The sequence below is a fragment of the Chromobacterium sp. LK1 genome, from assembly GCF_001043555.1.
In the GTDB taxonomy this organism is placed as follows: Bacteria; Pseudomonadota; Gammaproteobacteria; order Burkholderiales; family Chromobacteriaceae; genus Chromobacterium; species Chromobacterium aquaticum.
Window position 1 is genome coordinate 1 of record NZ_LDUI01000044.1, and the last position, 56,609, is coordinate 56,609.

52 protein-coding genes are annotated in these 56,609 nt (G+C 65.7%); 29 read left to right on the forward strand and 23 right to left on the reverse strand.

The window, feature by feature from the left end; all coding sequences use genetic code 11:
• From VI26_RS24870 to VI26_RS18800, 7 genes are all read left to right on the forward strand, one after another.
• Positions 1-1,320: hypothetical protein (locus VI26_RS24870; RefSeq protein WP_048411288.1), on the forward strand; the 1,320-nt coding region annotated here is incomplete at its 5' end.
• A 205-nt stretch (positions 1,321-1,525) separates the two neighbouring features.
• Entirely contained in the window at positions 1,526-2,932 is a 1,407-nt protein-coding gene (locus tag VI26_RS18765) for a hypothetical protein (protein WP_048411289.1), read from the forward strand.
• Positions 2,933-3,535: 603 nt separating this feature from the next.
• Positions 3,536-3,859, forward strand: coding sequence for a hypothetical protein (locus VI26_RS18775; RefSeq protein WP_048411291.1), 324 nt, complete (start codon positions 3,536-3,538; stop codon positions 3,857-3,859).
• 161 nt (positions 3,860-4,020) lie between these two features.
• Positions 4,021-5,457 (forward strand): LamG-like jellyroll fold domain-containing protein, encoded by a 1,437-nt coding sequence (locus VI26_RS23395; protein ID WP_053074516.1) that lies wholly within the window; start codon positions 4,021-4,023, stop codon positions 5,455-5,457.
• Positions 5,458-5,467: 10 nt separating this feature from the next.
• Positions 5,468-6,052, forward strand: coding sequence for a tail assembly chaperone (locus VI26_RS18790; RefSeq protein WP_053074517.1), 585 nt, complete (start codon positions 5,468-5,470; stop codon positions 6,050-6,052).
• 253 nt (positions 6,053-6,305) lie between these two features.
• Positions 6,306-7,283 (forward strand): phage tail protein, encoded by a 978-nt coding sequence (locus VI26_RS23400; protein WP_231581055.1) that lies wholly within the window; start codon positions 6,306-6,308, stop codon positions 7,281-7,283.
• Positions 7,284-7,293: 10 nt separating this feature from the next.
• On the forward strand, positions 7,294-7,878 hold the full coding sequence (locus VI26_RS18800) for a tail assembly chaperone (RefSeq protein ID WP_048411292.1): 585 nt from the start codon (positions 7,294-7,296) through the stop codon (positions 7,876-7,878).
• 66 nt (positions 7,879-7,944) lie between these two features.
• Here the strand turns inward: VI26_RS18800 and VI26_RS18805 are convergent, their stop codons facing one another.
• From VI26_RS18805 to VI26_RS18815, 3 genes are all read right to left on the reverse strand, one after another.
• Positions 7,945-8,592 (reverse strand): alanyl-tRNA editing protein, encoded by a 648-nt coding sequence (locus VI26_RS18805; RefSeq protein ID WP_048411293.1) that lies wholly within the window; start codon positions 8,590-8,592, stop codon positions 7,945-7,947.
• A complete protein-coding gene (locus VI26_RS18810) occupies positions 8,589-9,041 on the reverse strand; it encodes a GNAT family N-acetyltransferase (RefSeq protein ID WP_048411294.1) in 453 nt (150 codons plus the stop codon). Before VI26_RS18810 ends, VI26_RS18805 begins: the two co-directional genes overlap by 4 nt.
• Before the next feature lie 98 nt (positions 9,042-9,139).
• Positions 9,140-10,624 carry a C69 family dipeptidase gene (locus tag VI26_RS18815; protein WP_048411295.1) on the reverse strand — a complete coding sequence of 495 codons (1,485 nt, stop codon included), beginning with the start codon at positions 10,622-10,624 and terminating at the stop codon, positions 9,140-9,142.
• Between the two features lie 302 nt (positions 10,625-10,926).
• Here VI26_RS18815 and VI26_RS18820 point away from each other — a divergent pair, with 302 nt between their 5' ends.
• The gene (locus VI26_RS18820) at positions 10,927-11,226 is read left to right on the forward strand and encodes a superinfection immunity protein (protein ID WP_048411296.1); all 300 of its coding nucleotides are present in this window, start codon (positions 10,927-10,929) and stop codon (positions 11,224-11,226) included.
• Positions 11,227-11,473: 247 nt separating this feature from the next.
• Complete coding sequence (locus tag VI26_RS18825) at positions 11,474-12,667, forward strand: amino acid aminotransferase (RefSeq protein WP_048411297.1); 1,194 nt, start codon at positions 11,474-11,476, stop codon at positions 12,665-12,667.
• A 131-nt stretch (positions 12,668-12,798) separates the two neighbouring features.
• Here the strand turns inward: VI26_RS18825 and VI26_RS18830 are convergent, their stop codons facing one another.
• Positions 12,799-13,626, reverse strand: a complete 828-nt coding sequence (locus VI26_RS18830; RefSeq protein ID WP_048411298.1) for a LysR family transcriptional regulator — start codon at positions 13,624-13,626, stop codon at positions 12,799-12,801.
• 115 nt (positions 13,627-13,741) lie between these two features.
• Here VI26_RS18830 and VI26_RS18835 point away from each other — a divergent pair, with 115 nt between their 5' ends.
• Positions 13,742-14,464: an SDR family oxidoreductase gene (locus VI26_RS18835; RefSeq protein WP_048411299.1), complete on the forward strand. Its 723-nt coding sequence runs from the start codon at positions 13,742-13,744 to the stop codon at positions 14,462-14,464.
• Positions 14,465-14,619: 155 nt separating this feature from the next.
• On the opposite strand, the gene VI26_RS18840 is transcribed toward VI26_RS18835, so the two are convergent.
• The 4 genes from VI26_RS18840 to VI26_RS18855 all read right to left on the reverse strand — a co-directional run bounded on the left by VI26_RS18840 (position 14,620) and on the right by VI26_RS18855 (position 19,344).
• Positions 14,620-15,384: a DeoR/GlpR family DNA-binding transcription regulator gene (locus VI26_RS18840; RefSeq protein WP_048411300.1), complete on the reverse strand. Its 765-nt coding sequence runs from the start codon at positions 15,382-15,384 to the stop codon at positions 14,620-14,622.
• Between the two features lie 58 nt (positions 15,385-15,442).
• A complete protein-coding gene (locus VI26_RS18845; protein WP_369799215.1) occupies positions 15,443-16,714 on the reverse strand; it encodes an NAD(P)/FAD-dependent oxidoreductase in 1,272 nt (423 codons plus the stop codon).
• Positions 16,644-18,032, reverse strand: coding sequence for an aminopeptidase P family protein (locus VI26_RS18850; RefSeq protein WP_048411301.1), 1,389 nt, complete (start codon positions 18,030-18,032; stop codon positions 16,644-16,646). Before VI26_RS18850 ends, VI26_RS18845 begins: the two co-directional genes overlap by 71 nt.
• Before the next feature lie 103 nt (positions 18,033-18,135).
• Positions 18,136-19,344 carry a benzoate/H(+) symporter BenE family transporter gene (locus VI26_RS18855; protein WP_048411302.1) on the reverse strand — a complete coding sequence of 403 codons (1,209 nt, stop codon included), beginning with the start codon at positions 19,342-19,344 and terminating at the stop codon, positions 18,136-18,138.
• A gap of 116 nt (positions 19,345-19,460) precedes the next feature.
• Here VI26_RS18855 and VI26_RS18860 point away from each other — a divergent pair, with 116 nt between their 5' ends.
• Entirely contained in the window at positions 19,461-20,894 is a 1,434-nt protein-coding gene (locus tag VI26_RS18860) for a PLP-dependent aminotransferase family protein (RefSeq protein WP_048411303.1), read from the forward strand.
• Positions 20,895-20,958: 64 nt separating this feature from the next.
• On the opposite strand, the gene aroG is transcribed toward VI26_RS18860, so the two are convergent.
• The 6 genes from aroG to VI26_RS18890 all read right to left on the reverse strand — a co-directional run bounded on the left by aroG (position 20,959) and on the right by VI26_RS18890 (position 25,484).
• Positions 20,959-22,020, reverse strand: a complete 1,062-nt coding sequence (aroG, locus tag VI26_RS18865; RefSeq protein ID WP_048411304.1) for a 3-deoxy-7-phosphoheptulonate synthase AroG — start codon at positions 22,018-22,020, stop codon at positions 20,959-20,961.
• A gap of 230 nt (positions 22,021-22,250) precedes the next feature.
• Positions 22,251-22,661, reverse strand: coding sequence for an RNA polymerase-binding protein DksA (gene dksA / locus VI26_RS18870; protein WP_019102526.1), 411 nt, complete (start codon positions 22,659-22,661; stop codon positions 22,251-22,253).
• 286 nt (positions 22,662-22,947) lie between these two features.
• Positions 22,948-23,253 carry a c-type cytochrome gene (locus tag VI26_RS18875; protein ID WP_048411305.1) on the reverse strand — a complete coding sequence of 102 codons (306 nt, stop codon included), beginning with the start codon at positions 23,251-23,253 and terminating at the stop codon, positions 22,948-22,950.
• A 92-nt stretch (positions 23,254-23,345) separates the two neighbouring features.
• Complete coding sequence (locus tag VI26_RS18880) at positions 23,346-23,927, reverse strand: YggT family protein (protein WP_048411306.1); 582 nt, start codon at positions 23,925-23,927, stop codon at positions 23,346-23,348.
• An 8-nt stretch (positions 23,928-23,935) separates the two neighbouring features.
• Complete coding sequence (gene proC / locus VI26_RS18885) at positions 23,936-24,739, reverse strand: pyrroline-5-carboxylate reductase (protein WP_048411307.1); 804 nt, start codon at positions 24,737-24,739, stop codon at positions 23,936-23,938.
• A 52-nt stretch (positions 24,740-24,791) separates the two neighbouring features.
• A complete protein-coding gene (locus tag VI26_RS18890; protein WP_048411308.1) occupies positions 24,792-25,484 on the reverse strand; it encodes a YggS family pyridoxal phosphate-dependent enzyme in 693 nt (230 codons plus the stop codon).
• A 247-nt stretch (positions 25,485-25,731) separates the two neighbouring features.
• Between VI26_RS18890 and VI26_RS18895 the strand changes: the two genes are divergently transcribed.
• The gene (locus VI26_RS18895; protein WP_048411309.1) at positions 25,732-26,769 is read left to right on the forward strand and encodes a type IV pilus twitching motility protein PilT; all 1,038 of its coding nucleotides are present in this window, start codon (positions 25,732-25,734) and stop codon (positions 26,767-26,769) included.
• Positions 26,770-26,814: 45 nt separating this feature from the next.
• The gene (locus tag VI26_RS18900) at positions 26,815-27,951 is read left to right on the forward strand and encodes a PilT/PilU family type 4a pilus ATPase (RefSeq protein WP_048411310.1); all 1,137 of its coding nucleotides are present in this window, start codon (positions 26,815-26,817) and stop codon (positions 27,949-27,951) included.
• A gap of 123 nt (positions 27,952-28,074) precedes the next feature.
• Here the strand turns inward: VI26_RS18900 and VI26_RS18905 are convergent, their stop codons facing one another.
• Entirely contained in the window at positions 28,075-28,650 is a 576-nt protein-coding gene (locus tag VI26_RS18905; protein ID WP_048411311.1) for a TetR/AcrR family transcriptional regulator, read from the reverse strand.
• A 57-nt stretch (positions 28,651-28,707) separates the two neighbouring features.
• Positions 28,708-28,929 (reverse strand): hypothetical protein, encoded by a 222-nt coding sequence (locus VI26_RS24705; protein ID WP_156183964.1) that lies wholly within the window; start codon positions 28,927-28,929, stop codon positions 28,708-28,710.
• Here VI26_RS24705 and VI26_RS18910 point away from each other — a divergent pair.
• On the forward strand, positions 28,924-30,840 hold the full coding sequence (locus VI26_RS18910) for a diguanylate cyclase (protein WP_053074519.1): 1,917 nt from the start codon (positions 28,924-28,926) through the stop codon (positions 30,838-30,840). The two genes, VI26_RS24705 and VI26_RS18910, sit on opposite strands and share 6 nt — an antisense overlap.
• 34 nt (positions 30,841-30,874) lie before the next feature.
• Positions 30,875-31,585 (forward strand): pseudouridine synthase, encoded by a 711-nt coding sequence (locus tag VI26_RS18915; protein ID WP_231581056.1) that lies wholly within the window; start codon positions 30,875-30,877, stop codon positions 31,583-31,585.
• Between the two features lie 1,086 nt (positions 31,586-32,671).
• On the opposite strand, the gene fepB is transcribed toward VI26_RS18915, so the two are convergent.
• Together fepB and VI26_RS24875 are read right to left on the reverse strand one after the other, a co-directional pair.
• Entirely contained in the window at positions 32,672-33,685 is a 1,014-nt protein-coding gene (fepB, locus tag VI26_RS18925) for a Fe2+-enterobactin ABC transporter substrate-binding protein (RefSeq protein WP_048411313.1), read from the reverse strand.
• A gap of 297 nt (positions 33,686-33,982) precedes the next feature.
• Entirely contained in the window at positions 33,983-34,813 is an 831-nt protein-coding gene (locus VI26_RS24875) for a M949_RS01915 family surface polysaccharide biosynthesis protein (RefSeq protein ID WP_053074520.1), read from the reverse strand.
• 218 nt (positions 34,814-35,031) lie between these two features.
• On the opposite strand from VI26_RS24875, the gene VI26_RS18935 reads away from it, so the two are divergent.
• Positions 35,032-36,027 carry a PHB depolymerase family esterase gene (locus tag VI26_RS18935; RefSeq protein ID WP_048411314.1) on the forward strand — a complete coding sequence of 332 codons (996 nt, stop codon included), beginning with the start codon at positions 35,032-35,034 and terminating at the stop codon, positions 36,025-36,027.
• 18 nt (positions 36,028-36,045) lie between these two features.
• Here the strand turns inward: VI26_RS18935 and VI26_RS18940 are convergent, their stop codons facing one another.
• Positions 36,046-36,933, reverse strand: coding sequence for a LysR family transcriptional regulator (locus VI26_RS18940; RefSeq protein ID WP_048411315.1), 888 nt, complete (start codon positions 36,931-36,933; stop codon positions 36,046-36,048).
• Positions 36,934-37,052: 119 nt separating this feature from the next.
• Here VI26_RS18940 and VI26_RS18945 point away from each other — a divergent pair, with 119 nt between their 5' ends.
• Positions 37,053-38,252: an MFS transporter gene (locus tag VI26_RS18945; protein WP_231581057.1), complete on the forward strand. Its 1,200-nt coding sequence runs from the start codon at positions 37,053-37,055 to the stop codon at positions 38,250-38,252.
• Here VI26_RS18945 and VI26_RS18950 read toward each other — a convergent pair.
• From VI26_RS18950 to VI26_RS18960, 3 genes are read right to left on the reverse strand one after another with little or no spacing between them, the layout of a single operon-like run.
• Positions 38,207-38,986 (reverse strand): EAL domain-containing protein, encoded by a 780-nt coding sequence (locus VI26_RS18950; RefSeq protein WP_048411316.1) that lies wholly within the window; start codon positions 38,984-38,986, stop codon positions 38,207-38,209. The genes VI26_RS18945 and VI26_RS18950 overlap by 46 nt on opposite strands.
• A 52-nt stretch (positions 38,987-39,038) precedes the next feature.
• Positions 39,039-39,494, reverse strand: coding sequence for a DMT family transporter (locus VI26_RS18955; protein WP_048411317.1), 456 nt, complete (start codon positions 39,492-39,494; stop codon positions 39,039-39,041).
• Positions 39,491-39,946 (reverse strand): DMT family transporter, encoded by a 456-nt coding sequence (locus VI26_RS18960; RefSeq protein WP_048411318.1) that lies wholly within the window; start codon positions 39,944-39,946, stop codon positions 39,491-39,493. The genes VI26_RS18955 and VI26_RS18960 overlap by 4 nt, the downstream gene beginning before the upstream one ends.
• Positions 39,947-40,039: 93 nt before the next feature.
• On the opposite strand from VI26_RS18960, the gene VI26_RS18965 reads away from it, so the two are divergent.
• The 12 genes from VI26_RS18965 to VI26_RS19020 all read left to right on the forward strand — a co-directional run bounded on the left by VI26_RS18965 (position 40,040) and on the right by VI26_RS19020 (position 55,541).
• Positions 40,040-40,972: a LysR family transcriptional regulator gene (locus VI26_RS18965; protein ID WP_231581058.1), complete on the forward strand. Its 933-nt coding sequence runs from the start codon at positions 40,040-40,042 to the stop codon at positions 40,970-40,972.
• A 411-nt stretch (positions 40,973-41,383) separates the two neighbouring features.
• Positions 41,384-42,022 carry an acyl-homoserine-lactone synthase gene (locus VI26_RS18970; protein WP_053074521.1) on the forward strand — a complete coding sequence of 213 codons (639 nt, stop codon included), beginning with the start codon at positions 41,384-41,386 and terminating at the stop codon, positions 42,020-42,022.
• 60 nt (positions 42,023-42,082) lie between these two features.
• The gene (locus VI26_RS18975) at positions 42,083-43,414 is read left to right on the forward strand and encodes a 3-dehydroquinate synthase II (protein ID WP_197081536.1); all 1,332 of its coding nucleotides are present in this window, start codon (positions 42,083-42,085) and stop codon (positions 43,412-43,414) included.
• Between the two features lie 63 nt (positions 43,415-43,477).
• Positions 43,478-44,569, forward strand: coding sequence for an SDR family oxidoreductase (locus VI26_RS18980; RefSeq protein ID WP_053074522.1), 1,092 nt, complete (start codon positions 43,478-43,480; stop codon positions 44,567-44,569).
• Positions 44,570-44,579: 10 nt separating this feature from the next.
• Positions 44,580-45,989 (forward strand): hypothetical protein, encoded by a 1,410-nt coding sequence (locus VI26_RS18985; RefSeq protein ID WP_048411319.1) that lies wholly within the window; start codon positions 44,580-44,582, stop codon positions 45,987-45,989.
• A gap of 18 nt (positions 45,990-46,007) precedes the next feature.
• The gene (locus VI26_RS18990; RefSeq protein WP_053074523.1) at positions 46,008-47,777 is read left to right on the forward strand and encodes a class I adenylate-forming enzyme family protein; all 1,770 of its coding nucleotides are present in this window, start codon (positions 46,008-46,010) and stop codon (positions 47,775-47,777) included.
• A complete protein-coding gene (locus tag VI26_RS18995; protein WP_048411320.1) occupies positions 47,738-48,982 on the forward strand; it encodes a hypothetical protein in 1,245 nt (414 codons plus the stop codon). Before VI26_RS18990 ends, VI26_RS18995 begins: the two co-directional genes overlap by 40 nt.
• A gap of 30 nt (positions 48,983-49,012) precedes the next feature.
• Entirely contained in the window at positions 49,013-49,753 is a 741-nt protein-coding gene (locus VI26_RS19000) for an ABC transporter ATP-binding protein (RefSeq protein ID WP_053074524.1), read from the forward strand.
• Positions 49,754-49,761: 8 nt separating this feature from the next.
• Positions 49,762-51,744, forward strand: a complete 1,983-nt coding sequence (locus VI26_RS19005) for an outer membrane lipoprotein-sorting protein (protein ID WP_053074525.1) — start codon at positions 49,762-49,764, stop codon at positions 51,742-51,744.
• 13 nt (positions 51,745-51,757) lie between these two features.
• Entirely contained in the window at positions 51,758-53,077 is a 1,320-nt protein-coding gene (locus VI26_RS19010; protein WP_048411323.1) for an ABC transporter permease, read from the forward strand.
• Between the two features lie 37 nt (positions 53,078-53,114).
• The gene (locus tag VI26_RS19015; protein ID WP_048411324.1) at positions 53,115-53,927 is read left to right on the forward strand and encodes a class I fructose-bisphosphate aldolase; all 813 of its coding nucleotides are present in this window, start codon (positions 53,115-53,117) and stop codon (positions 53,925-53,927) included.
• A 51-nt stretch (positions 53,928-53,978) separates the two neighbouring features.
• Positions 53,979-55,541, forward strand: a complete 1,563-nt coding sequence (locus tag VI26_RS19020; protein WP_197081537.1) for a class I adenylate-forming enzyme family protein — start codon at positions 53,979-53,981, stop codon at positions 55,539-55,541.
• A gap of 1 nt (position 55,542) precedes the next feature.
• Here VI26_RS19020 and VI26_RS24715 read toward each other — a convergent pair whose 3' ends face one another.
• On the reverse strand, positions 55,543-56,271 hold the full coding sequence (locus VI26_RS24715) for an autoinducer binding domain-containing protein (RefSeq protein WP_048411325.1): 729 nt from the start codon (positions 56,269-56,271) through the stop codon (positions 55,543-55,545).
• Positions 56,272-56,609: the final 338 nt, after the last annotated feature.

Below are 56,609 nucleotides of genomic sequence, written 5' to 3' on the forward strand. Positions count from 1 at the left end.
GGCGCCGACTGGCTGAACAATGTGCAGTCCGCCGTCATCGCCAACCAGGAAGAACTGCTGAACGTGGTCAAGAGCAGCGGCCAGAGCGCCAACCCGGCGCGCAAGGACCAATTGCTGCAGGCGGTGCAGCAGATCGCCTGGGGGAGCGCCAGCAGGCCGACCACGCTGGCCGGTTACGGCATCACCGATGCGATGAAGACCGACGACTGGGGAATAAACGGCTACAAGGAGCTGAAAGTGGGCCCCGGCCGCGAGTTCGCCGACATCGTCAGCGCCTGGAACAGCCTCAACGGCAAAACCCTGAAGACCGACGTGCTGATCAAGGTGGATGACGGTCAATACAGCACCTCCAGCATCTGGTTGGGCAACCAGCCCTTCGCCAACCGCATCCGCATCCGCGGCAATATCGCCAATCCCGCCGCCTGCCAAATCCGCTTCACTGCCGATGTCAACAAGACCAGTCACGGCGTCATTTTCTCCAATGCCCGCGGCGTGGAGTTCTCCGGTTTCCACCTGATCGGCGAGGCCGCCGAGGGCAACTGGACTCACCGCTGCCTGCATATCGGCGAAGGCTCCTGGGTCTGGGGCGCGGAAGCTTCCTTGATCCTGGAAGGCGCGGCCAATGGCCTGCAAGTGGAGCAGGGCTCGCGTTTCGTTTGCAGCAAGCTGAAGATCAATAAGGTCAAGGAATGGGGCGCCGCTGTCGGCGGCGGTTCTCACTGCGAGCTGCACAACTTGAACATTGTCGGCGAGGGTAAGAACTATCTAACCAAGGTGCCATTGCGCCTGGATATCAACGACCGCAGTATCAATCCGCACGGGATAGTATGCGCGGACACCAGCCGAGCTTGGGTAACCGAGGGGCGTGTTACCGGGGTGCGAACTGGTTTTGCCTGCGCCCGCAACGCCTATCTCTGGTGTGATGGCAGCGTGGCGGAGCAATCTGCGGTCGGCTTCGAGGCTCACTCCGGTGGCATCGTTTGGAATCATGGTTCCGGACCGGTGCCGTCTTTGCCGCAGGGACGGCGCGGCAAGGCCTACAATTGCGAGGTCGGTTTTCAGGCGGTTTGGTCCGGTATCGTGTATGCGCCGATGGCCATTGCCGAAGGTTGCAATAGCGGCTTTAGAGCGATTTGCAATGCCACGACGATAGCTAATAGCGGCTGGGCCAAGAACTGCCAGGTTGGTTTTGACGCCTACAACGCCAGCTATCTGGAGGCCTACGACACCAGGGCCGCTTCCACCGGCTGCCCAACGGTGTATTCGCCGGGCGGCAGCGGCGTGGCGGGCAATGCCAACGGCGTGATCAACTTCAGCTAAAGCCGGCAGGCTTCAACGCAGCCGCATCCTTTCCGGATGCGGCTTTTTTGTGCGTGTTAGTGATTCTAAAAATCCGAACGGCATACTGACATCCGTCCGCTGCCGGCCCCGCCGCGTTTCCAGCAAAATCGCCTCTAGTTGCTTCAGTCACGACACCTGTCACCGGCCTTGGCCGATTTTTTTCTTTGCCGCGGGAGGCGATTCCATGCAAGAACCACTCAAGCCCATCAACACACCGGACGCCTTGTTTCACGACGGCAATCCCACCTCCGGCGCGCTTGGCACCGTAGTTGGCGCCGACTGGCTGAACAATGTCCAGTCCGCCGTCATCGCCAACCAGGAAGAACTGCTGAGCGTGGTCAAGAGCAGCGGCCAGAACGCCGATCCGGCGCGCAAGGACCAATTGCTGCAGGCGGTGAAGCAGATCGCCTGGGGCGGCGCCAGCAAGCCGACCACGTTGGCTGGCTACGGCATCACCGATGCGATGAAGACTGACGACTGGGGAATAAACGGCTACAAGGAGCTGAAAGTGGGGCCGGGCCGCGAGTTCGCCGACATCGCCAGCGCCTGGAACAGCCTCAACGGCAAGATCTTGCCGACCGATGTGCTGATCAAGGTGGATGACGGCCAATACACCTCCACCGGCATCGCCCTGGGCAATCAGCCCTTCGCCAACCGCATCCGCATCCGCGGCAATGTCTCCAACCCGGCCGCCTGCCAGATCCGTTTCGTGGCCGGCGCCGATAAAAACAGCCACGGCGTGGTATTCACCCATGCTCGCGGCGTCGAGTTCTCCGGCTTCCACCTGATCGGCGAAGCCACCGAAAACAACTGGACCCACCGTTGCCTGTATCTTGGCGAAGGCTCCCAGGTATGGAGCGCGGAGAACTCCTTGGTACTGGAGGGCGCTTTTGCCGGGCTGTATCTGGACCATGGCTCGCGTTTCAGCTGCAGCAAGCTCAGAATCAACAAGGTCAAGGAATGGGCGGTGGTGGTCAGCAGCGGCTCCCATTGCGAGCTGAGCTATTTGAGCGTGGCGGGCGATGGCAAGAATACCCAGATCAAGGTGCCGCTGCGCTTGGACGCCAACGAGCGCATTGCCAAACCGGCGGGCGTGCTGAGCCAGGACACCAGCCGTGTCTGGGCGGCCGAAGGGCGCGTGAGCGGCGCTCAGTACGGCTTCCTCAGCACCCGCAACGCCTATATCTGGTGTGATGGCAGCGTGGTGGAACAATCCGTTATTGGCTACGAGGCCTCCGCCGGCGGCGTGATCTGGAACCATGGTTCCAACCCGGTGGCGACCATGCCGCAGGGGCGGCGCGGCAAGGCGCTCAATTGCGATGTCGGCTTCCAGGCCACTTGGGGAGGCTTGTTCTACGCGCCGATGGCCACCGCGGAAGGCTGCAATAACGGCTTCAGATCCTTGTATGGCTCCACCATGGTGGTCAACGGCGGCTGGGCCAAGAACTGCTCGGTTGGCTTTGACGCGCATAAATCCAGCTATCTGGAAGCCTATGATAGCCAGGCCAATTCCACGGGTTGTCCGCAGCCGTATTTGCCGGCAGGCAATGGCGTGCCGGGTAACTACAACGGCGTGGTCTGCTTTAGCTAAGCAGCTGTTTACGATCTCGCGAGCCAAGGTGTTGTGGCTGAGAAAGCGGAATGTGCAGGTGGTACATGAGCATTTCGAAGACATACTCACCGTGTGAGGTCTCACGACGCGTAGCAGATCGTAAGGTAAACAGGTGCTAAGCCCGACGCGCCCAGGCCAAGCCGCGCCCCCACCCGGGCGCGGCTTTTTGCGTGTCATCCCCGGTCCGGTGCGCTAAAACATCGGATTTTGCGCTAATCTCCACCGCCCGGCCCGCCGCCGCCTTGACGCTGGGCCTAGCCCCCCTTACATTCGCCCTTGCGCTGTGACAATCCACAGCCGCGGGACTGGGAGGTCCTATTTCAGCAGAGTAGCAATCGCTAGCCAGCGATTCGCTACGTCCATGCGTCTGCCGCAAACAGGGCAGGCCATGGCGCTGAGTCCCCGCAAGGGGGCTGCCGTGTCTGCTGCGGTCCTCCCACTTTGTCATGAGCCTGCCCACGCCTTCCGCGCGTGCCGCGCAGGCATCCTTAAGCAGATGTTTGTGGAGGCCATAATGAATATATTGAGTTTCTGCCGGCAGCACCCCTGCAATTCCCACGCCGTGAGCAAGGAGGACCTGCTATGAGCGCCAAAGCCAAGCTGGAACCCTCGCTGCTGCAGCAATTGCACCTGCAGATCAAGCAGCTGCGCGCTGTCAGCGCCGGCCATGAAGGCTGCGACGCCATTGCCGAAAACCTGGAGCAGCATTACCTCCAGGCCGACGCCGGCCTGACCCGCGGCATCGTCCATGTCCACGCCGCCAATCAGAGCCTGCACGCGATGATGACGTTGCTGCTGAACTGCCAGGAAGACCAGCAAGTCAACTGCGAGCAGATGGTGGCCTTGCTGGAACCGATCCGCCAGGAACTGCAGGCCGGTTTCAGGCAAATCTCCGAAGTGATGTAAACCGAACCATGCCGCGGCCACCCGGCCGCGGCATGACGGCCACTGACATCCGTCCGCTGCCGCCCGCGCGGCGCTTCCCGCACAATCGTCTCCAATCATTTCAGTAACGACACCTGTCATCGGCCTGTGGCCGATTCTTCATTTCCGCGGGAGGCGATTCCATGCAAGAAGCACTCAAGCCCATCAACACGCCGGACACCTTGTTCCACGACGGCAACCCCACCACCGGCGAGCTGGGCACCATCGTCAGCGCCGATTGGCTGAACAACCTGCAGCAGGCGACGCGTTCCACCCAGGAGGAGCTGATCGCGCTGATCAAGGACAGCGGCCAGGTGCTGGACGCCAACCGCAAGGACCAATTGCTGCAGGCGGTGAAAAAAATGGCCTGGGGCGGTGACAGCAAGCCGACCACGCTGGCGGGGTACGGGATTACCGATGGAGCGACCACGGGCCAGCTTAGAGCAGCGGCGCCGGCGGGAGAGGTCGCGTATTTCGCCATGCCGGTAGCGCCCGAGGGTTGGTTGAGAGCTAACGGCACTCAAGTGTTGCAAAGTACTTATCCGGGGCTTTTCAGCGCCATCGGACATCGCTTTGCTCCGATCAAGAGCGATGTGCAAGCGATGCTGCGTCTGGACGAGTTGGAAAAGTTGGCGGATTGCGCCTGGGGTTCTGCGGTTTCTACGTTTGGCGGGGCAGGGATGTCGACGGAGCAGGCCAAGTTTGGGACGCAAAGCCTGAAGACATTGGAAAACGGTGGTTACGCCAGCATGCCGCTGGCCGAGGCGTTCAACCCCAACGAGTTCACCATAGAAGGATGGCATTTTCCAAACTTCACCGGCACCGGCAATAGCAACGGTTATCAGGCGGCATGGATCATCTCCATGAATCAATCCAAAACCTGGGGAGAAATAACGATTAGCTGTGATAAGGCGAGCAAGGCCCCGGTGATATGGCTGGCAGGTGCTGAGCCTGGGTTCATTGTCGAGGCTTCTGCAGGGACTCCCGGCATATTTTCCACTTCGCGTTGGTATCACATCGCTTTTTGCTATGACGGACAAAGTTATCGTTTGTATGTCGATGGTGTTTTGACCTGGAGCTTATCCAGCACGCGGCGGGTTTTCATCGCGGATAGCACCCTCTTGTTTGGTGTGGATGGTTGCGCTCCAGGACTATCCGGCTCTTCTTCCGGCTATTACCAGGACTGGAAAGTCAGCAAAAAAAATCTTTATGCACAGCCATTCTCGCCGCCTACTGCGCTTGCGGCGTATAGAGCGGAGGCCAATCCCGGCAAATTCTATTTGCCTAACTTAAATGGCCAATTTTTGCGGGGATGGGGCGATGAACGTGGTGTTGATGGTGGGCGTTCATTTGGGGGTGCGCAATTAGGCAGTGTAGAGGCCCATAGGCACCCCAGTCTGGAATGGAGTGGAATGAGCTTCTTGGTGAATGACATAGGCCAAGGAGACTTAATTCAAGGCACTCACTTCACCGGTTATAGCCCGACCAAATATGCCGGTAGAGTTAACGTAACCGGTGTGACGGGAGGTTCTGAGACTCGCCCTCGCAACATTGCCCTGCTCGCCTGCATCAAATACTAAGGAGACCGCCATGCAAGAACGCACGCAGAAAACCGTCTACGCCTACCATCCGGAATCCGGTGAGTATCTGGGCACCACCACCGCGGACCTGTCGCCGCTGGATGTTGAGGAAACCTGGCTGGTTCCGGCCAACGCCACCGAGCAGCAGCCGCCGCAGGCGGTGGATAAGCAAGTGGCGGTCTACCGCGATGGCGGTTGGCAGCTGGCGGAGGATTTCCGTGTGCTCAAGCTGTGGAGCAAGGCCAGCGCGCAGCCGGTGACGGCAAAAATCGGCGATACGCCGGACAGTCTGCAAGCCACCGAACTGGAGCCGCCGGCCTTCGCGCTGTGGAACAAGACGGCCTGGAAAGTGGATGCCGACGCAGAGCGCGCGGCGCTGACGGCGCAGGCGCAGCAGGAGCTGCAGCAGCGCTTGGCCACGGCTTATGCTCAACGCCGGCCTTTGGAGGATGCGCAGGAGCTGGGGCTGGCGACGGCACAGGAGCAAGGCTTGCTGAGTGCGTGGAAGCGTTACTGCGTCGAGCTGTCGCGTTTGCCGCAGCTGGCCGCGTGGCCGCAGCTGGCGGAGGCGGATTGGCCTGTGGCACCGGTCTAAACATTGAGTTTCATGCGTCAGCAAAACGGCGGCTTCGGTCGCCGTTTTGCTTTGTGGCTGGGCTCCAAGTTACTGACATCCGTCCACTGCTGACGCGCGTCGCTAAACGGCAAAATAACGGTATTGATTCACTAGCGAAGCAGGTCAGCGGGTGGTGTGCTAATCACCCGTCCGGCCCGAAGCCCGCCCCAAGCCGCCAGCCCGGCCAGCGGGCCAACCCTGTAAATGGAGCGAGAGCGCGATGCAAAACACCATGAAGCCGATCAACAGCCCGGACGGCCTGTTCCACGACGGCAACCCCTACACCGGCGAACTGGGCACGGTGGTGACCTCGGAGTGGCTGAACAATGTCCAGTCCGCCGCCCAGTCCAGCCAGGATGAGCTGTTGACGGTGATCCGCGACAGCGGCCAGAGCGCCGACCCGGCGCGCAAGGACCAGTTGCTGCAAGCGTTGAAGAAGCTGGCCTGGGGCGGCGACAGCAAGCCGACCACGCTGGCCGGCTATGGCATCAGCGATGCCTTGCCGCTGAGCGGCGGCAAGATGAATGGCCGGGTGGATTTCCAACCCAATTCCCGTTTCTTGGCGGAAGGCGGCAAGGAAGGCGGCCAACTGCAATTGCAAGCGCCGCAAAGCGATAGCAAGCTGAACGACGTCAATATCGATGTCTGGGGCAACCAGTTCCGCGTGTTCAACAATGATGGTGTCAAGGCGCGTGGTTTTTACGTGGACCTGACCCAATGCGAGGACGGCCCAACCACCAATTTGCTGACCATGTCCGGCGCGCCGGGCATGGTAGGCCACTTCGCAACGCCTTACACGCCGCCAGGCTGGCTGAAATGCGATGGTTCTCCGGTCAGCCGCAGCACTTACCCCGGCTTGTTTGCGGTGATCGGAACCATTTATGGCGCAGGGGATGGCTCGACGACGTTCAATCTGCCTGATTTGCGCGGGGAGTTTGTGCGAGGGTGGGATGATGGGGGCAACGTTGATCCGGGCCGTGCGCTGGGAAGCGCGCAGGTCGGGATTGTCGGGCCTCATGTCCACACAATCATACGCCCAAACGATGGAGGTGCATTGGCGCTTACTCCTGGCTCGGGCGGTGGCGCCTGGGCATACGGCAGAGTGATGTTGTCATCTGATCAAATGACACTCGTAACGGGCGCAAACAGTGGCATTGGCGTTGAAACTCGTCCCCGCAACGTAGCCCTGCTCGCCTGCATCAAATACTAAGGAGACCGCCATGCAAGAACGCAAACAGAAAACCGTCTACGCCTACCATCCGGAATCCGGCGAGTATCTGGGCACCACCACCGCGGACCTGTCGCCGCTGGACCTTGAAGAAACCTGGTTGATTCCGGCCAACGCCACCGAGCAGCAGCCGCCGCAGGCGGCGGATAAGCAAGTGGCGGTCTACCGCGATGGCGGTTGGCAGCTGGCGGAGGATTTTCGCGCGCTCAAGTTGTGGAGCAAGGCCAGCGCGCAGCCGGTGACGGCGAAAATCGGCGATACGCCGGATAGCCTGCAAGCCACCGAGCTGGAGCCGCCGGCCTTCGCGCTGTGGAACAAGACGGCCTGGAAAGTGGATGCCGACGCAGAGCGCGCGGCGCTGACGGCGCAGGCGCAGCAGGAGCTGCAGCAGCGCTTGGCCACGGCTTATGCTCAACGCCGGCCTTTGGAGGATGCGCAGGAGCTGGGGCTGGCGACGGCACAGGAGCAAGGCTTGCTGAGTGCGTGGAAGCGTTACTGCGTTGAGCTGTCGCGGCTGCCGCAGCAGGCGGTGTGGCCGCAGCTGGCCGAGGCGGACTGGCCGAAACTGCCGGCCTGAGGGTTTGCAGTAAAACGCCGTTTCACGTGAAACCCCAACCGCGCCGTGTACTCCGGCGCGGTTTTCTTATGGCCGCGCCAGTGTGATCTCCACCCTTTCCTTGCCCTGGCCCACGTTCTTGCGTTTGAGCTTGAGTTCTCCCACTTCGCCGCTGCGGCACAAATGGGTGCCGCCGCAGGGCACGCGGTAGAGGCCGGGCAGTTCCCAGTAGCGGCGCTGGTTTTGTTCGTCGGAATAGGCGCTGACGATGGCGAGATCGGCGTCTATCAGCGCCTGCACCTTGGCGGCGATGGCGGGCAATAGCGGGGTGATGGGCCGCGCCAGCGCAAAATCGATGCGCGCCTTGTCCTCGGCGATGTGAGCGCCTATTTTTTCCGCGTCGGGAAGTTCGCGGCAAATGGTTTCCAGCACCAGTTCCGCGGCGAAGTGCAGCCGCATCAGCCGGTAGCGGCGTGGCCAGTCTATCGCCACCGTTACCGCGTTGCCGGCATCAAGGCCATGGTCGTCCGTCAGGGTGTAGGCGATGTCCTGGTCCTGTTTTTCCGCGAGCAACACCGGGCAGCCGCCTATGCTGCCGCTATCGCTTTCCTGGCCGCCGGAGAAGGCGTAGAAGACGGTGGCGTCCAGCCAGACCCGCGGGCCTTCCACCCGCGCCACCGTGGTGCGCAGCTCGGTCTGGTAGGGATCGGTCCAGAACTGCTTGCGCACGCTCATGCCACGCTCCCGGCATCCGCCGCCAACCGCTGGTAGACCTCGGCGTCCAGCTTTTCCATCAACCGTTCCGGCCGCGACAGCGCGCCGAAGCCGAATTGCGTGTACAGGCCGTGGGCGTCGGCGGTGGCCAGCAGCAGGCGGCGCAGGTTTTGCAGGCCGGGATGGGCGTTGACCGCCGCCATCAATTGCTTGGACACACCCTGGCCGCGCCAGGCGTCGACCACGAAGACATCGGCCAGATAGCCGAAGGTGGCGTAGTCGGTGATCACGCGGGCGAAGCCGATCTGCTCGCCGTCGGCGGCGTAGGCGCCGAAGCATAGCGAATTGGCGAGCGAGCGCTCGAAGATGTCGCGCGGCAGTTGACGTGCCCAGTAGGACTGTTCAGACAGGTAGCGATAGATGCGTTCGCGGTCCAGCCGCGCGGGATCGGTGTCGATGTGGAGGGTCATGGCGCGGCCAGCCGGGCGAGGGGAATGCCATAAAGATAACACGCCCGGGCTGGCGGGAGCGGCCGGGTTTGCCGGGGCCGCTCCTGGCTGCTAGCTACTTATAGGTTTTTGATTTTTTCCAGCTCCTCCGGGCTGTATTTCTTCTCGCTGGCCTTGGTCAGGTCGGTGAGCAGGCCGGCGTGCACGTCGCGCGCCGATTGCACCGCGCTCAGCATATTGCCGCCGCTCCACTGGCCGGCGAAGCCGATCGCGGTTTGCGGCTGGCTGGCGTAGAGGCTGGCCAGCATCGCGTCCACCGCCGGCTGTTGGCCCTGGAACTGCCGTTCCAACCGCGCCTGCCATTGCGCCAGCACCGGCAGATACTTGTCCGGCTTGGCCTGGGCCAGTGTGGCGTTGGCGCGGAAGGCCCAGTAGGCGGAGCCGCTCTCGTAAGTGGCGGCGCCGGCGCGCAGCGGCGCGGGGATGTCCTTCATCGCGTTTTCATACATCGGCACCAGCACCGCGCCGGCCGGGCTGCCGAAGGATTGCCAGGTCAGCGCCGCCAGTTCCTTGGGCAGGCCGGCGCGCAGTTGGATGACATGGGTTTCTATGGTGCGGTCCACGCCCATCGGCCGGTCCGCGTCCTTCAGCTTGGCCAGCGCGGTGCCGTGGAAGGTGGCGCGCAGCACCTTGGCCACATCGGCCACCGCGATCTTGTGTTCCGGCTTCAGCGTCAGCGGGTATTGCGCCTGCCGCGTGGCCTGGCGCAGCCCTGGGTTCAGCAGATGCTGGCCCAGCCATTCGCGGTCCACATTGTATTTGTCGCCGGTGACGCCGAAGGCCTGGGCGAAGTTGAAGCGCTTGGCGTCCACCTTGGCTAGCAGCTGGTGTTTGGCGGTGAATTCGGCCAGGCCGGGGCTGGCGATCACATTGGCGCGGTCGGCGAGGTCGATGTCGTGCAGCCGCAGGCCGTTGGCCACCATCAAATAGCTGTCCTGCGGCACGCGATAGGCCAGCCAGTGGTGGCCGGAGCCGATTTCCATGTACCAGGCTTCGTTCGGATCGGCGATCAGCACGCCGTTGCCTTCGCCGGCGCCGTATTGCTTGATATAGCGGCCCAGCAGTTCCACGCCTTCGCGCGCGGTCTTGGCCTGCGGCAGGATCAGCGAGGGGATCACCGCCTCCACCACGCCGCTGTCCAGCAGCGGATCCGCTTTCTTGGCGCGGGCGTTGATTTCCGCGCTATTGGTGGCGGATACCGCCACATTGAATTCGTTGACGCCGCGTTCCTCGTACAGGCCGTCGCCGCCGGCGCTGTCGCCGTTCCAGTCCATCAGGCCGCTGTAGCGGTAGAACTGCGCCGGAGCCGGCACTTTCAGGCCGTTCTTGAAGCTCAGCATTTCATCCTTGGCCGCCGCGCGCGCCGGGTGCAGCACCAGGCGCTTGTTCCAGTTATTGATGTAATAATCTTCGTTGCGGGCGATGATGATGGAGCCATCGGCGGAGGCCTGTTTGCCGACGATCAGCGATGAGCAGGCGTCGGCGAGCGGGGCGGCCAGCGCAAGGGCGGTGGCCAGGGCAAGCAGGGTAGGGCGCGGCGTCATGATGCATTCCTCTTCTCAGAGCGGTCAGTCGCGGTGCGAGACGGCTCATGTTGGCCGCGCGCTAAGCGTGCGGCGGTTTGGCGGTGAGGGCAAGCAGATTGTAGGCAGATGGTTCGCATTAGTTGAAATGGGAATCCCATGCTTGGATGATGCATGTCAATCTTGCGCTGTTTGGTAAAAATGTGGCGCAAACTGTCTGATTTAAGCGATTGCTTTTGCCATCTTGGCGCAAGCCTGATTAAGCTTGGCATTTCATTGTCGCGGCGCTGATGGCGCGGCGACGGCGGGAACGGATGAAAGATATGAAGATTTTGACTATGGTGCGCAAGCTCTGTTTCACGGTGCTGGCCGCCGCGCTGGCGCTGTGGGCTTATGGCGCTTACAGCGGCGAGCCGCAGTGGCAGCAATGGGCGATGTACCTGGGCAATGCGCTGGCGCTGGGCAGCGCTTACCTGGTGCCCACGCTGACCGCGGCGCTGGTGGGCAGCCCGCGGCTGAAGCTGGTGGCGGCGCTGAATGTGCTGGGCGGCTGGCTGATCCTGCCGTGGATCGCGGCGATGTTGTTGGCGCTGAAGCGCGACGATCTGGCGGCCGGGTCCTGAACCTATCTGGCACAATGGCTTGTCTTCACCGCCCCGGCAGAGGGCGGCGTAAGAACCTGCTTACGATCTGCTGCGCGTCGGCGGAATAGTTAGACAAGGGCGTTGAAACCCGCTTCGAAATGCTCATGTACCAACCGTACATTCCGCTTTCTCAGCCGCAACGCCTTGTCTCGCCTTAGCTCGCGAGATCATAAACACGTTCTAAATGGTTGCACGAGGCGATACCACACTACTCAAGGAGAAACGCATGTTTCAGCACGTCGACGCCTATGCCGGCGATCCCATCCTGTCGCTGGTCGACGCCTTCGGCAAGGACCCGCGTGGCGACAAGGTCAATCTCAGCATCGGCCTGTATTACGACGAGCAGGGCCGCATTCCGCGCCTGAACGCGGTACGGCAAGCCGAGGCCAAGCTGGCGGCCTTGCCGACGCCGCCTTGCACCTATCTGCCGATGGACGGCCTGCCGGCCTACCGCAAGGCGGTGCAGGAGCTGCTGTTCGGCGCGGAGCATCCGGCGCTGGCCGCAGGCCGCGTCGCAACCATCCAGACCCTGGGCGGCTCCGGCGCGCTGAAAGTGGGCGCGGATTTCCTCAAGCGCTATTTCCCCGATGCCCAGGTGTGGGTCAGCGATCCGACCTGGGATAACCACGTGGCCATCTTCGAAGGCGCCGGCATCGCGGTGAACCGCTATCCCTATTTCGATGCGCAAACCCGCGGCGTGAACTTCGCCGCGATGCTGGACACGCTGGAAACGCTGCCGGCCGGCAGCATCCTGCTGCTGCATCCGTGTTGCCACAACCCCACCGGCTCGGACCTGGACAATGCGCAGTGGGATCAGGTGGTGGCGCTGGCCAAGCGCAAGCAGTTGATTCCGTTCCTGGACATCGCCTACCAGGGCTTCGGCGCCGGGCTGGAGGAGGACGCCTACGCCATCCGCGCGATGGCCGACGCCGGCTTGTCTTTCCTGATCAGCAATTCCTTCTCCAAGATCTTCTCGCTGTACGGCGAGCGCTGCGGCGGGCTGTCGGTGGTATGCCCGAGCCAGGCCGAAGCTGAACTGGTGTTGGGCCAGCTCAAGGCCACGGTGCGCCGCAACTACTCCAACCCGCCCACCACCGGCGCGCGCTTGATCGCCACGGTATTGGGCGACGCCGAGCTGAAAGCGTTGTGGGTGTCCGAGGTGAACGAGATGCGCGGCCGCATTCTGGAAATGCGCGGCATTCTGGTGGAAGTGCTGAAGCAGGCGCTGCCGGAGCAGGACTTCGCCTATCTGGTCCATCAGCGCGGCATGTTCAGCTATACCGGCTTCAGCCAGGCGCAGGTGGACGCCTTGCGCGAGCGTTTCGGCGTCTATCTGGTGGGCACCGGCCGCATGTGCGTGGCCGGTTTGACCCGCGCCAATGCGCCTTATGTGGCCAAGGCTTTCGCCGCGGTGCAGTAAGACCAAGCGCGGCTGACAAAACCGCGGATGCCGTGTTGCGCCGGCTTGCCGTACTCAAGGCACTGCCGACGTCGGCGCGCCTTGCCTCAGCCGTAAAACTGAGTTTTGTCAGCCGCTCTTAAAACAGGTTCTCAGCCGGCGGCCAGGCCTTGCTTCAAACGGGCCAGCGCCGGCTTGGCCAAGGCGTCCGGCGCGTAGCACAGGCCGACGCGGCGGCTGAGTTCCGCCTGTTCCAGCCGCACGCAGCGCAGCTCGGGGTGGTCCTTGGCCAGTCCCCGCGGGATGAAGGCGATGCCGGCGCCGGCGGCGGCCAGCGTCGCCGCCTGGTTCAAGGTGGCGCAGCGCGCCGCCACCGCCAGTTCCCGCGCCGCCGCGCCCAGCAGGCTGGCGAAGCGCTGGTGCGAGGAGTGTTCCGGGCAGGCAATCAGATCCTGGCCCAGCAATTGCGCCGGCCGCAGCCATGGCTGTGCCGCCAGCGGCGCGTCGGCGCGCATCGCCAGCACATAATCTTCTTCCCACAGCGGCAGGAACAACTCGTCCTCGCAGCGCCTGGCGTCTTCGTCCAGCCGCGCGTCGCCGGCGCAGCCCGCCGCCAGTTCCAACAGCAAGCCATCCACCGCGCGGTAGGCCGCCGTCAGCACGCGCGCCACGTCGGCCTGGCCCAGGTCCGCGGCCACGCCCAGCGTCAGCGGCAGGCAGTCCTGCCGGCCGCGAAACAACTGCTTCAGTCCCTCCGCTTCCTCCACCAGCCGGCGCGCTTCCGGGTAGAGCAGGCGCGCGGCGTCGGTGACGTCCACTCCGCGCGGCTGGCGCTGGAACAGTTCGGCACCCAGCTCTTGTTCCAGTTGCCGGATGGTGGCGGACAGCGCAGGCTGGCTCAGGTAGAGACGCGCCGAGGCCTGGGTGATGTTGCGTTCTTCGAACACGGCGATGAAGGCTTTGAGCGAGCGGATATCCATAAATTAAACCGATGGCAGCAAGTGGAATAAACGATTTTTCGCGGAATCGTCAGCGGATTATAGTGCTGCTCAAGGATTTGATATCAGTTATTTCTATTGCTAAAGGAGAAGTCCCATGACTAAAGCCCTCATCGTGATCACCGGCGCCAGTTCCGGCATCGGCGCCGCCACCGCCCGTTTGTTGTCGCAACAAGGCCATCCGCTCTTGCTATTGGCGCGCCGGGTGGAGCGCCTGGAAGCGCTGGCCTTGCCCAATGCCTTGTGCCGCGCGGTGGACGTGACCGACCGCGCCCAGCTGGCCGCCGCGGTGGCGGAAGCGGAAGGCCGCTTCGGGCCGGTGGACGCCATCGTCAACAACGCCGGCGTGATGCTGCTGGGCCAGATGGCCGAGCAGGCGCCGGAAGAGTGGAAAACCATGTTCGACGTCAATGTGCACGGCTTGCTCAACGGCATCCACGCGGTGCTGGGCGGCATGGTGGAGCGCAAGCGCGGCACGGTGATCAATATCAGTTCGGTGGCCGGGCGCAAGACCTTCCCCAACCATGTGGCCTATTGCGGCACCAAGTTCGCGGTGCACGCGATGTCGGAGAATCTGCGCGAGGAAGTGGCGGATCACGGCGTGCGGGTGGTGACGATAGCGCCGGGCGCGGTGGACACCGAGCTGCTGTCGCATACCAGCAGCGAGGCGATCAAGGCCGGCTACGAAGCCTGGAAACAGGAAATGGGCGGGGTGCTGGCGGCCGAGGATGTGGCCAGCGCCATCGTCTACGCCTACCAGCAGCCGCAGAATGTGTGCATTCGCGAGATCGTGCTAGCGGCGACGCGGCAGCAGCCTTAAGAACCTGTTTACGATCTGCTGCGAGTCGGCGATACGGCGTTGAAACCAAGCTCAAAATGCTCATGTACCAGGTGTACATTCCGCTTTTTCGCTCGTTTTCGCCTTGTCTCGCTCTTGCTCGCGAGATCGTAAACAGGTTCTAAGAGGACTGACTGTCAGTCCGCCACGTACAACTGAGTCTCCGCCTCCCGCATCAGCTCGACGACGGCGGGCGGCGGCGGCTGGTCGGTGAACAGCGCGTCTATCTGCGACAGATGGCCCAGTTCCACCAGCGCCGGGCGGTCGAACTTGCTGTGGTCGGCGGCCAGGAACACGTGGCGCGACTGCTGGATGATGGCCTCGGCGCTGCGCACCTCGCGGTAGTCGTAATCGCGCAGCGTGCCGTCCAGCTCGATGCTGGAAATGCCGATGATGCCGTAATCGACGCGGAACTGGCGGATCAGCTGCACCGTGGCTTCGCCGGTGATGCCACGGTCGCGTTTGCGCAGCATGCCGCCCAGCACGATGACTTCGCAGTCCGGGTAGTCGCACATGGTGTCCGCCACGTGCAGATTATTGGTGATCACCCGCAGGCCGCGGTGCTGGTGCAGCGCCTTGGCCACTTCCTCGGTGGTGGTGCCCAGATTGATGAACAGCGAGGCGTTGTCCGGGATGTGGCGCGCCAGGCATTCGGCGATGCGGCGCTTTTCGTCTATGCACAGCACTTGCCGCGCCTGGTAGGCGACGTTCTCCACGCTGGACAGCACGCTGGCGCCGCCGTGATAGCGTTGCAGCAACTGGTGCTCGGCCAGCAGCGCGATGTCGCGGCGTATGGTCTGCCGGGTGACGGAGAAATGTTCGGCCAGCTTTTCCACGCTGACATAGCTGTCGCGTTTGACCAGGGCCAGCAGTTCCTGCTGGCGTTGATTCAGAATGAGCATAGACGGCAAGGCGGCGGGTTGGGACGGTTCGATTGTAAGCGGACAACTCGTCCCGGCGCTATGCCGTCAGCGTTGCCGCCGCGTATTCGGCCAGCGCCAGGCTGGCGGTGAGGCCGGGGGATTCGATGCCGTAGAGCTGAAGCAAGCCGGGCACGCCGTGCTGCGCCGGGCCCTGGATCAGGAAATCCGCGTCCGGCGCGCCGGGGCCGGCGATCTTGGGGCGGATGCCGGCATAGGCCGGCGCCAGCGCCTGTTCCGGCAGCGCCGGCCACCAGCGGCGGATGCCGGCGTGGAAGCGCTCGGCGCGTGCCGGGTCCACCCGGTAGTCGATTGCGTCCACCCATTCCAGGTCCGGGCCGAAGCGTGCCTGGCCGGCCAGGTCCAGCGTCAGATGCGTGCCCAGGCCGCCGGCCTCGGGCAGCGGGTAGATCAAGTGCTGGAACGGCGAGCGGCCTTGCAGCGCGAAGTAAACGCCGCGCGCGTAATAGGGCGTGGGAATGGTTTCACGTGGAACCCCGGCAATGCTGGCAGCGACTCGCGGCGCCGATGCGCCGGCGGCGTTGACCACGCAACGCGCGCGCAGCCGCAGGCCGGCAATGTCCAGTTCCAGCCCAGCGTCGCCGACGCGGCCGCCGCTCAGCGGCGAGTTCAGCGCCAGCGTCGCGCCGTGGGCTTCGGCGTCGGCCAATAAGGCCAGCATCAGGCCGTGGCTGTCTATTATGCCGGTGGACGGCGACAACAGCGCGGCGCGGGCGTACACGGCTGGCTCCAGCGCCCGGAGCTGTTCCGCGTCCAGCCAGCACAGATCGTCGACGCCGTTGGCGGCGGCGCGCTGTTGCAAGGCTTGCAGCCGCGGCAGTTCGGCTTCGTTTGCGGCGACGATCAGTTTGCCGCAGCGGCGGTGGGCAATCGCGCGCTGCAGGCAGTAGTCGTACAGCCGCTGGCGGCCGGCCACGCATAGCCGCGCTTTCAGGCTGCCGGGCGGATAGTAGAGCCCGGCGTGGATCACTTCGCTGTTGCGGCTGGACGCATGTTGGCCGATGGCGCTTTCCGCTTCGACGATGACGACTTCGCGGCCGGCCATCGCCAGCTGCCGCGCCATGGCCAGGCCGATCACTCCGGCGCCTATCACCAGGCATTCAACTTGTTCCATCATCGCTCCCCTTGGCTCAGTCGTCAGATGGTGCGCCCTGGCCCGCGCGGCGTCCATATGGAAAAAGCCGCCCGTGGGCGGCTTTGAACCGGCGTGGCGGCTGGACTCAGCCGGCCATCGCGGCTTCGACTTCTTCCACCGTCTTGGGAATCGGCGCGCCCAGCACGCGGCTGCCATCGGCGGTGATCAAGACATTGTCCTCGATGCGGATGCCGCCGAAGTCCTGGTATTCGCGGAATGTGTCGTAGTTGATGTACTGGCTATGGCGGCCTTCGGCGGCCCAGGCTTCGATCAGCGCCGGGATGAAGTACATGCCGGGTTCCACCGTCACCACCATGCCGGCCAGCAGCGGCTTGCCCAGGCGCAGGTAGCCCAGGCCGAACAGCGGGCTGCGCTCGGTGTCCGCGCCATAGCCCACCAGGTCTTCGCCCAGGCCTTCCATATCGTGCACGTCCATGCCGATCTGATGGCCGAGGCCGTGTGGGAAGGCGATGGCGTAGGCGCCGGATTCGACGATGGCGTTGGCGTCGCCGCGGAAGAAGCCCAGCGCGCTCATTCTTTCCACCATCAGCCGCGCCGACAGCTTGTGCACGTCCAGATAGCGCACGCCCGGCTTCATCGCCTCGATGGCGGCCAGCTGCATGTCCAGCACGATGTTGTACAGTTCGCGCTGGCGCGGGCTGAACTTGCCGCCCACCGGGAAGGTGCGAGTGATGTCGCTGGCGTAGCCGCCGCCGGAGGTACAGCCGGTGTCGTTCAGCGCCAGGTCGCCGCTTTCCAGGCGGTTGTCGTGGTGATGGTTGTGCAGCACTTCGCCGCGGCGGGAGAAGATGGACGGGTAGGCCAGCTGCCAGTCACGGCGGCGCATGATGCCTTCCATCTCGCCCACCACCTCGTATTCCATCACGCCGGGCTTGGCGTGGCGCATCGCGGCGATGTGCATGTCGCGGGTCACCGCCAGCGCGGCTTCCATTTCGGCGATTTCCTCATCGCCCTTGATTTCGCGCAGCGCCACCACGGCATGGGTCAGCGGCGCGGAGAAGCCGTCCTTGACCTGGGCCGGGTGAACGTCCAGCAGGCGGCCCATTTCGATCAGGGTTTCGCCGCGGTACGGCGCCAGGTAGTGCACGGCGCGGCCGGCGGCGCGCGCGGCGCTCAGCGCGGCGGCCAGGTCGGCGTAGCCGCGGCTGTGTGTCAGGCCGGCCAGCGCGGCGCGTTCAGCCAGGCTGGGCAGCGGGCCGGTCCAGACGATGTCGGCCACATCCGGATCGTTGCCGAACAAGGTCGCTTCGCCGCTGTCGGCGTCGATGAGGCCGGCCAGACCCGGCTCGTTCAGGCCGAAGAAATAACGGAAGCTGGAGTCCTGCACGAAGGGCAGGGTGTTGTCGTGGTAGTTCATCGGCGAATCGACATTGCCGACAAACAGCAGCAGGCCGGACAGGCCGGCCGCTTGCAGACGGGCGCGGCGTTGCGCGTATACGGTGGCAGCGAACATGGTTTCCTCGGGAGTGGGAAGGGGCCGCCCGGTGCTTGCCGTGCGGAATATTGTATCCAGTCCCTTAACTTATCATGCTGGCCGCCGCGCGGCCAGTGCCGGTTCAGCCGCGTTGGCGCGCGGCGTCGGCGCTGGCGGGCCGGGCCTTGGCCGGGCGCAGGATCAAGGCCACCGCGCCGCCGGCCAGCAAGGCCCACAGCGGCGCGCCCAGGCCGGCGATGCTGACGCCGGAAGCGGCCACCACGAAGGTGATCAGCGCCGCCTCGCGGCGGCTTTCATCGCCCAGCGCCGCGCTCAGCGAGGACGCCAGGGTGCCGAACAGCGCCAGCCCGGCGGCGGTGGCGACCAGCGCCTTGGGCAGGGTCAGGATCAGGCTGGCCAGCGCGCCGCCGGCCACGCCCAGCGCCAGGTAGAGCAGGCCGCAGATCACGCCGGCCACGTAGCGGCGCTTGGGATCGGGGTGGGTTTCCGGCCCGGTGCAGATGGCGGCGGTGATCGCCGCCAGCACCACGCCGTGGCCGCCGAAGGGCGCGGTCAGCATGGACACCGCGCCCAGCAGCGATACCGGCGAGCGCGCCGGGATGTGGTAGCCGGAAGACGACAGCACCGCCATGCCGGGCAGGAATTGCCCGGTCAGCGCCACCAGCGCCAGCGGCAGCGCCAGGTTGAAGAAGGCGCTCCACGACCATTGCGGCGCGGTGAACAAGGGGCCGCCGTCGCCGCCATGGGCCGGCAGCGGCTGGAACAGGCCTTGCGCCGCCGCCAGCAGCAGGCCAAGCAAGATGGCGGCCGGCAGCGCGTAGCGCGGGAAGAAGCGGCGGCCGATGAAGAACAGCGCGGCCATGCTCACCACCAACAGCGGATCGTGGCTGGCGGCGCCGGCCAGCTCCGCGACGAAGCGGAACAGGATGCCGGCCAGCATCGCCGCCGCCAGCGCGGCGGGGAATACCTTCATCAGCCGGTCGAACAGGCCGCTGACGCCCAGCAGGGTGACGATGGCGGCGGCCGCCAGGTAGGCGCCCACCGCTTCTCCATAAGGCACGCCGGGCAGGGCCGCCAGCAGCAGCGCCGCGCCGGGGGTGCTCCAGGCGGTGATCACCGGCGCTTTCCAGCGCCAGGACAGCCACAGGCCGGCCACGCCGGAGCCGATGGACACCGCCCAGATCCAGGAGCCGAGCTGGGCCGGGGACAGGCCGGCGGACTGGGCAGCGTGGACGATGATGAGGAAGGGGCCGGAGTAGCCGACCAATAAGGCCAGCACCGCGGCCAGCGCGGCGGAGGGCGACAGGTCGCGCCAGAAGGTGGACGGCATGATGCGCTTTCTTGCGATGAAAAGTAGCGCCCAGCCTAACGCAGGCACGGGTCCGCGCCTTCCCACAGCCGGCGCAAACAGTTTATGCTGCGCCCAATCTGTTCTATATAACAGCGATGACTGATTCCCTGTATCTACGTATTGCCGCCGAGATCGCGCAGCGGCTGGATAGCGGCGCTTATCCGCCCGGCAGCCGGCTGCCCTCGGTGCGGCGGCTGGCCGCCGAACACGACGTCAATGCGCTGACCGCGTTGGCGGCTTACCGCCACCTGGAGCGGCAGCAGCGCGTCAGCGCCCGTCCGCGCGCCGGCTTCTTCGCCGCGCTGCCCAGCCGCGCGCAATGGGCGAGCGCCGCCGCCAGCGGCGTGCCGTCGGCGGCGACCCTGGTGCGGGTGGACAGCCGCATGTCGCAATTGATCGAGTGGTCCGGCCTGGACATCGGCACCCAGTTGCACATGGCCGAAGCGCATGGCGGCATGTATCCGGCGGCGGCGCTGGCGCGCCGGCTGCAGCAGGCCTTGAGCGGCCGGCCGGAGTTGATCGGCGCCTATCTGCCGCGCGAGGAGCAGGCGCGGCTGAACCGGCTGGTGTGCGAGCTGGCGGCGCAGTGGCAGCTGGCGCTGGAACCGGACGCCATCCTGTTCACCCATGGCATCACCGAGGCGATCAGCCTGTCGCTGCGCTTGCTGACCCGGCCCGGCGACACGGTGGCGGTGGAGACGCCGGTGTACTTCGGCTTGTTGCAGACGCTGGAGACGCTGGGCTTGAAGGCGCTGGAAATCCCGTGCACGCCGGACGCCGGCCTGTCGCTGGAAGCGCTGGAGTTCGCGCTGCGCCATGGTCCGGCGCCGCGCTGCCTGGTGACGGTGACCAATTTCCAGAACCCCACCGGCGCGCTGATGCCGGACGAGGCCAAGAAGCGGCTGCTGCAGCTGGCTTACCGTCACGGCCTGACCATCATCGAGGACGATGTGTTCGGCGAGCTTTACTTCGGCGAGCAGCATCCGACGCCGCTGAAAGCCTGGGACAGCCGCGGCGAGGTGATCTATTGTTCCTCGTTCACCAAGAGCTTCGCGCCCTCGTTCCGCCTGGGCTGGCTGTCCGGCGGCCGCCATCACGCGGCGCTGGCGCGCTTGAGCAATAGCAGCAGCCTGGTGAGCTCGGCGCTGTATCTGGCGGTGTTGGCGGATATGCTGGCCGATGGCGATTACGCGCGCTTCGCCGCCCAGTTGCGGCGGCAATTGGCGCGCCAGATGCGCCAGCTGGCGGAAGCGGTGCTGGCGGCCTTTCCCAAGGGCACGCGGCTGCGGCGGCCGCAGGGCGGGCTGCTGCTGTGGGTGGAATGTCCGGAAGGGCTGGACGCCGGCCGGCTGCTGGAGCGGGCGCTGGCCGAATCCATCAGCTTCGCGCCGGGGCTGGTGTTTTCCGCCGAGCCGCGCTTCGGCCATTGCCTGCGGCTGAACTTCGGCCAGCCGTGGTCGCCGGAACTGGAGCGGGCGATCCGCACGCTGGGGCGCTTGGCCGGCGAGCAATTGCGCGGCGGCGCCTGAAGCGCGCCGGAATGAAAAACGGCGGAGCCTGGCTCCGCCGTCATCTCCTGGCTGGCGCTGGATCTCAGTCCTTGCGCGCGCGGCGCGCCTTCACCGCGTTTGCCAGCGTGGTCAGCAGTTTTTCCGTGTCGTCCCAGCCGATGCAGGCGTCGGTGACGCTTTGGCCGTAGGTCAGCTCGCAGCCCGGTTTCAGGTCCTGGCGGCCTTCCACCAGGTGGCTTTCCACCATCACGCCGAAGATATTGGCGTTGCCGGCGGCCAATTGGCCGGCGATGTCGTCGGCCACTTCCATCTGGCGGCGGTAGTCCTTGCGGCTGTTGGCGTGGCTGAAGTCGACCATCAGCTTTTGCGGCAGGCCCACGGAGACCAGTTCCGCCGCCGCGGCGCTGACGTGCTCGGCCGAGTAATTGGGTTCCTTGCCGCCGCGCAGGATCACGTGGCAGTCGGGGTTGCCGCCGGTGGAGACGATGGCGGAGTGGCCGGTCTTGGTCACCGACAGGAAATGGTGGGGCACGCTGGAGGAGCGGATGGCGTCCACGGCGATCTTCAGATTGCCGTCGGTGCCGTTCTTGAAGCCCACCGGGCAGGACAGGCCGGAGGCCAGTTCGCGGTGCACCTGGCTTTCGGTGGTGCGCGCGCCGATGGCGCCCCAGCTGATCAGGTCGGCGAAGTACTGCGGCGTGATCATGTCCAGGAATTCGGTGGCCGCCGGCATGCCCATGTCGTTCAGGGTCAGCAGCAGGCGGCGCGCGATGCGCAGGCCGCTGTTGATGTCGAAGGATTCGTTCAGCAGCGGGTCGTTGATCAGGCCTTTCCAGCCGACGGTGGTGCGCGGTTTTTCAAAGTAGACGCGCATCACCACCACCAGCTCCTGCGACAGCTGCTCGCGCAGCGGCGCCAGTTTCTTGGCGTACTCGATGGCGGCTTCGGTATCGTGGATGGAGCAGGGGCCGATCACCACCAGCAGACGGTCGTCCTCGCCGCGCAACAGCGCGGAGATGTCGCGGCGGGTGGCGTAGATCACTTCCGAGGCGGCCTCGGTGATCGGCAGTTCGTACAGGTGGGCGATGGGCGGCAGCAGTTCCTTGATTTCGCGGATTCTGACGTCGTCGGTCTGGCGTTGCATAAAGCGTGTCCCTTGCTATTTCAGTTTTTGCATAGCAGCAAGATAACCGGATTCCACGACGCTAGACAAGCGGCCGGCGCGCTTTAAGGCGCTTGATTTTTTAAAGCGCGGGCTTAGACGCAGGCTATCGGCCCGGCGTTTATCCCTCTGTTTTTGCTGGGATTGCCGCGCGGCAATGAAAAACGCCCTGGCGCTAGCAGGGCGTTTTGCGTGGTGAAGCGCGCGGCGTGTCAGTCAGCGTACTGGCGCTTCATGCGTTCGCGGCGTTCCTGGGCTTCCACCGACAGCGTGGCGGTGGGGCGTGCCATCAGGCGGCGCAGGCCGATGGGCTCGCCGGTGTCTTCGCAGAAACCGTAGGAGCCGTCTTCGATCTGGCGCAGCGAGGCCTGGATCTTCTGCAGCAGCTTGCGCTCGCGGTCGCGGGTGCGTAGTTCCAGCGCATATTCCTCTTCCAGCGTGGCGCGGTCGGCCGGGTCCGGAGTGGCTTCCTGCTCTTGCAGGTGGTTGGCGGTCGCATTTGCGTTAGAGAGCAACTCCTGCTGCATCTGCAACAACCGGTCTTTGAAAAACTCAAGATGGTCGGCGTTCATATAATCGTCGCCGGTCCAGTTGAGGATATCCTGTTCGGTTAGTTTGGCCATATTAGGTGCTTCCAGCATAGAGTTGGCAACAGGCGGAGAAGATTACCGGCGCCCCGCTATTTCTGCAACTGTCTTAGGCGCTTAGGTGATATTAACTCCCTGTTGCTGACAATCGGTATAGCGTTGTTTCACTCCGGTAACAAGCCTGAAGCATCGTTAAAAAGGGCATTGGCGCAATGACCTTGGACATAAAATGTCCCAGGCAGTTCAAAGGCGGCAATCCGCCGCCTTTTTCCGGGATCCGGCGCGCCGGGGGGGCGTGCCGGTTCTGCACTGCCTGGATGGCTTATTTCAGCGACAGCACCCACTTGGCCAGCGCGCGCAGATCCGCGTCCGGGATGCTCGGATGCGGGGTCATCGGCACCGGACCCCACACGCCGGAGCCGCCGTTCTTGATCTTGGCCATCAGCATGGCTTCCGCGCCTTTCTGGCCGGCGTACTTCTTGGCCACGTCCTTATAGGCCGGGCCGACGATCTTCTTGTCCACCGCATGACAGGCGGTGCAGCTGTATTTCTGCGCCAGTTGCAGATTGGCGAAGGCGGGAGTGGCGACGGCGCTCAGCAGGACGGCGGCGAGCAGTGCTTTTTTCATTGGAAGTCTCCTGTGTGGTGATGCAAATCGATTGCCAAATAGACGGCCGCAGCGGAGCGGCCGCAAAAAAATATGACAAATAACCTGAATTCCTACAGTACTACCTTGAGTTGGGTCAAGAAGCTTGCTTCCAGCATGCGCACCGGCAGCATCAGGATCACCTGGATGATCAGGAACAGCACCAGCGGCGACAGGTCGACGCCGCCGATATTGGCCTTGCGGAACGGGCGCAGAAAGGGCCGGGTCAGCGCGTCCAGCACCGGCATCAGCGGGTTGTAGGGGCTGACCCAGCTGAGCACGGCCTGCACGATGACGCTGCCCATCAACAGGGTCAGCGATTGCTTGAACACCTCCAGCAGCGACAGCAGCGACAAGGCCACCCAGACCTGTGGAAAGGTGAACACTTCCGGCACCGAGCTGAGCAGGGTGACCAGTACATTGGCCAGCAGCGAGACCAGCCAGGCCAGCAGCATGGTGGCGCTGTCGTAGCCGCGCATCGCCGGCACCAGCTTGCGCAGCGGCAGCACCGCGAAATTGGTGGCCGCCATCACGAACTGGCACAGCGGGTGTTTGAACGGCGCGCGCGCCACTTGCAGATAGAAGCGCAGCAGCAGCACCAGCACGAACAGGCCCGAAAGAGTGTGGATCAGAAAGCGCAAAGTGTCGAAGAACATGGCGTGGCTTAATCCTGGCTGAGTTGTTGGCCCATTTCGATGGAGCGGTCGCGGCAATCCATGGCGCCGGCGATGATGGCCTGCTTGACGTTTTCCGCCTCAAAGCGGGCGATGGCGCGCTCGGTGGTGCCGCCCTTGGACATCACATTGGTGCGCAAGGTGGCCACCGGCAACGGGCTTTGCTTGGCCAGCTCCACCGCGCCTTCGAAGGTGGCCAGCACCAGCCGGCGCGCCTCGGCTTCGGAAAAGCCGGTTTGCTGCGCCGCTTCCACCATGCTTTCGATGAAGTAGAACACATAGGCCGGGCCGCTGCCGGACACGGCGGTGATGTCGTCCATGCGCTGCTCGTTTTGCAGCCAGATGGTGATGCCGGCCGCCTGCATCACGGTGTTGGCGTCCTGGCGGTCGTCTTCGCTGACGCCGACCGAGGCGAACAGGCCGGACACGCCCTTGCCTATCATCGCTGGGGTATTGGGCATCACCCGCACCACGCGCTTGCTGTTCAGCCAGCGGCACAGCGCGTCCAGGCGGACGCCGGCGGCGATGGAGATCACCAGCGCGCCGTTCAGGCGCGGCGCCAGTTCCAGGCTCAGCTCGCGCAGATGCTGGGGCTTGACCGCCAGCAGCACGATGTCGCCGATGCCGAAGGCTTCCGGCAAGGCCGCGCCGCCGCTGACGCCGTAGGCCTGCTGCAGGCGCGCCACTTTGTCGGCGTCGGGATCCACCACGTGGATGCGATGCGCCGCCTGCTTGATCAGGCCGGCGATGATGGCGTTGGCCATATTGCCGCCGCCGATGAAGGTAATCCGCATGATTTTTCCTTATAAACCGGCCTGAGGATCTGTGCGTTCAGGCCGATGTTATTCAATGATAATGGCGCGCGCCGAAAATGGCGGTGCCTATCCGCACCATGGTCGCGCCCTCGGCGACGGCGACGGCCAGGTCGGCCGACATGCCCATCGACAAGGTGTCCAGCGCCAGGCCCTCGGCCGCCAGCTGCTGTTGCAGCCGGCTCAGCAGCGCGAACTGCGCCGCCAGCCGCGCGGCGTCTTCGGTGGGTTCCGGGATGCACATCAGGCCGCGCAGCGCGAGCCGCGGTAGCGCCGCCACCGCGCGCGCCAGCTCCAGCGCCTGCTCCGGCGCGCAGCCGCTCTTGCTGGCTTCGCCGGACACGTTCACCTGGATGCACACATTCAGCGGCGGCAGCGCCTCCGGCCGCTGCGCCGACAAGCGCTCGGCGATTTTCAGCCGCTCCACCGAGTGGACCCAGTGCGCGAGCTCCGCCACCGGGCGGGTTTTATTGGATTGCAGCGGACCGATGAAGTGCCATTCGATGTCGAGCGCGGCCAGTTCCGCGCATTTCTGCTGCAATTCCTGCACATAGTTTTCCCCGAAGGCGCGCTGGCCGGCAAGATAGGCTTGCTGGACATCGGCGGCGGGAAAGGTTTTGCTGACCGCCAGCAACTGCGCCGAGCCGGCCGGCCGGCCGGCGGCGCGTTCCGCGTCCGCCAGGCGCTGGCGGACATGCTGCAAGGCTAGGGTGATGGATTCTGTCATGGCGTCGAGAAGTCGTGTGCCGCGGGCCTTGCGGCTTGTTGCCCGGGGCTGGGGTTTCTACAAAGAAGCATGGCCGCGCATCTTTAAAATAATATGGGGTGGCTGCGATATCCCAAATGGCTGAGTTGAGCTTACAATCAGCGCCGGGGCCTGCCGCGCCGGACTGGCGGTTCCGCATCTTTAGCAGCATGAAGCCGCCTGGCGCGTGCAAGCATGGCGGCGGCGCAGTCATCGTGGAGATTATATTATGGAAATTTCGGAGCTCTTGGCCTTTACGGTCAAGAACAAGGCATCCGACCTGCATCTGTCCGCCGGGCTGCCGCCGATGATCCGGGTGAACGGCGATATCCGCCGCATCAACCTGCCGCCGATGGACCATCATGATGTACACGATATGGTGTACGACATCATGAACGATTACCAGCGCAAAATCTTCGAAGACACCTTCGAATGCGACTTTTCCTTCGACCTGCCCGGCATCGCCCGCTTCCGCGTCAACTCCTTCGTGCAGAATCGCGGCATGGGCGCGGTGTTCCGGGTGATTCCATCCAAGGTGCTGTCGCTGGAACAGCTGGGCGCGCCCAAGATCTTCCAGGAAATCGCCTCGTTTCCGCGCGGACTGGTGCTGGTGACCGGCCCCACCGGTTCCGGCAAATCCACCACGCTGGCGGCGATGATAGATTTCATCAACGACAACCATTTCTCCCACATCCTGACGGTGGAAGATCCGATCGAATTCGTCCACGACAGCAAGAAATGCCTGATCAACCAGCGCGAGCTGGGCTTGCAGACCCACAGCTTCTCCAATGCGTTGAAATCGGCGCTGCGCGAAGACCCGGACGTGATCCTGGTGGGCGAATTGCGCGATCTGGAAACCATACGCCTGGCGCTGACCGCGGCGGAAACCGGCCACCTGGTGTTCGGCACCCTGCATACCAGCTCCGCCGCCAAGACCATAGACCGTATCGTCGATGTGTTCCCGGCAGGGGAAAAGGAAATGGTGCGTTCCATGTTGTCGGAATCGGTGCGCGCGGTGATCGCCCAGACCCTGCTCAAGACCAAGGATGGCAATGGCCGGGTGGCGGCGCATGAAATCATGCTCGGCACTCCGGCCATCCGCAACCTGATCCGCGAGAACAAGATCGCCCAGATCAATTCGATGATACAGACCGGTCAGCAGCACGGCATGCAGACGCTGGACCAGTGCCTGCAGGAACTGGTGCGGCGCAATATGGTGTCGCCGGCGGACGCCAGGCAAAAGGCCGCCAACAAGGATCAATTCTGAGCGGGCGCTGCTCTACACTGAAATTGTGACCCGCGGGACCGCATCATGGAAAAAGACCAGGCTTCCAAGTTCATACTGGATCTGCTCAAACACGCCACCGGCAAGAACGCCTCCGATGTCTTCATCGCCGCCGATTTCCCGCCGGCGATGAAGATAGACGGCAAAATCACCCCGGTGGCGCCGCAACCCCTGTCCGCCCAGCACACCAAGGAACTGGTGCGCGCGGTGATGAACGACCGCCAGACTGAGGAGTTCGAGTCCAAGAAGGAGGCCAATTTCGCGATCAACCCGCCAGGCCTGGGGCGTTTCCGTGTCAGCGCCTTCGTGCAGCAGGGCCATGCCGGCATGGTGCTGCGCAAGATCAACACCGAAATCCCCACCTTCGACCAACTCAACCTGCCGCATGTGCTGCGCGACATCGCGCTGATCAAGCGCGGGCTGGTGATCTTCGTCGGCGGCACCGGCTCCGGCAAATCCACCTCGCTGGCGGCGCTGGTGGACTGGCGCAACAGCCATAACCACGATCACATCATCACCATCGAAGATCCGATCGAATACGTGCACCAGCACAAGAAATCCATCGTCACCCAGCGCGAAGTGGGCGTGGATACCGAGGACTGGGACATCGCGCTGAAGAACACCCTGCGCCAGGCGCCGGACGTGATCCTGATGGGCGAGATCCGCGACCGCGAAACCATGGGCTACGGCCTGCAGTTCGCCGAAACCGGCCATTTGTGCCTGGCCACGCTGCACGCCAACAACGCCAACCAGGCGCTGGACCGCATCCTCAACTTCTTTCCGGAAGAACGCCACCAACAGGTGCTGATGGACTTGTCGCTGAACATGCGCTCCATCATCTCCCAGCGGCTGGTGCCGATCAAAACCGGGCGCGGCCGGGTGGCGGCGGTGGAAATCCTGCTCAACAGCCCGCTGGTGTCCGACATGATCTTCAAGGGCGAGATCGCCGGTTTGAAGGAAGTGATGGGTCGCTCGCGCGAGAGCGGCATGCAGACTTTCGACCAGTCCTTGTTCGAGCTGTACGAAGAGGACCTGATCAGCTACGAGGACGCGCTGCGCAACGCGGACTCCATCAACGACCTGCGGCTGAAGATCAAGCTGTACAGCGAGGGCTCCAAGTCGCGCGATCCGCTGGAAGGCATCGACCATCTCGATATCGTTTGACCGCCTGTAGCGAGCCGCCAACGCAAGGACGGATGCCGCGTTGCGCCGACTTGTCTCAGCGCTGAATCTGACTTCGGTTATCCACGCTTGGCATCCGCGCTGCCGCGCATGCGCCAGCGCGGCTCACAGCTCCAGCGCGGCGGTGGCGGTTTGCAGCAGCCGGTCGGACAGCGTCTCGTCCGCAGTGGCGCGCGACAACAGCAGCGCGCCCACCATCAGCGCCAGACAGGCCTCGGGCGCCAGCGCCGGCCGCGCGCCGGCGGCGGTGTCGCATTGCTGCGCTTGCCGCAGCGTGCGCAGCAAGGCCTGTAGTCCTTCGGAAAAGGCCTGGCGCGTGGGTTTGTCGTGGCGGGCCAACTCGCCGGCCAGCGCGGCGGCGGCGCAGCCGGAATCCGGGAAGTCCCGATGCGCGGCGCTCAGATAATCCTTGGCCAGCCGCTTCACCCCGGCGCCGCTGGGCGCCTGCTCCAACTGCGCCTGCCAGATCTCGTTCATGTCCAGCAGCGCCTGGCGACAGGACTGGGCCACCAGATCGTCCTTGCTGTGGAAATGGGCGTAGAAGCCGCCATGAGTCAGGCCCAGGTCGGCCATCAGATTGGCGATGCCGACGTTGGCGACGCCCTCGGCGCGAAAACGCAGCGCGGCCATGGTCAGAATCCGCTGTCGGGTTTCGGTCTTGTGGCTTGAGCTGTAACGCATCGTAGACCTTCCTGTTGAGGGCCGGGCATGGGACAGCGACGGCGTGGTGATTCCGTTTTAGATGATAACTATCATTTCTTCAATCGCGATGTGAATCAGCAAGATAGGATGCGCATAAAAATCCCGGCGGCGCGGCGGATTTAGTCCAATATTATTTATATCGACTAAAATTTCCGCGTTTTCGAGCCGGCTTGCAATCAAGGATGGCGGCCGGACGAAACGCAAATCCCAGCGTTCGCCGGCAGCCGCGGCCGCGCGCTGGCGGAGACCGGCATGCAACAGCGGGACCAGCCCATCGTGGCCTTAGGCGCGGCCACAACGCGGCAATTGGGCGTGACCATCGCCTATTGGGGGCTGGCGCGGCTATTGATGGCCGGCTTCATGACCGAGGACAACTGGCTGACGCCGGCCTGGTTTCCGGCCGGGCTGGCGCTGGCGGTGGTTTTGCGCGGCGGGCAGCGCTATGGCCTTGGGCTGTTCGCCGGCTCGCTGGCCTTCAGTCTGCTGTCGCGGGAACTGGCGCTGGCGGATGCCTTGCTGATTGCCGGATCCAATGCGGTGGGCAGCCTGCTGGGCGCCTTGCTGGTGCGCTACCGCTGCGGCGGCCGCCTGCCCTTGCGCAGTCTGCCCCATGTGCTGGCCTTCATTGCCGGCGCGGCGCTGGCCGCCACCGTATCCGCTCTGGGCGGCACCGCGGCCCAACTGCATGGCCAGGCGCAGCCGCTGCTGCCGTTGGGCCATCACTTCGTCGCCTGGTGGCTGGCCGATCTGGCCGGCGTGTTCTGTCTGGCGCCTTTCCTGTTGCTGCTGCGCTGGCCCAGCGGCGGCGAAGGACATGGCGGACGCGGCTCGCTGGACGGGCTGATCGCCTGGCTGACGCTGCTGGCGGCCGGCCTGGCGCTGCTGGGCATAGACGACAGTTCCGGCCGCTATGCCGCGCTGCCATATTGCTTCAGCCTGCCGCTGCTGTGGTTCGCCTTCCGCCAGCGCTTGCGGCTGGCGCATGGACTGTCGCTGGGCATTTTGTCGCTGGCGCTGCTGGGCGGGGTGTTGGGGCGTGGCGCCTTCGGTCATGGCGCGCAGGCCTTGCTGACCATCAGCATGATGATGTTGATCCAGACCACCACCTTGCTGGTGTTCGGCGCGCTGGCGGTGGAACTGCGCCGTTCCGAGGCGCGGCTGCGCGGCGTCAACCGCCAGTTGGAAGCCAAGGTTCGCGCCCGCACCCGCGAACTGGCGGACAGCGAGGCCAGGTTGCGGCTGATGGCGGATGCCGCGCCGTTCCCGCTGGCGATGAACCGCTTGCATGGCGGCGAGCTGATCTACGCCAATGCGCGCGCCGAGGAGCTGTTCCGCGATCACCTGGCGCCGGAGCGACCGTTGCGGGTGCAGGATTTCTATGTCGACCCGGCCGAGCGCGAGCGGGTATCGGCGCTGCTGCGCCTGGGCGGTTGCGTCAGCGATCGCGAAGTGAGGTTGCGCGCCGCCGACGGCCGTGAATTCTGGGCGCTGATTTCCTGTTCCGTGGTCAAGGCCGACGATGGCTGGTGCGTGATCAACGGCATCAACGACATCAGCGAGCGCAAGCGCCTGGAGCAGGATTTGCTGCAGGCCAATCGGGCGCTGCGCCAGAACCTGAGCGAGATCGAAACCCTGCAGCAAGGGCTGCGCGAACAGGCGCTGCGCGATCCGTTGACCGGGCTGTTCAACCGCCGTCATCTGGACGATATCCTGCCGCGCATCCTCAGCCATATGCTGGCCTTGCACCGCGATGTGGCGGTGCTGATGATAGACGCCGACCATTTCAAGCGCATCAACGACAACTACGGCCACCCCTGCGGCGACGCGGTGCTGACCGCCTTGGCCGCCCACTTGAGCGATGCCTTCCGCAGCGGCGACATCGTCTGCCGCTACGGCGGCGAGGAATTCTTCGTGCTGCTGCCGGGAGCGTCGTTGGACGCGGCCTATGCCAAGGCGCAGCAGCTGTGCTGCGAAGTGCGCGCGCTGCCCATAGTCGCCCTGGGCCAGCCGCTGAGCATCACGCTATCGGTGGGCTTGGCCTTGAGCCCCTTGCACGGCGTCGATGCCGTCAGCGTGGTCAGGGCGGCCGACGCCGCCTTGTACCGCGCCAAGAAGGAAGGGCGCGACCGGGTGTGCGTGGCCGATCCGGCGCGGCCGCTGGTGTCCTGAAGCCGGGGCGCGCAGGGCGGTGTGCTACCATCCGATGATGGAACTTTACCGACTATTGCAGCAACAAGGCTTCGGCGGCCGCAAGGAATGCCGGCAGCTGATCGACTACGGCCTGGTCGAACTCAATGGCGAGATCGTCGACAATTACCGTCAGCAAGTGGAACTGGCCGATATCCGGCAACTGGTGGTGGACGACAAGCCCTGGGAGGTGGTGACCGGCCCGCTCTACCTGCTGTTTCACAAGCCGCCCAATTACGAAACCTCGCACAAGCCGCAGCACAATCCGGGCATCTACCGGCTGCTGCCTTATCAGTTCGGCAATCTGGGCATCACCGCGGTGGGCCGGCTGGACGTCGACACCACCGGCCTGATCCTGCTGACCAACGACGGCCAGTTCGTGCACGCGCTCAGTTCGCCCAAGAAGCTGGTGCCCAAGTGCTACCAGGTCACGTTGAAGCACGCGGCCAGCGAGGAGTTCATTGCCAAGCTGCAAAGCGGGGTTTATCTGAACGACGAAGGCGCGGAGTTCGCCGCCGACAGCATAGAGCAGCTGGACAGCCACGTGATCCTGCTCACCATCACCCAGGGTAAGTACCACCAGGTCAAGCGCATGGTGGCGGCGGCCAGCAACCGGGTGGAGCAGCTGCACCGCATCAGCCTGGGCGAGGTGACGCTGGGCGAATTGCCCCAGGGCGAATGGCGGCATCTTAGCGCGGAAGAGCTGGCCAGCCTGGGCTGGACCTGAGCGGAACGGAGTTCGTCGAGCCCGGTTTCGCGCGCTTAGAACCTGTTTACGATCTGCTGCGCGTCGGCGATACAGCGTTAAAAACGCTTTCAGAATGCTCATGTACCACCTGTACATTCCGCTTCTTCAACCGTTTTCGCCTTGTCTCGCCTTAGCTCGCGAGATCGTAAACACGTTCTTATGAGCAGGCCGCCTTCGGGCGGCCTTTGTTTTGGCTGCGGCCAGCCTGGCCGCAGAGATATGAACTTCATGGATGGGAACGACCATGCTTCGCCATATCCCCTTAGAACCTGTTTACGATCTGCTGCGCGTCGGCGGAATAGTTAGACAAGGGCGTTGAAAACGCTTTCAGAATGCTCATGTACCCCCTGTACATTCCGCTTCTTCAACCGTTTTCGCCTTGTCTCGCCTTGTCTCGCCTTAGCTCGCGAGATCGTAAACAGGTTCTTAACGCCCGATTAGGTGCGCGCGTTTCACGCGGCCGCGTTGCAACACGGCGGGCGCTGCAATGGCGCGCCGGGGCCGCGGCATCACTATGGATGTCATTATTTCGCGGCTTTCGTCGTGGATCCGGATGGCTAGCGCATCGAAGCGGTGATCAATAAAGCCGGCTGAGTCGGTCTCGGCGGATGATTTGGCCGGCGGAGGGCTGTCAGTCGGCGTTGCGTTGTTTGAGGCCGATGTGTTCTTGAAGTCGCGCTGGGCTCGTTTGAGCCGAGAGCTCGATATCGCATTCCACCCCCAGGGTTGCGCCGTGGCGCCCCTGGGGTTTTTTGCGTCCAAGGCCGGCGTGACCGAAATTGGCCTGGGTTTTGGATAGGGGGTGAAATATACGAAACTATCGAAACAAAGGCATCGATTGCTGTAATTGTAAATTTTAAAATGAATAACATTGATTATTTACTTTAAAAAATTACAATTGACGAGGACGTGGCGGCTAAGCGGCGCAGACAGCCGGAACCGGGCATGGCGGTGGAGATGACGCGAACAACTGCTGGAATGGGATGGACGTGGAGCGCGCCGCACCCCGGGAAGGCGGAAGAGGAGGGGAAGGCAGGCCAGTTCAGACGCTGGCCTGCATGCCGCTTATTGGAACTGCCGGGCCAGCCGCGCCAGCAGATTGCGCGAGCTGTAGTAATCGAGGCGGAAGGTGTCGAAACCGGCGGCAAAAACCTGCTTGCCGCGCACTGCGGCATTGTCGGCCAAGAAGGGATTGGCCAGCACGCGCGGCACCATCGCGGGCTCGGCGTTGAACAGCATGATGCTGTTGCCGCGCAGGCCTTCGGCGAATTTCTCGCCGGACAGCTGCACGATGTCGCGGCGCACGCCCTGGCTGGTATTGCCCTTGACGCTGTCCGGCGCGGTGGCGAGCGTGAAGCCCAGCGCTTGCAGCAGCTTGCCCTGCGCCGATTCCGGCGTCCACAGATTGGCCCCGGAGCCGTTTTCGTAATACACCATCGCTGCAGTGGGCTGCGGCGGCAGCTTGAGGCGGGCTTTCACGCGCGCCACTTCGGCGTCGAAACCGGCGATCACCGCCTGGGCATCGGCTTCGCGGCCACTGGCGCGGCCGAGCAGCAAGGCCAGTTCCTGCCAGCTCTTGTCGTCGTAATTGACCACCAGGGTGGGCGCCAGCTGACTGAGTTGCTCGTACAGCTTGAGCGCGGAGTCGCCGCCGGTGCCGGCCATCACGATCAGGTCCGGCTGGGCGGCGATGATGGCCTCGGCGCTGGGCTCGCCCTGATACAGCGGCTGCACGCCGCGTTGCTTGGCCACCTCGCCCCATTGAGTGAAGAAGCCCTGGCTGTCGGTGACCTTGGAATTGGCGGCGCTGCCGCCGCTAGCCACCACCGGCGCCTGGATGGCGAGCAGGGTGCCGGTCAGCGTCACGCTGGTGGACACGATGCGCAACGGCGGCCGCTGCAGCGTCAGCGGGCCCTTGGGCGTGTCCAGCGTGCGCGGCCACTGGCCGGTTGCTGCGTTGGCGGCGGGGCCGACGGCGTTTGGCGCCGGCGCGTCGCAGGCGCTCAGCAGCAGGCCGAAACCGGCGGCCAGCAGCAGCCGCAAGATGGCGCGGCGCGGCGGGATGGAATGGAGAGGCATTGAATGTCCTTGTTTGCGAAAGCGCGGGTGGTTGCCGCGATTTTATTGCAAACAAGAATTGTTATCATTAATACCCAAGCTAAAAACCGCCGCGCGAGGCCTCCCGGCGGCGGGATGTGGCGTTTTGGCATCGGACGGCGGGAGCCTGCCGCCGGCCTTGTCCGGCCTAATAAGCTGTTTACGCGCTGCGGTGCGTCACGGTGAGTGCGAGCTCAAAATGCTCATGCACCAGTCGTACCTACCGCTTTTCACTCGTTTTGTTATCTCGCTCTTGCCCGCTAGATCGTAAACAGACTCTTACTCCTGCTGCCGTTTGATCCAGCTGTTTTCCAATTCGCGCATCCGCGCGAACCATTGCTTGCGCATGTATTTGACGAAGGCGGGCGGCGCGGTGGCGAAGTCGTTTTCGTCGGTGTAACAGCCGGGCAGATAAGGCGGTTCGAATTCCCGCTCCCAGCCCTTGGCCTGCAAGGCCAGCTGCGCCTGCGGGCTGCAGTCGGTGGGCAGCGGCAGCCTGGAGGAAAGGCCGTGCTCCGGGTCCAGCCAGCTCATGCCCTGGCGGTCCAGGCCGCGCAGACCGTATTTGGCCTTGCCGGCGTGGAGGATCAGCTTGTAGTCGTTGGGGCTGACGTCGCTGGTGCAAGTGCTGTGGTAGCCGATGACGGTCTCCAGCACGCCGTCGCGGTTCAGGTCGGGGAAGCTGAGCGCGTCCAGGTCGAAGCCGGCGCCGGCGTCGAATTCGCAGCGCTCGACGCCGTCGCTGAGCATCCACTGCCGGCGCGGCTTGCCCTGGCCCAGCGTGTATTGCGCGGCGTAAAGCATGGCGCTCTGGGTGCCGTCGGCGGCGCGCTCGTCTTGCCGTTCTCCCAGCATCAGCAATTGCTGCCCGGCGGCATCGTTCCAGCCGTAGGCGGCGGCCAGTTTGCCGCGCAGTTCCACGCCGTCCGGCAGCGTGGCGAGCCGGTGCACCGGCGCCGCGGCGGCCGGCGCGCTGGCGGGTATGGGCGCGGCAGCGGGAGCGGAGGCCGTGGCGGGAGCCTGCGCCGCGGGCTGGCAGGCGCTCAGCAGCAGAACGATGGCGGCGGGCAGCCAGACGCGGTGTCGCGGGAGCGCGGGGAGAGGGCTCATTCCATGTCTTTGTGGCAATGGGATAAGTGGCATAGTACGAAATCCCGGCCGGCCGTGACAGTCCTTGCAGCGAATTTCGCCACGCCGCAGCTGGCCGTAGGGATGGCTTTTGCCGACAAATCATGACATTGCATTAATTTGGACCGCGGCCTTGCGATAATCCCGAGGTGCCGGCGCGACAGGCGCGCGCGGCCGCATGAACGGGAAAGGGAGGGCTTATGTTGTCCAAGCGTTTGCTGTGGTTGTGCCTGGTTCTGGCGCAGCCGGCGCTGGCGGCGGAACCGCTGCCGGCATATCACGGGGATGCCAAGGAGTCGTCGGTGTCCGGCTTGTCGTCCGGCGCCTTCATGGCGGTGCAGTATCAAGTGGCGTTTTCCGCCTCGGTGCGCGGTGTCGGCGTGGTGGCGGGCGGGCCCTATTATTGTTCCAAGGGCACCCTGGCCGGCGCGGTGCCGTGCATGAGCGGTCCGCCGCCGTCGGCCGCCGGCCTGGCGCTGACGACGCAGCAGTTCGCGCTGGCCGGCCAGATCGATCCGCTGTCCAATCTGGCCAAGCGCCGGGTGTATCTATTCAGCGGCAGCCAGGACAATACCGTGAAGACGGCGGTGGTGGACAGCGCCGACAGTTATTTCCGCAAGCTGGGCGTGCCGGCGGCGCGCATCGAGTACCAGCGCGGCTTGCCGGCCGGCCATGCCCAGATCACGCCCAGCTATGGCAATGATTGCGGCGAAACCAAGTCGCCCTATGTCAATCACTGCGAATGGAAGGGCGAGGGCTACGATCAGGCCGGCGCGATCCTGAAGCAGATTTACGGCTCCTTGCAGCCGCGCGCGGGCCAGTTGAGCAGCCAGGTGGTGGCGTTCGACCAGACGCCCTATGCGCCGCCGGGCAGCAGTCTGGCCGACGAAGGCTATGTCTATGTGCCGCGCGCCTGCGCCGAGGGCGCGTCCTGCAAGGTGCATGTGGCGCTGCATGGCTGCCGCCAGTACGCGGGCGCCGTGGGCGACGCCTACTATGCGCATGCCGGCTACAACGAGTGGGCGGACAGTAATCGCATCATCGTGCTGTATCCGCAGACCACGGCGCTGCCGCCGGGCAATCCCAATGGCTGCTGGGACTGGTTCGGCTACACCGGCATCAATTTCGCCTGGAAGAGCGGGGTGCAGATGCGGGCGATCAAGGCGATGGCGGACAAGCTGGTGTCGGCGCCCTGAGCCTGGTTCCGGCGGCGTTCAGCCGCCGGGAAAGCCGCGCTCGGCGAAGAAGTCGATGAAGGCGCGCAGCCGCGGCGGCAGATAGGGCGAGCTGGGCCAGAGCAGGTAGAGCGTGCCGCTGCGCTCGGCCCAGGCGTCCGGCAGCGCCTGCAGCCGTCCGTCCGCCAGTTGGCGGCGCACGGTGAAATCCGGCAGGCAGGCGATGCCGGCGCCTTGCTCCGCCAGCTGGATCAGCGCGTCGCCGGTATTGGCGCAGGCATGGACCGGCAGCGCCGGCGCATCCTCGGCGAGGCAGGCCAGCGGCCACGGCGCCAGTTTGCCGCTGCGCGGATAGCGGTAATGCAGGCAGCGATGGCGCGTCAGCTCGGCCGGCGCCGCCGGCAGGCCGTGGCGGGCGAAATAAGCCGGCGCCGCCAGCAGCCGCATGCGGTAGCCGCCCAGCCGCCGCGCGCTCAGCCGCGAATCGCCGGGTTCGCCGCCGCGCACCACCAGATCGAAACCCTCGCCGATCACATCCACCAGCCGGTCGCTATAGTCCAGGTCCAGCTCGATATCCGGGTAGCGTTGCATGAAGGCGGCCAACTGCGGCGCCAGCACGCCGCATTCATGCGGCAAGCCTATCTTCAGCCGGCCGCGCGGCGCGGCCTGGCCCAGTTGCAGTTCGCGCTCGGCCGCCTCCGCCTCGTCCAGGATGCGCCGGCAGCGCTGCAGGTATTGTTCGCCGGCGGCGGTCAGCGTCAGCCGCCGGGTGCTGCGTTGCACCAGGCGCACGCCCAGCCGCTGTTCCAACCGCGCCAGTCCTTTGCCGGCGGCGGAGGCGGAAATGCCCAGCTGCCGTCCGGCGGCCACCAGGCTGCCCTGCTGGGCGATGTGGGCGAATAGCTCGATGCCGCTCATTTTCTCCATGGCCTGCCTCGCTAATTACGGAATCCAGTTCCGTTATATATGGAATTAAAGACTATTTATCCGTATCACGATGGAATCTAGCATAGGCGCTTATTCATGTGCGATACGGGAGAAGCGGGATGGCGGGCAAGAACGGCGAGGCGGCGATGCCGGCGACGGTGTATCTGCTGGGTTTGTGCATTTTCGCGATGGCGACATCGGAATTCATGGTGGCGGGGATGATGCCGTCGCTGGCGGCGGCGCTGGGCGTGAGTCTGCCGGCGGTGGGCAATCTGGTGTCGGCCTTCGCCGCCAGCGTGGTGCTGGGCGGGCCGGCGCTGACTTGGCTGCTGCGCTCGGCGCGGCGCAAGCACAGCCTGATCGGCCTGCTGCTGTTGTTTCTGGTCGGGCAGGCGGTGGGCGCGCTGGCCGGCGATTACCAGCAGATGCTGTGGTCGCGGCTGATCTGCGGCGTCGCGCAGTCGGCTTTCTTCGGCGTGGCCCTGGCCTTGGCGGCGGAACTGGTGGGCGAACAGCGAGTGGCGCGCGCCGCCGCGCTGGTGCTCAATGGCCTGATGCTGGCCTCGGTGGCCGGCCTGCCGCTGGCGGCCTGGGTGGATCAGAACTGGGGCTGGCGTTTGAGTTTCTGGCTGGTGGCCGGCATGGTGGCGCTGGCGGCGGCGGGCATCGCCGCGCTGACGCCGTCCGGCGCGCGGCCGCAAGCCCTGAGCCTGGGCGAGGAAGGGCGGCGGCTGGCGCGGCCCAGCCTGTGGGCGGCTTATCTGAGCAGCGGCCTGATCATAGGCGCGGTATTCGCCGCCTTCACTTATCTGGCGCCCCTGTTCACCCGGGTCAGCGGCTTCGCCGCCGCGACGCTGCCCTGGCTGTTCGCTGGCTACGGGCTGGCGACGGTGCTCGGCAATCTGTGCAGCGGCCGGCTGGCGGACAGCCATACCCGCGCAGTGCTGCGCGGCGGCTTGCTGGTGTTGCTTGTTGCCCTGGTGGCGCTGGCATCGTTGGCGCAATGGCAGGCGGCGACGGCGGTGTGCGTGCTGCTGCTGGGCCTGGCCGGCCTGCCGATGAACCCGGCGATGGTGGCGCGGGTAGTGCGCGCCGGCGGCAGCGGGCCGATGGTGAACAGCCTGCACATGTCGGTGGTGAACCTGGGGCTGATGCTGGGCTCATGGGGTGGCGGCGCCTTGTTGGAAGCCGGCTGGAGCCTGCGCGCGCCAGTGTGGCTGGGCGCCGCTCTGGCGGCCTTGGCCTTGGCCAGCCTGTGGCTGGATCGCGCCGGTCACAGCTGGCAGGCCACCGGCAGCTCGGCCGGCATGCCCAGGTAGAAGCCCTGGTAGAGTTCGACCCCCAGCTCCTGCATCGCCTGGTGCTGTTCGCGGGTTTCTATGCCTTCCACCGCCATGCGGCAGCCTATCTGCCAGCCCAGCTCCAGCAGCACCGGCAGCCGGTGGCGTTCGCCGGACATATAGTCCAGCAACAGGCTGCGGTCTATCTTGATCAGGTCCGGGCACAGCGCCTTGACCTTGCCGTGGCGCGCGGCCACCGCGCCGAAATCGTCGACCGACAAGCCGAAGCCGGCTTCCGCGGTCAGGCGCAGGCTGTTGATCAGCGGCTGGCCGTGGTGTTCCACCTCGTATTCCGGCAGCTCGAAGATCACCCCGGCGCTGTCCAGTTCCAGCGAGTCCAGCAAGCCTTGCAGCAGCGGCAGGTGAGTGCGGCCGTCATTGTCCACGACGGCGGTCTGCGCCAGCAGGTTCAGGCTCAGGCAGCCGGCCTGGCCGCTTTGCGCGAAGTTGCGGATGTGGATCAGCCGCGCCAGCTGGTCCGCCTCCAGCGCCAGTTCCGGCTGCAGGCTGGCGAAGAAGGCGTCCGGAGGCGGCGCTTGGCCATCCAGCGTGCGGACGCGCAGCAGCGCCTCATGGCCGAACACGCCGCCGCTGCGGTAGAACAGCGGCTGGAACACGCTGCTGAACTGATAGCCGCCCAGCCGCGCGCAATAACGGCCGTCGGCGTCGCGGTACAGCTGCCGTTCGGAGTGGGGGCCTAGGGGTGGGACCATGGTTGTCTAGCCGCGCGGAGTGGACTTTCAGCATAGCAAGCATTGCGCGGCGCTACCGGGCGGCGGCGCGCGCCATCGCCGGCTGGGCCGCCGGCCGCCGCGCCAGCCACAGCCCGGCCAGGATCAGCGCCGCGCCCAGCAGCTGGGCCAGCGCCGGACGCTCGATGCCGGCGAGGCGATCCAGCAGGATGCCGGTCAGCATCTGCCCGGCGATCACCAGCAGCGTGGTTTTCATCATGCCCAGCCGCGTCAGCACATGGCTGTTGACCGCGACGAACAGCGCGCCCAGCACGCCGCCCAGATAAGCGCCGACCGGCGCGTCGGCCAGGCCGCTGCCGGCACTGCCGGATAGCATCGGCAGCAGCGCGCTCAGCTGCAGGAAGCCCACCAGATGATTCCACCAGGACGCGGCGAAGGCGCCGCCTTGCTGGGCCAGGCGGCCGTTGATGGCGCGGCTGGCGCCGATGCAGACGCCGTTGAGCAGCGCCAGCAGGATGTAAACGCTCATATCGGCTCCTGAACGGCGAAGATCAGCACCGCGCAGCCGCCGAGCACCAAGAGCGCGGCCAGCGCGTCGTGGACGGTCAGCGCGCGCCGGGCGGCGAGCAGGCCGAAGCGTTCGCACAGCAGGCCGAACAGCAGCTGGCCGGCGATGGCCAGCGCCAGGGTGCCGGCCAGCGCCAGCGGGCTATTGACCGCGATGGCCGCCAGCGCCACCGTCAACGCGCCGGGCAGGCCGCCCAGATAGGCCCAGCGCGGCGGCCGGCCGGCGGCGGGGCGTTCGCGGCCGGAGGTGGCGCGCCATAAGGCCAACGCCGTCAGCGCGCCCAGGCCATGCGCCAGCCAAGAGGCTTGCAGCGGGCCGCTGTGCGCGGCCAGCTGGCTGTTGCAGTGAATCATCCAGGCCAGCATCGCGCCGGCGGCGAGCGCCAGCGGGCTGTCCAGTCGTTTTGTGTCCATGGTTGTTATCTCGCGTCAAGGTGTGGCGGACACTGTATATCGTGGCGTGATGCGCGATAATCCGGGTTAGTGGAAACGGATAGTGGAGCCAAAGTGGACAATATCGGAGAAGGCGAGCGTTTTGCCGCGCTGCCCTTGTTCGTCGCGGTGATCGAGTGCGGCAGCTTCGCCGCCGCCGGCCGCAAGCTGGGCTTGAGCAAGTCCGCGGTCAGCAAGCGCATCCTGCAACTGGAGGCGCGGCTGGGCGTGCGGCTATTGCAGCGCACCACCCGGCGTCTGCATCTGACCGAGGCCGGCACGCTGTACCACGGCTATGCGCGCCGCGCCTTGAGCCTGGCGCGCGAGGGCGAGGACGCCATCGCCCGCTTGCAGAGCCAGCCGCGGGGCCTGCTGCGCATCAGCGTGCCCATGGTGTTCGGCCGGCTGCATCTGTCGCCGCTGGCGCCGGAATTCCTGGCCGCGCATCCCGGCGTGCAGCTGGACATGCAGATGGACGACAGAATGGTGGACCTGGTGGAAGGCGGCTTCGATCTGGCGATCCGCATCGGCCACCTGCCGGAATCCAGCCTGATCGCGCGTCGCATCGCTTCCTGCCGCAGCGTGATCTGCGCGGCGCCGGCCTACCTCGCCCGCCATGGGCGGCCGGAAACGCCGGCGGAGCTGGCCGAGCACAATTGCCTGCGCTACGCCTATTACCGCGGCGGCGCGGAATGGACGCTGCAAGGCCCGGACGGCCCGGTGGGCGTGCCGCCACGCGGCAATTACCAGGTCAACAACAGCGAGGCGCTGCGCGATGCGCTGCTGGCTGGCGCGGGCATCGCCCAGATGCCCACCTTCATCGTCGGGCCGGACCTGGCCGCCGGCCGGCTATTGCCCTTGCTGGAGCGCTATCCCTTGCCGCTGCACGCGGTGTACGCGGTGTTCCCCGAGCGCAAGCATGTGCCGGCCAAGGTGCGGGCCTTCCTGGAGTTCATCGACAGGCGGCTGGGCGGCGAGCCGCCGCCATGGGAACGGGAAAGTTCCTGAAGCGACCCGTTTGAAACACTGTCCTATGGGTCAGTTATCGCCGTTTCCGGCTGAGCCATCCTGATGGCCTCGCTGGCGCGGCAGCCGCGTATTTCTCGTCGCTCCATCAGCGCTTCTCCGCCGTGAAATCGGCGTCAAAGGCCCGCCACGCGGGCCTTTTGTCTTTTCCGCGCCGCCATCGGCGCTAGCCGTCGCCGCGCCGCTCGCCCCTGGCCCACCTAACAGTTCTGCTAGCTTACGCCCGCTCCTGCCGCTCCCTACGATGCAAGCCAGGTCGGACAGCCCGGTTTGCTGTTCGATTCGATCCGCAAGTTCATGAAAGCAAACATGAATTTTTTATGAACCCAGGTCGGCGCCCGCGGCGTGAAGTCCGGCGTGGCCTGTCCTGCGATGTGGAAGGCGATGTGTCGAATGAATGGTTCCGCTTTGAATGTGCAGATTGTCCGGCGTGAGCTGCTGCCGGTGGCCGACCTTGAAAACATGCTGCGGCTGCGCGCCCGGTTTTTCCACGAACGCATGGGTTGGGATGTGCGAGTGGAAAACGGCATGGAGCGGGACGGCTACGACGAGCTCGATCCGCACTATCTGCTGATGAAAAGCCGCGATGGCGGCGTGCAGGGCTGTATGCGGCTGCTGCCGACGCTGGGACCGAACATGCTGCGCGACGTGTTTCCGTCGCTGCTGGCCGGCCAGCCGATTCCGGCCGACGCCCACGCCTGGGAAATCTCCCGTTTCGCGCTGAACCTGGATGGCTCCTGTCGTTACCACGCGCAGCGGCTGGAGCATATCCGCGCCGCGCTGCATCAACTGGTCGGTTTCGCTAGGGAACGCGAGATCCACCGTTATGTGATGGTCACCACCCCGACGGTGCAGCGCTTGCTCGCCCAGCTCGACATCCGGGCGCAGGCCCTGTCGGCGCCAACCCGTTTTGGCGTGGACGAGGCGCTGGTGTTGTCGGTGCCGCTGACCGCGGCCAACCGCCGCGCGGTGGCCCCGTCCGTGTTTTCGATGCCGTCGGCGCCGCCCGTCGTCATCCGGGCCTGGCAGTGAACCGGGCCTTGTTTGTCTCTTTTTCTCGCAACCGCTGTTGCTAAACCACCTGGAACCACCATGGAACAAACCTTGAGCAAACGTCCGTCCGCGAGCGCGGAAAAAACCGCAGCGGCCGACAAGACCGCGGCCAACGACAAGCAGGCGGAGCAACGCAATCCCACGACGCCACGCGAACCGGTGCCGCCGAGCAACGCCGCGCTGTCCCCGTTCACCACCGAGATGCGCAGCAACGATGGCAACGTGCTGTGGTACGACTCCAAGGTGCTGGCGGCGCTGAGCGAAGAGGGCCGCCGCGCCATCATCCAGCGTTTGGGCCAGGGCCGTTACAACGGCATCGTGCTCTACGCCGACAACCTGAAAATGCTGAGCCAGGCGGTGTCGCCGCGGCTGCAGCGCGTGCTGCACATCGAATCGGCCGAGCAGTGGGCCGAGTTGTCGACGCAGATCGCGCCGACCGCCGGCAAGGAACTGATCCAGGTGTCGGTGATTTCCAGCAGCCAGCCCTCTTTGCTGGCCGCCGCCCGCGCCGCCGGTTTCCGCACCAGCTGGCGCGCCCACGTCGATAACGCGGCGTCCTTGCACGCCTCCTTCCACGACGGCATGCACTACGATTTCCTGATGGTGTCCTTCAAGGATCCCACCAATATCCCGCTGGAACTGGTGATCGCCGAGCTGCACAAGACCAATACCGTGCTGCTCAAGGAAGTGAACCAGGACGTGGACGACGCGGTGATCGCGCTGGGCGTGCTGGAACTGGGCAGCGACGGCGTGCTGGTGGCCTTTACCGACATGGAGCAGTTCGACCGCTTCGCCCACAAGATGGATGCGCAGGCCACGCCGCGCATCGATATCCAGGTTGGCGTGATCGAGCGCATCACTCACCTGGGCCTGGGCTACCGCGCCTGCATCGACACCACGCATATGTTCAACCCGGACGAAGGCATTCTGGTGGGCTCCACTTCCACCGGCGGCATCCTGTGCTGTCCCGAAGTCTTCCACCTGCCTTACATGGAACTGCGTCCGTTCCGCATCAATGCCGCCTCGGTGCACAGCTATGTGTTCCAGGCCAATGACCGCACCAGCTATATCAGCGAGCTGCGCGCCGGCAGCACGCTGACCACGGTGAACGCCCGCGGCGAAACCCGCCAGATCTTCGTCGGCCGCACCAAGACCGAAATCCGCCCGCTGCTGCTGATCGAGGCCACTTTCCCGCAAAACCGCAAGGTCAACATCATCATGCAGGACGACTGGCACGTGCGCGTGTTCTCCGACGAGGCCAAGCCGCGCAACGTCACCGAGCTGAAGCCGGGCGATCGCGTGCTGGGCTTCGGCACCGAGCCGGGCCGCCACGTGGGCGTGAAGGTGGACGAACACATCATCGAACTCTGATCCGCCGCGGAAGCGCCCCCGCGGGGGCGCTTCGACGGCTCATCGCGCAATGAGGAGCATCAAGTGCATCAGATCCTGATTTCCGGCGCCACCGGCTTTGTCGGCGGCGCCCTGGCGGCCAATTTCCTGGCGCGCGGCGCCCGCGTGCTGGCCCTGTCGCGCAACGACCCCGACGGCATGCGCACCATCAACGCGGTGGTGGCAGCGGCCAAGGGCTGCGGCCTGGACATCCGCGGCGCGCTGGAAAGCCATCTGGACGTGTTCAACGTCGATTTCGCCCAGCTGGAAGAAACGCTGGACGGCGCCGCGCTGGCCGGCGTCACCGAGGTGTGGCATGTGGCGGCGGAGATGAGCTACTCGTCCCACAAGCTGTCGCAGTCCTTCGCCACCAACGTCGGCAACAGCACCCGGCTGTACGAGGCGGTGCAGCGCCACGCGCCGGCCTGTCGGCGCTTCTACTATGTATCCACCGCCTACGTGGCCGGCATGGCCGGCGGCCTGGTCAAGGAAGAGCTGCATGCGCGCAGCCACATGGCCAACACCTACCAGGTGACCAAGTGGAGCGCGGAGCAGGCGCTGCACCTGCTGTACCAGCGCCACGGCCTGCCGGTGACCCTGTTCCGCCCCAGCGTGGTGGTCGGCCATCGCCACACCGGCTGGGCCTTCCGCAACGGTTTCGGCTTCTACATGTTCCTCAACGCCATGGTGGCCATCGCTCAGGCGGGCCACAAGGAATTGGCGGTGGATCTGGCCGCCGACAGCCGTCCGGACCTGGTCTCCATCGACCAACTGGTGGCGGATGCCTGCGCGCTGACGCTGCGTCAGCAGCAAGGCCGCGACTTTGAAGTGTTCCATTGCGCCGGCGGCCGTTCCGAGCGCATGGAGGACATCGTGAGGATGTGGGGCGAAGTGGCCGGCGTGCGCGCCGCGCTGGGCGCGCCGGCTTCGGCGCTGGACCAGAAATTCGACCGCGCGGTGGAGCCCAACCGTCCGTTCGCCAACCAGGAATGGCAGTTCGACCGCAGCCGGCTGGATGTCGCCGCCAACCGCGCGCAAACGCCGGCGCCCTTGTCGCTGGACGAGCTGCGCATGCTGTGCGCCTGGTATGCCGACGACGCTGCGGCCGAGCAGGCCGTCGCGGCCGAAGCCAACTGAGGAGGCTGCCGTGACCTCTCAGACCGCCACGCTGCCCGTCCGCTCGAACGTCGCGGAGGTCCGGCCGCTCGACGCCTTGTCGGAAGCGTTCGTCCACCTGGGCGAACTGGCCAACGTCAACACCAACCAGATCATCATCGTCGATGGCCGGCTGGACGCCGCCATGCTGGAGCAAAGCGCGCGCCTGGCGCTGGCCGGAGTGCCGCTGCTGCGCGCCCGGCCGTTGCCGGGCCGCCCCGGCCTTCAGTCCGACGCCTTCAGCGGCGCGCGCAGCCTGGTGCGCCATCGCGAACACGCCGGCGCCTGCGATTTCGGCGATACCGAGTTTCGCCGTCTGCTGATGGACTTCAGCCACGATAATCGGCTGGACTGGCGCGAGCGCGCTCCGGTGCAGCTATTGCTGATCACCGCCGCCGACGGCGCCAGCAGCTGCGTCTATCTGTGCACCCATCACGGCGTGGCGGACGCGCGCAGCGACAGCTTGCTGTTCCGCCTGATCATCGACCATTACGCCCATCTGAGCGGCGCGGCGGCCACGCCGCCGTCGTCGGAGCCGCTGCCCTTCGACACCCTGGCCGAAATCCGGCCGGACTGGTATCGGCCGCTGACGCGGACCCTGCGCTGGCTGCGCGGTTTCCGCAGCGTGGCGGCCGACCTGGTGCAGCGCGACATCGGCCTGCGCGTGCCGCTGAGCGGCTCGCGCTGGGAAGGGCGCTCCGCTCATCCGCGCATCGGCGAGCTGGATTTTTTCCACAGCGTGCTGCCGGAGGCCCTGGCCGAGCGACTGATCCGCGTGGCGCGCGCCACCGGCGTCACCGTCAATACCCTGCTGTGCGCGGGGCTGGCGCGGCACCTGGAGCGAGCCAGCGAACGCGGCGACGGCATGTTGCGCATCACGTGCGCGGTCAGCCTGCGCCGGCTGATAGACCCGCGCTACGACCGCAGCTTCCGCAACTACCTGGTGCCGAGCAAGATCCGCGTCCGCCTGGGACTGGGCGCGCGCGGACTGATCCGCTCGGTGCACCAGGCCATAGGCGCGGCGCGCAGCGACCGGCAACTGAGCACCGAACTGGGCCGGCTGGAATCGCTGTTGCTGGCGCTGCGCCGCAGGCCGCTGCACGGCGTCGCCCGCGCGCTGATCGACGGCTGCCAGGGCACCAACGCCTGCTATTCCAATCCGGGCCGCATCGAGGAGGACTTCTCCAGTTTCGGTTCGGAGCGGCACCGCACCCGGCAATTCATCGGTTTCGGCTGCCTGGTGCCGCCGTACGACTTCATTCTTTACACCCCCACCGTCAACGGCCGGATGCAGCTGGACGTGGTGTATCGCCGCGCCGCCTTCAGCGCCGTTCGCCAGCAGTTCGTCGGCCCCTTGCTGAGCGAGCTGCAGCGTTTGCTGGACGAACTCGAGACCCCCTGAACCAGGACGGACGCCGCCATGAGCTATTTATTCGCCGCCATCGCGCTCGCCGCGCTCGGCTATCTGATCTTCGCCTTCATCCATCTGGGCTTTCCCGGCCGGCTGGCGCTGCTGGCGCGCTGGGACGATCGCATCGACACCGTGCTGGAGGCCGCCGCGCGCCGCCACGGCGCGCGCGAGCTGATCGAACTGGCGCAGCCGTTGAGCTGGCATGAACGCCGCGTCTGGAACGCCGGCCAACTGCTGGAGGTTGTCAATGCGCTGGCCGCTTGCTGGCACAGCCTGGGCGTGGTGCCGGGCGACCGGGTGGCCATCTACAAGGCCAACGATTTCGATTACTTCCTGTTCTCCGCCGCCGCCATCCGCCTGGGCGCGATCGCGGTGCCGATGAACGCCAATGTGGCGCCGGATGTCGCCGGCCGCTATTTCGAGCGCGTCGGCGCCAGCCTGCTGCTGAGCGATGGCGTCAACTGGGCGCGGCTGCGGCCGTTCGCGCCGGACTGTCTGCGCCAGATAGTGCTGGCGGACAGCCCGGCCTTGCTGGCCGGCGAGCGCACCCATGGACTGACGGCGCTGCTGCGCCAGGATCTGCGCGCGGCGCCGCGGCTGGAGCGCGGCCCGGCCGATCCGCTCTACATCGTGCATACCTCCGGCACCACCGGCGTGCCCAAGGGCGTGATTCTCAAGAGTGAGGGCGTGGCTCAGTCGCTGCGCTCCATCGTGCTGTTCAACCTGGTGTCGCCGCGCGACCTGGCCAGCTTCGCGCTGCCGCTCAACCATCAGGTGTCCCAGCTTTATCTGCACGGCTCGCTGCTGATGGGGGTGCGCTGCATCATCAACGGCGATTTGAGCGCGTCGGGCCTGCTGCGCCAGTTGGAGCAGCGCCGTCCCACGGTGTTCTTCGGCTTCCCCATCACCTATACCCGGCTGCTGGCCGCCGGCGCGGCGGCGCGGCCGCTGGACAGCGTGCGGGTCTGGGGCACCACCGCCGACGCCAGCCACGAAGTACAGCAGCGCGCCTTCCTGCCCAAGGGCTCCTTCTTCCGGCGCCTGGGCCTGCCGGTCAGCGGCTCGCTGTTCATCGACGGCCTGGGCTCCAGCGAGGTGGGCATCGCCGCCTTGCTGCGCATCGCCACGCCGTGGACCCGTCGTTTCGACCGCCGCGTCGGGCGCAAGACTCCGCTCGGACCGCTGATCAAGGTGGCGGACAGCCAGGGCCATCCGGTGGTCAAGGGCCGTCCCGGCCTGCTGATGATCAAGGGCAAGAGCATGTTCGGCGGCTACTGGAACGCGCATGACGTGCTGTACGCGGCTTCCCGCGATGGCTGGTGGTTCACCGGCGACGTGGTGCGCGAGGCCGCCGACGGCGAAATGATCCACCTGGACCGCGAGGTGGACGTGATCCACACCTCGAGCGGGGCGGTGTACACCCTGCCGCTGGAAGAGGTGCTGCTCAAGCGCGAGGGCGTGCTGGACGTCTCGGTGTTCGGCGTGCGGCCGGAGCCGGACGCGCCGGAACGGCCGGCGGCGGTGGTGGCCCTGTGCGAGGGCGCCGCGCCGGTGGCGGCGGACGCCCTGCTGCGGGAGCTGAACCGCCAGCTGGAGCCGGAGCAGCAACTGGCCCATCTGTGGATCCTGCCGTGGGAGGACTTCCCCATCGGCGCCACCGGCAAAACCCTGAAACGCCGTCTGCGCGAGCGCTACAACGCGCAACTGCAGGCTTCCACCACCGCTACCGCGAGTCATGCATGCGCAGCCGTTCCCGTTACCGAATTGCGGCCGTCCTGAGCGGCGCGCTGCTGGCGTTGAGCGCCGGCGCGAGCCGGGCCGACGACGCCGTCGAGGCGGCCGGCGGCCTGCGGCTGGAGCATGACGCGCTGTTGCAGCTGATCCACGAGAGCGGCCGGCTGTATCCGGCGCTGGGCGGCGGGACCAGCCGGCGCGACGGCGCCGAGCTGAGGCTGGACTTGCGCCTGAAATGCGAGGGCGGCGCCTGCGACGGCAGCCGCGCGGTGCTGAAGCCGCGCTTCTGGCTGGGCGATGAATCCAAGCCGGACGCGCTGCCGTCGCAGTTGCCGGAACCGCTGATGGAGGGCTACGCCATCGTGCCGGTGGGTCGTGGCGAGATCGGCGCCGGCAAGCGGCTGATGGGTTGGGGGCCGTCGATGCTGTACAGCCCCACCAACCGGTTGTTTCCGGACAACGGCGCGGTGACGCCGCGGCGTGAAATCGCCGGCAAGCCGATGGCCTTCGCCAGCCTGCCGCTATCCGAGCGTGGCCGGCTCAATCTGTTGGCGGCCAATCCCAATCTGGACCCGGTGCCGGGCGTTCGCGCCAGCGACGGCCTGTTCATGCTGGCGCGCGGCGAATGGAACTGGACCGATCAGCCGGCGGCCACCGCGGGCGCGGTGCTCGCCGGCGGCGGCGGCTTCCAGCCGTATGTCGGCGGCTATGCGCAGTACGGCCTGGACGATGCCTGGACCCTGAGCGGCGAGTTCGCCGCCTCGCGCGGTTACGCGCGCCGCGACGCGACCGGGCCGTGGCTGGCCCAGGACGACGCGCGCTGGCGTTGGGACGGCACGCTGGGCCTGCGCTACGGCCTGGCCTCCGGCGCCGAGATCGGCCTGGAGCTGATTTACAACGGCTACGCGATGACGCCGGAGGAGTGGGCCAATCCGCTGCGGGCCGCCGCGCCGTCCAGCGGCAGCAAGCCCTCGCACAACCGGCCGCTGCATCCGTTCGCGCAGCAGCGTTACGCGCTGCTGCAAACCACCTGGCCCAAGCTGTTCGGCGATCGGCGCTGGGGGCTGACCGCGCGCTGGCAACAGGGGCTGGACCGGCCCAGTTCCGACGCCTTCGTCGAACTGTCCTTCAGCCCCGGCGACGCCGCCACCGTTTACCTGGGCGTGTCCCGCAGCCGGGTGACGGACGATTTGAAGCAGACCAGGGCGTTGCCGCGCAACGCCTACCTGGCGCTGGAAATCCATTTCTAAACCTGATCAAGACCTTATCGGAGGATTGCCGTGTACCTAGTTGAATTTGCATCGGTCACCAAGCGCTACCAGCTTGGCGATGTCGAGGTGGTGGCGCTCGATGGCGTCGACTTCCATGTCCAGCCCGGCGACTTCGTCGCCATCACCGGCCCCAGCGGCAGCGGCAAGACCACCATGCTCAACCTGATCGGCTGCCTGGACTCGCCCTCAGACGGGGAGGTGAGGGTGATGGGCAAGGCGGTCAACGCCCTGGGCGAGCCGGCGCTGGACCAACTGCGCAGCCGCACCTTCGGCATGATTTTCCAGAACTTCAACCTGATCCCGGTGCTGACCGCGGAAGAAAACGTGGCGCTGCCGCTGCATCTGCACGCGTTGTCGCGGCAGGAAGCGCGTCAGCGCGTCGCCGAGGCGCTGCGCGCGGTGGGCCTGGAGCGCTTCGCCAGCTTCCGCCCGGACCAGCTTTCCGGCGGCCAGCGTCAGCGGGTGGCGGTGGCGCGCGCGCTGGTGACGCGCCCGCAGCTGATCCTGGCGGACGAACCCACCGCCAGCCTGGACACCGCCAACGCCATCGCGCTGGTGGAGTTGATGAAGCAATTGAACGCCGAGCAGGGTGTGACCTTCGTGTTCTCCACCCATGACGACCGGCTGCTGCAGCACGTCCGCCGCATCGTGGAACTGCGCGACGGCAAGCTGTCGGTGACCCGAGAGCAGCAAGCGGCCGCGCCGCGCGACGGCCTTGTTCCGCAAACCGACCGTTACGAGGTGATGTGATGTGGGGAATGGCATTTCGCAATCTGTACCGCGACCGGCGCCGCACGCTGGCCACGGTGGTGGCGGTGGGCGTCGGCCTGCTGGCCGTGCTGCTGTTTCTCGGCTACATCCGCTTCGTCGAAGGCTCGCTGGCCTCGGTGGTGATCTATCGCGACGCCAATGCGCATGTGCAGATCTACCGCAAGGACGGGCCGGAGCAACTGGCCGCGACGCCGGCGCAGTACTCGCTGGACCGCGCCGAGCAGCGGATGCTGCATAAGCAGGCGCAGGAGCTGGCGCACTTCCGCCGCGTGTCGGACCAATTGGTCGGCGTCGGCATGGTCAACGCCGGCGGCGAGAACGCGGTCTTCCTCGGCCGCGGCATCGATCCGGCCTTCGAGGCCGCGCTGCAGGCGGCCAGCCCGCTGGCCGCGCCGCCGTCGGCGCTGGGCCGCGACGGCCTGTTGCTGACCCGCCAGCTGCAGGACTTGCTGGGCGCGCCGGCCAAGGGCGGCGACTTGCAACTGTTCGGCGCCTCCTATTCCAACCGCCTCAACGCGGTGGAAGCGCCGCTGAGCGGCGAATTCTCCACCGGCATCGAGGCGATCGAGGACAAGGGCCTGAAAGCGCCGCTCAGCCTGCTGCAATCGCTGTACGACACCGACGCGGTATCGCGCGTGGTGGTGCAGCTGGACGACCGCGGCAACGCCGCCGCCTATCGCGATGCGTTGGCGGCGCGGCTGGAGAGCCTGGCGCCGGGCCGCTACGAGGTGACCACCTGGAATCACCCGCAGATCGGCCAGCTCTACGTCAGCTTCATGGGCTTCTTCAACATGGTGTTCGCCTTCACCGGCACCGTGGTGTTCGTGATCGCCCTCACCACCATCCAGCACACGGTGGCCATGAACGTGGCCGACCGCACTCGCGAAATCGGCATGCTGCGCGCCATGGGCTTCAGCCGCGGCAAGATCGCCGGCCTGTTCGTGCGGGAAAGCGTGCTGACCACACTGATAGCGGCCTGCGTGGCCCTGGGACTCGCCTATATGACCATTTACGCCATCCTCTCCGCCAATCTGCAAACCCAGCTGCCGCGCATCGCCGAACCGGTGAAGCTGGCGCTGGACCTGCCGCTGGGCTGGGCGCTCGCCGCCAGCGCCGTGGCGGCGCTGGGCATCGCGCTGGGCGCGGCCATCACCGCGCGCAAACGCATAGGCGGCGAAGTGCGGGCCAAGGGCAAATCGGTGCCGCTGACCCGGCTGCTGGCCACCACCTCCTGCCTGATGCTGGCCACCATGCTCACCGTCAGCCTGGCTCACGCCGAAGACGTGCCCAGCGAGGCGACCATGCGCGATTGGCTGCGCAAGGCCGATCTGGCCCGCGGCGGCTGGGGCGCCTACAAATGGTCGCTGAGCATACACACCGAAGACCCGGCCGGCGCCACCACCACCACCTATGACATCGCGGTGCGCGACGGCAAGGCGCTGGCGCGCACGGTGGAGCCCAAGCGCTACCAGGGCGAGAAGATCCTGATCGCCTCGCGGGCGATGTGGTACGCCAAGCCCGGCTTGCGCAAGCCGGTCAGCATCAGCCCGCAGCAGCGGCTGGTGGGCGAGGCCGCCAACGGCGACATCGCCGCCACCCAGTACGCCCGCGACTACACCCCGGCCTATGTCGGCAGCGCCCAGGTCAACGGCGTGGACTGCCACAAGCTCAAGCTCGTCGCCGCCACGCCGGGGGCCACCTACGAAAGCATCGTCTACTACCTGGACAAGCGCAGCCTGATGGGCGTGAAGGCGGATTTTCTGACCGCCGGCGGCGCGGTGTTCAAGAGCGCCTCCTTCGAGTACGGCAACAAGGTCAGGGTCAACGGCCGCGAGCAGCCCTTCGTGTCCAGCATGAAGATCGTCAACGCCAACTTCCCGGACCGCTACAGCCGCCTGCAATACGGCCAGGTGGCGCCCAGCAATCCGCCGGACAGCCTGTTCGCGCTGGATACGCTGATGACCATGTGAGAGAGGCCGCGAGATGAACGCCAAATTGTTATTGAGCATGTCGCTGCGCAATGTGCGGCGGCAGGGACGCAAATCCGTTGGCACCCTGGTGGTGATGGCGGTGTCCATCCTGGCGCTGTGCCTGCTGGCCGGCTATATGCAGTCCAATGTGGAGCTGATCCAGAACGCCTTCATGCGCTGGGGCGCGCGTGGTCACCTGGTGATAGAGCGGCCGGCCTCGCAGCTGGCGCGCGAGGTGGAAGGCGCAGGCCAGAACCCGATCGGCGCCGCGATGCAAGCCGGCATCGACAAAGTGCTGGCCGCCGATCCGGACGTGGCCGCCCGCGCCCGCATCCTGCGCGTTTCGGGCATGGTGTCCAACGCCCGCGTCAGCACCATCTTCGCCGGCATCGGCCAGGACGTGCAGGAAGTGCGCCGCATCAAGGGCCCGGCCTATGAGTACGACGTGGTGGCCGGCACGCCGCTGTGGCAGGAAACCCGCGCCCATCCGCTGGTGTTGGGCCAGGGCCTGGCCGCCATTCTGGGCTGCGAAGTGCCCAAGGTCGGCTTTGCTCCGGCGCAGCCGGGCCAGACCCCGGCCTCGCGGCCGATGCGCTGCCCGCCAGGGCCGCTGGAACTGACCGTGTCCACCCGTGGCACCGCGCGCATCAACGCCACCCAGGCGCTGCCGACCGGCATCATGGATTGGGGCATCAAGGAAATCAACGACCGCCTGGTGGTGATGCCGATGGCCGAGGCCCAGGCCCTGCTCAACACCCGCGAAATCAGCGAATACCACGTGCTGCTGGCCGACGGCGCGGACCTGGACGCCGCGCGCGACCGGCTGTCCGCCAAGCTCAAGACCGCCGGCCTCGACGTCACCGTGTTCCGCTGGTCCGACCGCGCGGCCTTCTATCAGCAGGTCAAGGCGGTGCTGGGCGGCTTCCTCAACTTCATCGCCATCGTCGCCGGCATCGTCGGCTTCACCAGCCTGCTCAACGCCAGTTACATGAACTTCGCCCAGCGCGCGCGCGAATTCGCCACCCTGCGCAGCCTGGGCTTCACCCGCCGCTTCGTGATGACGCTCACCGCGCTGGAAAACAGCTGGCTGGCCGCGGCCGCAGCGCTGGTCGGCATCGCCTGCGCGTTGGGCGTCACCTGGGCGGTGCGCGCGGCCAAGATCATGTGGACCCCGCCCGGCTCCAGCAACGCGGTGCCGGTGGAAGTGGCCTGGGTGGCGCCGGTTTACGCGCTGACCCTGGCGGGCGTGGTCATCCTGGCCGCGCTGGCCAGCGCGATTCCCACCCGAAAAATCCTGCGCCGGCCGATCCGTTCGGTGCTGAGCGAAGGCTGATCCCCCGTTGGACACACACAGCAACAAGGAGGCTTGAATGACTGAAATGGCACGCAAACGTCGCTGGTCCCGCTTTGTAGACCGGCAATCCGGCAAGGCGCTGATCGTTCCCATCGACCATGGCCTGACCATGGGGCCGCTGGACGGCCTGAATCGGGTGGAGGAAGTGCTGCGCTGGCTGGACCCGGAAGTGGTGACCGGCATCGTCGCCCACAAGGGTTTTGCCCAGCGGCTGGGCGGCGCGCCCGGCTGCGGCCTGATGATTCACCTGAACGGCTCGCTCAATATCGGCGCCACCCCGGACCTCAAGCAGATGGTCACCAGCGTGGAAGCGGCGGTGCGCCTGGGCGCGGACGCGGTGTCGATCCAGACCAATTTCTGCGCCGACACCGCCGGCCACAACCTGCAATTGATCGGTCAGGTGGTGGATCAGGCCCATGCCTACGGGCTGCCGGTGCTGAACATGCTGTATGACAAGGGCCCGCTGGCGGGCAAGGACCTGAGCCATCTGCGCCACTTCATGCGCGCGGCGGTGGAACTGGGCGTGGACGCGTTGAAAGTGGCGGCGCCGGAGGACCTGAACGCCATCCCGGAATTGGTGGACGGCATCCAGGAGCACACCCCGGTGTTGTTCGCCGGCGGCGCGCTGGCCGATGAACTGGCCCTGCTGGAGCTGGCCGCGGCGGTGGTCCGCCATGGCACCGGCGGTATCTGCGTGGGCCGCAATGTGTTCCAGCGCCCCAATCCGCTATCGACGATGACCCGGCTGCGCGACTTGTTCCGCAGCGGCGTGCCGGCGCTGGACTACCGCCGCCTGGCGCAGCCGGTGGCCGAGGCGCTGGAAAACTGAGCGCGAGCCGCCGCCGGCGGCCCGCATTTTCAAATTTGTGAGGTTCAAGACATGTCTGAGGTTCAAAACGCATCTATAGATTCCAGCCCCGGCTGCGTCGACCTGATGGTGGACCGCCATGTGCGCGCCGGGCGCGGCGATTGCGTCGCCCTGATCGAACGCGGCGCCGAGGGCCGCCGCGTCCTCAGTTATCGCCAATTGCAGGCCTTGAGCCTGACGGCCGCGCGCGAGTTGGACATCCTGCTCGCCGGCCGCCGCCCGGGCCAGCGCGTGGCGCTGGTGGGTTCGGCGACGCTGGAAACGGTGATCTACTGGCTGGCGGCGATGCGTTCGCAGCGGCTCGCCTTCATGGTGCACCCGGATTTGCCGGCCGAACATTACGAAGGCCTGTGGCAAAGCTATGACCCTGACCTGATCCTGGCCGACCGCACCGCGCGCCAGCCGCGCGCCGAGGCGATGACCGACCTGGCGACGCTGGCGGCGCGCAAGAGCGCGCCGGCGGCGACGCACGCGGTGGGGGACATCGAGGCCAGCTTTGATCTGAGCCCGGCGCTGGTGCTCGCCACCTCCGGCTCCACCGGCCGGCCCAAGCTATGCGCGCACTCCCATCGCTCGTTCTGGGAGTTCGAGCGCACCGTGACCCGGCCGATGTGGGGGCTGTGCGCCGAGGACAAGGTGCTGGCCAGCACCGGGCCGTTCTTCTCTTTCGGCCTGCAAGGCCTGCACGCGCCGCTCAGCGTCGGCGCCTGCGCGGTGCTGCTGCCGGAATGGGGGCGCCACGCCGATTTTCTCGACGCCATCGAGGCCGAGGCCGTCACCGCCTTCCTGGCGGTGCCCACCCTGTACCACCTGCTGATGGCGCGGGCGGAACGCGCTTACGACTTCAGCGCGCTGCGGCTGTCCTTCTCCGCCGGCGAACGCCTGCCGCCGGCGATCCGCCAGCGTTGGGAAGCCTGGACCGGCTCGCGGATGCTGGACTCCATCGGCACCACCGAAACCTTCGCGCCCTATCTGTCCGAAACCGCCGACGGCGGTGCCGGCCTGCGCCGCGTAGAGGGCTTCCGCTACCTGGAAACGCCGCACGCCGGGGACGCCGACGCGCCATCCGACGCCTTCACCCTGGACCTGTCCGGCGGCTGTCTGATGCTCGGCTATTTGCGTCCCGGCGAAGCCGGCGCCATCGAGGCGGCGCCGGCCAGCTTTCCCACCCGGGATCTGTTCGTGCGCGCCGGCGAAGGCCTGAGCTTTGTCTCGCGCGACAGCGAACGCATCAAGGTGGCCGGCTATTGGGTCAGCCCGCAGGAGCTGGAAGCCTTCCTGCTGGACGACAAGCGGGTGCTGAAGGCGGCGGCGCTGCCGGTGGTCACCGCCGAAGGGCTGACCCGGCTGCGCGCTTACGTGGTGGCCACCGCCAGCGGCTACGTCGGCGCGGCCCTGGTGGAAGACTTGATGAAGCGCGCCCAAAGCGAACTGCGGCCCAAGGCGTTGCGGCCGGACCGCATCGAGCTGGTGGCCGACATCGCCACCACGCCCAGCGGCAAGCTCAAGCGCCAGGAGCTGCAAGGCCTGGTCAGCCATCCGGCGGCCACCGCGGGCGCGGTGCTGGCCGGGTGAGTCAGACGGGGATCAGGCCTTGGGCCAAGGCCCTGGCCACCGCCTGGCGGCGGTTGGACACCTTCAACTTGTTGATGATGTTGCGGATATGAAAATTCACCGTGGACTCGGAGCAGCGCAGGATGCGCGAGGTTTCCCAAGAGGTTTTGCCGGCGGCGGCCCAGCGCAGGCACTCGTGCTCGCGCTGGGTCAGGCTGACCGACGCGGCCAGGCAGGCCTCTTCGATGCGGCAAATGGCCTCGTAAGCGTAGGTGCACAACAAATGCACCGTCGGCGTCAGCATTTGCAGCCATTGGTCGGTGCGCGCGTCGGCGCGGGCGTCGCAGGCCACGGTCATCATCATCGGCTGGCTGCGGCCGACGCCGCGCAAAGAGGTGGCGACGCCGGCGGAAACGCCGTAGGCCGACGCTTCTTCGAACAGATGTTGGGCGGTTTCGTCCTCAAAGCGGTTGCGGTGCCAGATCAACGGCACCGCCGACTGCCGGCAATGGCGCACCACCGGGTCGCGGCCCATCCATTCCAGCCGCGAGTAACGCTCCATCCAGGCCGCCGGGTAATTGGTTTCCACCCGGGGCGCGGGCGTGTCGCCGTTCACGGATTCAATGCCGATCAGGAAGAAATCCAAGCCGATGTTGGAGACCAGCTGTTGGCAGTGCTGTTTGACCTGCTCAATCGTCGCCGCCGACAGCAGGTCGGGCAAAGCGCGGATGACATGCTCTTGCGGATGCATCTGACTTTCTCTGACTTTCAACTGTGGGTCTAACAGCAAATAAGTAATAAGCGCGTGATTTGTCTTGCTGGAAAAAGTCTGACAGGCGCGCCAAAAAATGACAAATGGAAAGTTCTATCAAATTGAAATTTCATGACAATTGGTTCGTGGTTGATATGAACTCATTTGCGCTTGTCAATGTAGCGATAGTTTTAGAAGGAAAAGACAGATGGCCGGTGTTTGTCGTTTTTACTGACAATTACTGACATTTAACTTCTTTATGGTACGGCAACGTGCCGATCTTGGCACCCGGCCCGCGCCGGGCGGCTCGCCGCCGCCAGCCGCAAGGCTGTGCCATT

Coding starts and splice junctions, on each gene's coding strand:
- VI26_RS18830 (WP_048411298.1), bottom strand. CDS start 13,626: ATGGATATCCGCTCGCTCAAAGCCTTCATCGCCGTGTTCGAAGAACGC.
- VI26_RS18875 (WP_048411305.1), bottom strand. CDS start 23,253: ATGAAAAAAGCACTGCTCGCCGCCGTCCTGCTGAGCGCCGTCGCCACT.
- VI26_RS18960 (WP_048411318.1), bottom strand. CDS start 39,946: ATGGACACAAAACGACTGGACAGCCCGCTGGCGCTCGCCGCCGGCGCG.
- VI26_RS18765 (WP_048411289.1), top strand. CDS start 1,526: ATGCAAGAACCACTCAAGCCCATCAACACACCGGACGCCTTGTTTCAC.
- VI26_RS23395 (WP_053074516.1), top strand. CDS start 4,021: ATGCAAGAAGCACTCAAGCCCATCAACACGCCGGACACCTTGTTCCAC.
- VI26_RS18800 (WP_048411292.1), top strand. CDS start 7,294: ATGCAAGAACGCAAACAGAAAACCGTCTACGCCTACCATCCGGAATCC.
- VI26_RS24715 (WP_048411325.1), bottom strand. CDS start 56,271: ATGCATCCGCAAGAGCATGTCATCCGCGCTTTGCCCGACCTGCTGTCG.
- aroG (WP_048411304.1), bottom strand. CDS start 22,020: ATGCAACGCCAGACCGACGACGTCAGAATCCGCGAAATCAAGGAACTG.
- VI26_RS18940 (WP_048411315.1), bottom strand. CDS start 36,933: ATGGAGAAAATGAGCGGCATCGAGCTATTCGCCCACATCGCCCAGCAG.
- VI26_RS18995 (WP_048411320.1), top strand. CDS start 47,738: ATGCGCAGCCGTTCCCGTTACCGAATTGCGGCCGTCCTGAGCGGCGCG.
- VI26_RS18900 (WP_048411310.1), top strand. CDS start 26,815: ATGGAAAAAGACCAGGCTTCCAAGTTCATACTGGATCTGCTCAAACAC.
- fepB (WP_048411313.1), bottom strand. CDS start 33,685: ATGCCTCTCCATTCCATCCCGCCGCGCCGCGCCATCTTGCGGCTGCTG.
- VI26_RS23400 (WP_231581055.1), top strand. CDS start 6,306: ATGAAGCCGATCAACAGCCCGGACGGCCTGTTCCACGACGGCAACCCC.
- VI26_RS18835 (WP_048411299.1), top strand. CDS start 13,742: ATGACTAAAGCCCTCATCGTGATCACCGGCGCCAGTTCCGGCATCGGC.
- VI26_RS18845 (WP_369799215.1), bottom strand. CDS start 16,714: ATGGCAGCCGCGTGCTGGGCGCGCCGATTCCCAAGACGGTGGAAGAAG.
- VI26_RS18880 (WP_048411306.1), bottom strand. CDS start 23,927: ATGTTCTTCGACACTTTGCGCTTTCTGATCCACACTCTTTCGGGCCTG.
- VI26_RS18775 (WP_048411291.1), top strand. CDS start 3,536: ATGAGCGCCAAAGCCAAGCTGGAACCCTCGCTGCTGCAGCAATTGCAC.
- VI26_RS19015 (WP_048411324.1), top strand. CDS start 53,115: ATGACTGAAATGGCACGCAAACGTCGCTGGTCCCGCTTTGTAGACCGG.
- dksA (WP_019102526.1), bottom strand. CDS start 22,661: ATGGCCAAACTAACCGAACAGGATATCCTCAACTGGACCGGCGACGAT.
- VI26_RS18970 (WP_053074521.1), top strand. CDS start 41,384: ATGAATGGTTCCGCTTTGAATGTGCAGATTGTCCGGCGTGAGCTGCTG.
- VI26_RS18855 (WP_048411302.1), bottom strand. CDS start 19,344: ATGCCGTCCACCTTCTGGCGCGACCTGTCGCCCTCCGCCGCGCTGGCC.
- VI26_RS18955 (WP_048411317.1), bottom strand. CDS start 39,494: ATGAGCGTTTACATCCTGCTGGCGCTGCTCAACGGCGTCTGCATCGGC.
- VI26_RS18910 (WP_053074519.1), top strand. CDS start 28,924: ATGCAACAGCGGGACCAGCCCATCGTGGCCTTAGGCGCGGCCACAACG.
- VI26_RS18810 (WP_048411294.1), bottom strand. CDS start 9,041: ATGACCCTCCACATCGACACCGATCCCGCGCGGCTGGACCGCGAACGC.
- VI26_RS18840 (WP_048411300.1), bottom strand. CDS start 15,384: ATGCTCATTCTGAATCAACGCCAGCAGGAACTGCTGGCCCTGGTCAAA.
- VI26_RS18915 (WP_231581056.1), top strand. CDS start 30,875: ATGATGGAACTTTACCGACTATTGCAGCAACAAGGCTTCGGCGGCCGC.
- VI26_RS19020 (WP_197081537.1), top strand. CDS start 53,979: ATGTCTGAGGTTCAAAACGCATCTATAGATTCCAGCCCCGGCTGCGTC.
- VI26_RS18990 (WP_053074523.1), top strand. CDS start 46,008: ATGAGCTATTTATTCGCCGCCATCGCGCTCGCCGCGCTCGGCTATCTG.
- VI26_RS19010 (WP_048411323.1), top strand. CDS start 51,758: ATGAACGCCAAATTGTTATTGAGCATGTCGCTGCGCAATGTGCGGCGG.
- VI26_RS19005 (WP_053074525.1), top strand. CDS start 49,762: ATGGCATTTCGCAATCTGTACCGCGACCGGCGCCGCACGCTGGCCACG.
- VI26_RS18950 (WP_048411316.1), bottom strand. CDS start 38,986: ATGGTCCCACCCCTAGGCCCCCACTCCGAACGGCAGCTGTACCGCGAC.
- VI26_RS18935 (WP_048411314.1), top strand. CDS start 35,032: ATGTTGTCCAAGCGTTTGCTGTGGTTGTGCCTGGTTCTGGCGCAGCCG.
- VI26_RS18790 (WP_053074517.1), top strand. CDS start 5,468: ATGCAAGAACGCACGCAGAAAACCGTCTACGCCTACCATCCGGAATCC.
- proC (WP_048411307.1), bottom strand. CDS start 24,739: ATGCGGATTACCTTCATCGGCGGCGGCAATATGGCCAACGCCATCATC.
- VI26_RS18975 (WP_197081536.1), top strand. CDS start 42,083: ATGGAACAAACCTTGAGCAAACGTCCGTCCGCGAGCGCGGAAAAAACC.
- VI26_RS18945 (WP_231581057.1), top strand. CDS start 37,053: ATGGCGGGCAAGAACGGCGAGGCGGCGATGCCGGCGACGGTGTATCTG.
- VI26_RS18890 (WP_048411308.1), bottom strand. CDS start 25,484: ATGACAGAATCCATCACCCTAGCCTTGCAGCATGTCCGCCAGCGCCTG.
- VI26_RS18815 (WP_048411295.1), bottom strand. CDS start 10,624: ATGACGCCGCGCCCTACCCTGCTTGCCCTGGCCACCGCCCTTGCGCTG.
- VI26_RS24875 (WP_053074520.1), bottom strand. CDS start 34,813: ATGAGCCCTCTCCCCGCGCTCCCGCGACACCGCGTCTGGCTGCCCGCC.
- VI26_RS18860 (WP_048411303.1), top strand. CDS start 19,461: ATGACTGATTCCCTGTATCTACGTATTGCCGCCGAGATCGCGCAGCGG.
- VI26_RS18905 (WP_048411311.1), bottom strand. CDS start 28,650: ATGCGTTACAGCTCAAGCCACAAGACCGAAACCCGACAGCGGATTCTG.
- VI26_RS18850 (WP_048411301.1), bottom strand. CDS start 18,032: ATGTTCGCTGCCACCGTATACGCGCAACGCCGCGCCCGTCTGCAAGCG.
- VI26_RS18825 (WP_048411297.1), top strand. CDS start 11,474: ATGTTTCAGCACGTCGACGCCTATGCCGGCGATCCCATCCTGTCGCTG.
- VI26_RS18895 (WP_048411309.1), top strand. CDS start 25,732: ATGGAAATTTCGGAGCTCTTGGCCTTTACGGTCAAGAACAAGGCATCC.
- VI26_RS18820 (WP_048411296.1), top strand. CDS start 10,927: ATGAAGATTTTGACTATGGTGCGCAAGCTCTGTTTCACGGTGCTGGCC.
- VI26_RS18805 (WP_048411293.1), bottom strand. CDS start 8,592: ATGAGCGTGCGCAAGCAGTTCTGGACCGATCCCTACCAGACCGAGCTG.